The sequence below is a fragment of the Micromonospora sp. DT81.3 genome, assembly GCF_049847225.1.
GTDB lineage: Bacteria > Actinomycetota > Actinomycetes > Actinomycetales > Microbacteriaceae > Microbacterium.
In genome coordinates this window covers 698608-753560 of sequence record NZ_JBNCNY010000001.1, presented here as the reverse complement: position 1 = coordinate 753560, position 54953 = coordinate 698608, and the positions used below count along the sequence as shown (strand labels likewise).

The 54953-nt window shown below is 69.0% G+C and carries 58 protein-coding genes (1 of these 58 running past the window's edge); 34 read left to right on the top strand and 24 right to left on the bottom strand.

Translation table 11 applies throughout. The features are described from left to right. A protein-coding gene (locus ACPW96_RS03675; protein WP_425882051.1) for a bleomycin resistance protein crosses the window boundary here: on the top strand, window positions 1–5 show its 3' portion. It extends 373 nt beyond the left edge of the window; only the last 5 of its 378 coding nucleotides appear in the window; the start codon falls outside the window, past its left edge; it ends in the stop codon at window positions 3–5. 73 nt (window positions 6–78) lie between these two features. On the opposite strand, the gene ACPW96_RS03670 is transcribed toward ACPW96_RS03675, so the two are convergent. Next, complete coding sequence (locus tag ACPW96_RS03670) at window positions 79–537, bottom strand: hypothetical protein (protein WP_425819024.1); 459 nt, start codon at window positions 535–537, stop codon at window positions 79–81. Window positions 538–606: 69 nt separating this feature from the next. Here ACPW96_RS03670 and ACPW96_RS03665 point away from each other — a divergent pair, with 69 nt between their 5' ends. After that, window positions 607–735 carry a hypothetical protein gene (locus ACPW96_RS03665; protein WP_425882050.1) on the top strand — a complete coding sequence of 43 codons (129 nt, stop codon included), beginning with the start codon at window positions 607–609 and terminating at the stop codon, window positions 733–735. 50 nt (window positions 736–785) lie between these two features. Here ACPW96_RS03665 and ACPW96_RS03660 read toward each other — a convergent pair whose 3' ends face one another. Continuing rightward, window positions 786–1061, bottom strand: coding sequence for a hypothetical protein (locus ACPW96_RS03660; protein ID WP_425819026.1), 276 nt, complete (start codon window positions 1059–1061; stop codon window positions 786–788). A 259-nt stretch (window positions 1062–1320) separates the two neighbouring features. Here ACPW96_RS03660 and ACPW96_RS03655 point away from each other — a divergent pair, with 259 nt between their 5' ends. Continuing rightward, a complete protein-coding gene (locus ACPW96_RS03655) occupies window positions 1321–2304 on the top strand; it encodes an NADP-dependent oxidoreductase (RefSeq protein ID WP_425882049.1) in 984 nt (327 codons plus the stop codon). Between the two features lie 25 nt (window positions 2305–2329). After that, window positions 2330–2458 (top strand): hypothetical protein, encoded by a 129-nt coding sequence (locus tag ACPW96_RS03650; protein ID WP_425819030.1) that lies wholly within the window; start codon window positions 2330–2332, stop codon window positions 2456–2458. A gap of 23 nt (window positions 2459–2481) precedes the next feature. On the opposite strand, the gene ACPW96_RS03645 is transcribed toward ACPW96_RS03650, so the two are convergent. Further along, window positions 2482–2907, bottom strand: a complete 426-nt coding sequence (locus tag ACPW96_RS03645; RefSeq protein ID WP_425882048.1) for an ester cyclase — start codon at window positions 2905–2907, stop codon at window positions 2482–2484. A 146-nt stretch (window positions 2908–3053) separates the two neighbouring features. Here ACPW96_RS03645 and ACPW96_RS03640 point away from each other — a divergent pair, with 146 nt between their 5' ends. The 4 genes from ACPW96_RS03640 (at window position 3054) to ACPW96_RS03625 (ending at window position 5880) form a co-directional block, all read left to right on the top strand. After that, window positions 3054–3593, top strand: a complete 540-nt coding sequence (locus ACPW96_RS03640) for a YaeQ family protein (protein WP_425819034.1) — start codon at window positions 3054–3056, stop codon at window positions 3591–3593. A 73-nt stretch (window positions 3594–3666) separates the two neighbouring features. Next, complete coding sequence (locus ACPW96_RS03635; RefSeq protein ID WP_425882047.1) at window positions 3667–4638, top strand: hypothetical protein; 972 nt, start codon at window positions 3667–3669, stop codon at window positions 4636–4638. A 38-nt stretch (window positions 4639–4676) separates the two neighbouring features. Continuing rightward, on the top strand, window positions 4677–5618 hold the full coding sequence (locus ACPW96_RS03630) for an aldo/keto reductase (RefSeq protein ID WP_425882046.1): 942 nt from the start codon (window positions 4677–4679) through the stop codon (window positions 5616–5618). Between the two features lie 34 nt (window positions 5619–5652). Next, a complete protein-coding gene (locus ACPW96_RS03625) occupies window positions 5653–5880 on the top strand; it encodes a phage baseplate assembly protein V (protein ID WP_425819040.1) in 228 nt (75 codons plus the stop codon). 50 nt (window positions 5881–5930) lie between these two features. Here the strand turns inward: ACPW96_RS03625 and ACPW96_RS03620 are convergent, their stop codons facing one another. Further along, the gene (locus ACPW96_RS03620; protein ID WP_425882045.1) at window positions 5931–6644 is read right to left on the bottom strand and encodes an SDR family oxidoreductase; all 714 of its coding nucleotides are present in this window, start codon (window positions 6642–6644) and stop codon (window positions 5931–5933) included. 54 nt (window positions 6645–6698) lie between these two features. On the opposite strand from ACPW96_RS03620, the gene ACPW96_RS03615 reads away from it, so the two are divergent. Next, window positions 6699–7259, top strand: coding sequence for a hypothetical protein (locus ACPW96_RS03615; protein ID WP_425882044.1), 561 nt, complete (start codon window positions 6699–6701; stop codon window positions 7257–7259). Between the two features lie 30 nt (window positions 7260–7289). On the opposite strand, the gene ACPW96_RS03610 is transcribed toward ACPW96_RS03615, so the two are convergent. After that, window positions 7290–7877, bottom strand: a complete 588-nt coding sequence (locus ACPW96_RS03610) for a M15 family metallopeptidase (protein WP_425882043.1) — start codon at window positions 7875–7877, stop codon at window positions 7290–7292. 86 nt (window positions 7878–7963) lie between these two features. On the opposite strand from ACPW96_RS03610, the gene ACPW96_RS03605 reads away from it, so the two are divergent. Together ACPW96_RS03605 and ACPW96_RS03600 are read left to right on the top strand one after the other, a co-directional pair. Next, entirely contained in the window at window positions 7964–8653 is a 690-nt protein-coding gene (locus ACPW96_RS03605) for a response regulator transcription factor (protein ID WP_425882042.1), read from the top strand. Continuing rightward, a complete protein-coding gene (locus ACPW96_RS03600; protein ID WP_425882041.1) occupies window positions 8640–9749 on the top strand; it encodes an ATP-binding protein in 1110 nt (369 codons plus the stop codon). The genes ACPW96_RS03605 and ACPW96_RS03600 overlap by 14 nt, the downstream gene beginning before the upstream one ends. A gap of 130 nt (window positions 9750–9879) precedes the next feature. On the opposite strand, the gene ACPW96_RS03595 is transcribed toward ACPW96_RS03600, so the two are convergent. Beyond that, window positions 9880–10326 (bottom strand): VanZ family protein, encoded by a 447-nt coding sequence (locus ACPW96_RS03595; RefSeq protein ID WP_425882040.1) that lies wholly within the window; start codon window positions 10324–10326, stop codon window positions 9880–9882. A gap of 246 nt (window positions 10327–10572) precedes the next feature. Here ACPW96_RS03595 and ACPW96_RS03590 point away from each other — a divergent pair, with 246 nt between their 5' ends. After that, window positions 10573–12087 (top strand): DUF222 domain-containing protein, encoded by a 1515-nt coding sequence (locus tag ACPW96_RS03590; protein WP_425882039.1) that lies wholly within the window; start codon window positions 10573–10575, stop codon window positions 12085–12087. A 26-nt stretch (window positions 12088–12113) separates the two neighbouring features. After that, the gene (gene speB / locus ACPW96_RS03585; protein ID WP_425882038.1) at window positions 12114–13088 is read left to right on the top strand and encodes an agmatinase; all 975 of its coding nucleotides are present in this window, start codon (window positions 12114–12116) and stop codon (window positions 13086–13088) included. Here speB and ACPW96_RS03580 read toward each other — a convergent pair. The 3 genes from ACPW96_RS03580 to ACPW96_RS03570 form a co-directional block, all read right to left on the bottom strand. After that, window positions 13068–14183 carry a LacI family DNA-binding transcriptional regulator gene (locus tag ACPW96_RS03580; RefSeq protein WP_425882037.1) on the bottom strand — a complete coding sequence of 372 codons (1116 nt, stop codon included), beginning with the start codon at window positions 14181–14183 and terminating at the stop codon, window positions 13068–13070. The two genes, speB and ACPW96_RS03580, sit on opposite strands and share 21 nt — an antisense overlap. A gap of 109 nt (window positions 14184–14292) precedes the next feature. Then, a complete protein-coding gene (locus ACPW96_RS03575) occupies window positions 14293–17133 on the bottom strand; it encodes a glycoside hydrolase family 3 C-terminal domain-containing protein (RefSeq protein ID WP_425882036.1) in 2841 nt (946 codons plus the stop codon). A 164-nt stretch (window positions 17134–17297) separates the two neighbouring features. Further along, a complete protein-coding gene (locus ACPW96_RS03570; protein ID WP_425882035.1) occupies window positions 17298–18374 on the bottom strand; it encodes a DNA polymerase IV in 1077 nt (358 codons plus the stop codon). 188 nt (window positions 18375–18562) lie between these two features. On the opposite strand from ACPW96_RS03570, the gene ACPW96_RS03565 reads away from it, so the two are divergent. The 4 genes from ACPW96_RS03565 to ACPW96_RS03550 all read left to right on the top strand — a co-directional run bounded on the left by ACPW96_RS03565 (window position 18563) and on the right by ACPW96_RS03550 (window position 21701). Beyond that, window positions 18563–19255, top strand: coding sequence for a ThuA domain-containing protein (locus ACPW96_RS03565; RefSeq protein WP_425882034.1), 693 nt, complete (start codon window positions 18563–18565; stop codon window positions 19253–19255). Continuing rightward, entirely contained in the window at window positions 19234–20343 is a 1110-nt protein-coding gene (locus ACPW96_RS03560) for a Gfo/Idh/MocA family protein (RefSeq protein ID WP_425819068.1), read from the top strand. The genes ACPW96_RS03565 and ACPW96_RS03560 overlap by 22 nt, the downstream gene beginning before the upstream one ends. A 171-nt stretch (window positions 20344–20514) precedes the next feature. Beyond that, window positions 20515–20712 carry a hypothetical protein gene (locus ACPW96_RS03555; protein ID WP_425819070.1) on the top strand — a complete coding sequence of 66 codons (198 nt, stop codon included), beginning with the start codon at window positions 20515–20517 and terminating at the stop codon, window positions 20710–20712. A gap of 239 nt (window positions 20713–20951) precedes the next feature. Next, window positions 20952–21701, top strand: coding sequence for a hypothetical protein (locus tag ACPW96_RS03550; protein ID WP_425882033.1), 750 nt, complete (start codon window positions 20952–20954; stop codon window positions 21699–21701). Between the two features lie 27 nt (window positions 21702–21728). Here ACPW96_RS03550 and ACPW96_RS03545 read toward each other — a convergent pair whose 3' ends face one another. Further along, entirely contained in the window at window positions 21729–22127 is a 399-nt protein-coding gene (locus ACPW96_RS03545; RefSeq protein ID WP_425819074.1) for a DUF5655 domain-containing protein, read from the bottom strand. 131 nt (window positions 22128–22258) lie between these two features. Here ACPW96_RS03545 and ACPW96_RS03540 point away from each other — a divergent pair, with 131 nt between their 5' ends. Continuing rightward, entirely contained in the window at window positions 22259–23500 is a 1242-nt protein-coding gene (locus tag ACPW96_RS03540; protein ID WP_425819076.1) for an amidohydrolase, read from the top strand. A 51-nt stretch (window positions 23501–23551) separates the two neighbouring features. On the opposite strand, the gene ACPW96_RS03535 is transcribed toward ACPW96_RS03540, so the two are convergent. The 5 genes from ACPW96_RS03535 to ACPW96_RS03515 form a co-directional block, all read right to left on the bottom strand. Further along, window positions 23552–23833, bottom strand: a complete 282-nt coding sequence (locus ACPW96_RS03535; protein ID WP_425882032.1) for a hypothetical protein — start codon at window positions 23831–23833, stop codon at window positions 23552–23554. 133 nt (window positions 23834–23966) lie between these two features. Further along, entirely contained in the window at window positions 23967–25277 is a 1311-nt protein-coding gene (locus tag ACPW96_RS03530) for an RNA polymerase sigma factor (RefSeq protein WP_425882031.1), read from the bottom strand. Then, window positions 25259–25636, bottom strand: a complete 378-nt coding sequence (locus tag ACPW96_RS03525; protein WP_425819082.1) for a YciI family protein — start codon at window positions 25634–25636, stop codon at window positions 25259–25261. The genes ACPW96_RS03530 and ACPW96_RS03525 overlap by 19 nt, the downstream gene beginning before the upstream one ends. A gap of 40 nt (window positions 25637–25676) precedes the next feature. Next, window positions 25677–26261 carry a dihydrofolate reductase family protein gene (locus tag ACPW96_RS03520; protein ID WP_425882030.1) on the bottom strand — a complete coding sequence of 195 codons (585 nt, stop codon included), beginning with the start codon at window positions 26259–26261 and terminating at the stop codon, window positions 25677–25679. Between the two features lie 179 nt (window positions 26262–26440). Then, window positions 26441–27433 (bottom strand): LacI family DNA-binding transcriptional regulator, encoded by a 993-nt coding sequence (locus tag ACPW96_RS03515; RefSeq protein ID WP_425819086.1) that lies wholly within the window; start codon window positions 27431–27433, stop codon window positions 26441–26443. Window positions 27434–27700: 267 nt separating this feature from the next. On the opposite strand from ACPW96_RS03515, the gene ACPW96_RS03510 reads away from it, so the two are divergent. From ACPW96_RS03510 to ACPW96_RS03470, 9 genes are all read left to right on the top strand, one after another. Beyond that, complete coding sequence (locus tag ACPW96_RS03510; protein WP_425882029.1) at window positions 27701–29242, top strand: ABC transporter substrate-binding protein; 1542 nt, start codon at window positions 27701–27703, stop codon at window positions 29240–29242. Between the two features lie 77 nt (window positions 29243–29319). Beyond that, on the top strand, window positions 29320–30261 hold the full coding sequence (locus tag ACPW96_RS03505) for an ABC transporter permease (RefSeq protein ID WP_425819090.1): 942 nt from the start codon (window positions 29320–29322) through the stop codon (window positions 30259–30261). Continuing rightward, the gene (locus ACPW96_RS03500; protein ID WP_425882028.1) at window positions 30258–32138 is read left to right on the top strand and encodes a dipeptide/oligopeptide/nickel ABC transporter permease/ATP-binding protein; all 1881 of its coding nucleotides are present in this window, start codon (window positions 30258–30260) and stop codon (window positions 32136–32138) included. The genes ACPW96_RS03505 and ACPW96_RS03500 overlap by 4 nt, the downstream gene beginning before the upstream one ends. Further along, entirely contained in the window at window positions 32138–32974 is an 837-nt protein-coding gene (locus ACPW96_RS03495; RefSeq protein WP_425882027.1) for an ATP-binding cassette domain-containing protein, read from the top strand. The genes ACPW96_RS03500 and ACPW96_RS03495 overlap by 1 nt, the downstream gene beginning before the upstream one ends. Window positions 32975–33002: 28 nt before the next feature. Then, window positions 33003–34781: a beta-glucuronidase gene (gene uidA / locus ACPW96_RS03490; RefSeq protein ID WP_425819096.1), complete on the top strand. Its 1779-nt coding sequence runs from the start codon at window positions 33003–33005 to the stop codon at window positions 34779–34781. Window positions 34782–34784: 3 nt separating this feature from the next. Next, window positions 34785–36215: a glucuronate isomerase gene (uxaC, locus tag ACPW96_RS03485; RefSeq protein WP_425882026.1), complete on the top strand. Its 1431-nt coding sequence runs from the start codon at window positions 34785–34787 to the stop codon at window positions 36213–36215. Further along, on the top strand, window positions 36212–37552 hold the full coding sequence (locus tag ACPW96_RS03480; RefSeq protein WP_425882025.1) for a mannitol dehydrogenase family protein: 1341 nt from the start codon (window positions 36212–36214) through the stop codon (window positions 37550–37552). Before uxaC ends, ACPW96_RS03480 begins: the two co-directional genes overlap by 4 nt. Window positions 37553–37569: 17 nt before the next feature. After that, window positions 37570–38808, top strand: coding sequence for a D-mannonate dehydratase ManD (manD, locus tag ACPW96_RS03475; protein ID WP_425882024.1), 1239 nt, complete (start codon window positions 37570–37572; stop codon window positions 38806–38808). Beyond that, window positions 38805–39329: a gluconokinase gene (locus tag ACPW96_RS03470; protein ID WP_425882023.1), complete on the top strand. Its 525-nt coding sequence runs from the start codon at window positions 38805–38807 to the stop codon at window positions 39327–39329. Before manD ends, ACPW96_RS03470 begins: the two co-directional genes overlap by 4 nt. Window positions 39330–39347: 18 nt before the next feature. Here the strand turns inward: ACPW96_RS03470 and ACPW96_RS03465 are convergent, their stop codons facing one another. Genes ACPW96_RS03465 through ACPW96_RS03455 form a run of 3 tightly spaced genes read right to left on the bottom strand, consistent with a single transcriptional unit; the run spans window position 39348 to window position 42568 of the window. After that, a complete protein-coding gene (locus tag ACPW96_RS03465; RefSeq protein ID WP_425882022.1) occupies window positions 39348–40097 on the bottom strand; it encodes an SDR family NAD(P)-dependent oxidoreductase in 750 nt (249 codons plus the stop codon). Between the two features lie 36 nt (window positions 40098–40133). Then, window positions 40134–40808 carry an SDR family NAD(P)-dependent oxidoreductase gene (locus ACPW96_RS03460; RefSeq protein WP_425882021.1) on the bottom strand — a complete coding sequence of 225 codons (675 nt, stop codon included), beginning with the start codon at window positions 40806–40808 and terminating at the stop codon, window positions 40134–40136. Beyond that, window positions 40805–42568 carry an IlvD/Edd family dehydratase gene (locus tag ACPW96_RS03455; RefSeq protein ID WP_425882020.1) on the bottom strand — a complete coding sequence of 588 codons (1764 nt, stop codon included), beginning with the start codon at window positions 42566–42568 and terminating at the stop codon, window positions 40805–40807. The genes ACPW96_RS03460 and ACPW96_RS03455 overlap by 4 nt, the downstream gene beginning before the upstream one ends. Window positions 42569–42653: 85 nt before the next feature. Between ACPW96_RS03455 and ACPW96_RS03450 the strand changes: the two genes are divergently transcribed. The 5 genes from ACPW96_RS03450 (at window position 42654) to ACPW96_RS03430 (ending at window position 46153) form a co-directional block, all read left to right on the top strand. Continuing rightward, window positions 42654–43526, top strand: coding sequence for a fumarylacetoacetate hydrolase family protein (locus ACPW96_RS03450; RefSeq protein WP_425882019.1), 873 nt, complete (start codon window positions 42654–42656; stop codon window positions 43524–43526). Further along, window positions 43526–44563: a zinc-dependent alcohol dehydrogenase gene (locus ACPW96_RS03445; RefSeq protein ID WP_425882018.1), complete on the top strand. Its 1038-nt coding sequence runs from the start codon at window positions 43526–43528 to the stop codon at window positions 44561–44563. The genes ACPW96_RS03450 and ACPW96_RS03445 overlap by 1 nt, the downstream gene beginning before the upstream one ends. Continuing rightward, the gene (locus ACPW96_RS03440) at window positions 44560–45357 is read left to right on the top strand and encodes an IclR family transcriptional regulator (protein ID WP_425882017.1); all 798 of its coding nucleotides are present in this window, start codon (window positions 44560–44562) and stop codon (window positions 45355–45357) included. Before ACPW96_RS03445 ends, ACPW96_RS03440 begins: the two co-directional genes overlap by 4 nt. 83 nt (window positions 45358–45440) lie before the next feature. Beyond that, window positions 45441–45926, top strand: a complete 486-nt coding sequence (locus ACPW96_RS03435) for a DUF2975 domain-containing protein (protein ID WP_425882016.1) — start codon at window positions 45441–45443, stop codon at window positions 45924–45926. Further along, on the top strand, window positions 45926–46153 hold the full coding sequence (locus tag ACPW96_RS03430; RefSeq protein ID WP_425819120.1) for a helix-turn-helix domain-containing protein: 228 nt from the start codon (window positions 45926–45928) through the stop codon (window positions 46151–46153). Before ACPW96_RS03435 ends, ACPW96_RS03430 begins: the two co-directional genes overlap by 1 nt. Here ACPW96_RS03430 and ACPW96_RS03425 read toward each other — a convergent pair. Beyond that, window positions 46150–46953 carry an SDR family oxidoreductase gene (locus ACPW96_RS03425; RefSeq protein ID WP_425882015.1) on the bottom strand — a complete coding sequence of 268 codons (804 nt, stop codon included), beginning with the start codon at window positions 46951–46953 and terminating at the stop codon, window positions 46150–46152. The genes ACPW96_RS03430 and ACPW96_RS03425 overlap by 4 nt on opposite strands. Window positions 46954–47060: 107 nt before the next feature. Between ACPW96_RS03425 and ACPW96_RS03420 the strand changes: the two genes are divergently transcribed. Next, window positions 47061–47435: a nuclear transport factor 2 family protein gene (locus ACPW96_RS03420; protein WP_425819124.1), complete on the top strand. Its 375-nt coding sequence runs from the start codon at window positions 47061–47063 to the stop codon at window positions 47433–47435. A 7-nt stretch (window positions 47436–47442) separates the two neighbouring features. Here ACPW96_RS03420 and ACPW96_RS03415 read toward each other — a convergent pair whose 3' ends face one another. Both ACPW96_RS03415 and ACPW96_RS03410 read right to left on the bottom strand, forming a co-directional pair. Beyond that, window positions 47443–47913 carry a GNAT family N-acetyltransferase gene (locus ACPW96_RS03415; protein ID WP_425882014.1) on the bottom strand — a complete coding sequence of 157 codons (471 nt, stop codon included), beginning with the start codon at window positions 47911–47913 and terminating at the stop codon, window positions 47443–47445. Between the two features lie 70 nt (window positions 47914–47983). After that, window positions 47984–50092 (bottom strand): DUF262 domain-containing protein, encoded by a 2109-nt coding sequence (locus ACPW96_RS03410; protein ID WP_425882013.1) that lies wholly within the window; start codon window positions 50090–50092, stop codon window positions 47984–47986. 226 nt (window positions 50093–50318) lie between these two features. On the opposite strand from ACPW96_RS03410, the gene ACPW96_RS03405 reads away from it, so the two are divergent. Beyond that, entirely contained in the window at window positions 50319–51092 is a 774-nt protein-coding gene (locus tag ACPW96_RS03405; protein WP_425819130.1) for a hypothetical protein, read from the top strand. 613 nt (window positions 51093–51705) lie between these two features. Here the strand turns inward: ACPW96_RS03405 and ACPW96_RS03400 are convergent. Genes ACPW96_RS03400 through ACPW96_RS03390 form a run of 3 tightly spaced genes read right to left on the bottom strand, consistent with a single transcriptional unit; the run spans window position 51706 to window position 54872 of the window. Further along, complete coding sequence (locus ACPW96_RS03400) at window positions 51706–52917, bottom strand: ROK family protein (RefSeq protein ID WP_425882012.1); 1212 nt, start codon at window positions 52915–52917, stop codon at window positions 51706–51708. Next, on the bottom strand, window positions 52918–53853 hold the full coding sequence (locus ACPW96_RS03395) for a carbohydrate ABC transporter permease (protein ID WP_425819134.1): 936 nt from the start codon (window positions 53851–53853) through the stop codon (window positions 52918–52920). Beyond that, on the bottom strand, window positions 53850–54872 hold the full coding sequence (locus ACPW96_RS03390) for a carbohydrate ABC transporter permease (RefSeq protein ID WP_425882011.1): 1023 nt from the start codon (window positions 54870–54872) through the stop codon (window positions 53850–53852). The genes ACPW96_RS03395 and ACPW96_RS03390 overlap by 4 nt, the downstream gene beginning before the upstream one ends. Window positions 54873–54953: the final 81 nt, after the last annotated feature.

The window sequence follows — 54953 nt, the reverse complement described above, 5'->3', positions numbered from 1 at the left end:
CGTAGTCCACGGCGTGGGCCACAGTGGCCCATGGCGTCGTCCGCGCCGTGATTCCGCCGCTGCGCAGGCTCGCGGCGTTCAGCCGCCCGCTGTCCGCGTCGACACCGTCGTGTACCCGCCCCCGCCGGGGTAGTGCCAGGCGCCGGTGAGGGTGTTGCCGTCTTCGCTGAAGGTGCCTTCGTAGTACGCCGGCGAGCCCCTCTCGCCGCTCCAGATGGTGAGCGTGTCACCTATGATCTCGTAGGTGTAGTCGAGGGTCTCCCCTTCGGAGAACCCGTAGTACCGGGATCGGATGTCGGTGCTGGGCTCCTCGCCGTACTTGCGTTCGTGTCCGATGATCTCGAGACCTCGGTTGCCGCCCAACTCGACGTGCTGGAGGAGGAAGAAGCCGCCGGGGGTCCACTCGTAGGTGACCGTGCCCTCCGCCTCGCCCGTCACGCTCCAGGTGCCGATCAGCGGTGCGAGGCTCTGCAGGTCGGGGTTCGGCTCGGCCGGCTGCGGTGGGCCCTCGCCCGTGAAGCCCTGCTCATCCGTCATGACGCTCTCCCATCCCATCCGGTGCCCGAGTCGATGGACACTCGCGACAAGTCTGCATTCAGTGGGCCGGTGCGCGCCAGCATCCTTCGGCCCCGGCTGGGCGGATGCGGTGTACGGCTCGAGCCGGCCGTCCTGGCAGAGCTCGACGCGATCTGGCCCGGCCCCGGTCGGGAGGCACCCGCGGAGTACGCCTGGTGAACTCTCAGTGTGGGGCCCTGACTGAGCGGCCCTGAATCACGGGCGCTGACTCAGAAGTCGTAATCCGGCCATGGGGTGTGGTCGATCGGCGGAGGATCGGCCTCGATGGCCTCCAGCTCCTCCTCGGTGCGCTCGATGATCTCGAAGCGGACCGGCATGTTGGGAGTGACCAACACGGAGATGGTGCCGTGGCCGACGGTTCGGAAGTCGACGAAATCGGACCCGTCACGTGCGGCAGCGACGATGGCTTGCTTGGTCTCATCGACGTCCTGACCTGGATCCAGGAGAAATGTCTGTCCGTCGAATCGGACCTTGCTCACCTGCATCGGCTGCTCCTCGCGGACCGCTCCGGCCCGAGCATCTGCCGCTGCGACTCGAGAGTTCGAGAGTCGGGATAACAAGCGACCATACTCTTCGGACCTCTCCGGCTGTCCGACCTGAGCAGATGCACAGGTGCCGCACAGCTACCCCTGACGTGGTCGCGCTCTGGGCCGCTGCATCCAAACCCACGCCGCAAGCCGAATAACACTTCAGCGGCGAATCCTGGTCGAGGGTCGCCCGATCGCGACGATGCGAGGTCTCGCCATGAAGATGCCCAGCCAGACGACCGTGTTCGAATACGACACCTACGGAGATGCCGGTGTGCTGCAGGCGCGAAAGCGGGACCTGCCGGCGCCGCAGTCACGAGAAGTCACCGTCGAAGTCATCTCGTCGGCGCTGAACCACATCGACGGCTTCATCCGGGACGGTCGCGAGGAGGAGTGGACGGAGGAGTGGCCCCGGCGCTCCGGCAGCGACTTCGCCGGCGTGGTCATCGCACGCGGAGACGAGGTCACCCGCTTCCCGGTCGGATCATCCGTCATCGGGCACGTCTCCAGCGGCGCGCACGCGACGTTCCTCAACGTCGACCACGGCGTGCTAGTCCTGAAGCCGCGAGAGGTGAGCTGGGAGGTCGCGGGAGGCCTCTACCTCGCCGGCGCCACCGCCTTGGCCACGCTCGATCAGCTCCGCATCGGCGTGGGCGACACCGTCGTCATCTCGGCCGCCGCCGGTGCCGTGGGCAGCATCGAGGCGCAGGTGGCGAAGTACCGCGGCGCCCGGGTCATCGGCACGTGCGGCGTTCGCAACTTCGATTACCTGCGCCAGATCGGCATCACGCCGATCCAATACGGAGAGGGCATCGCGGAGAGGATCCGCCGCGTCGCCGGTGGGCCGGTCACGGCCATGATCGACAACTTCGGCAAAGACGGCCGCGATCTCGCCATCGAGCTCGGTGTTCCGATGCAGCGCTACCGCTCCAGTGCGGACCGCCGGGACCTCGAGCTGCAACTGCTCGGCGATGACCTCGAGTCTGTCGCGGCCGGCACCGATCTGCTCCGCCGAGCGAGCGAGCTCGCGCGCGTTCGAGCCTTCACCCTGCTCGCGTCGGGCGTCTATCCCCTCACCGACATCGTCGAGGCGTATGCCGACCTCGCACGCCTCCATGCCCGGGGGAAAGTGGTGGTCGCCACGCACCCGGTCTCCACCTTCCGGACCCTCAAGGCGCGCGACGTTCACGAAGCGTCTTAGGGGGAGCGAACGTCACATCGCGGAGGTGGCCACCGCCCCGGCCGGCGGTGGGTGGATGCAGGTGAACGACGGAGAAGGCGAGGAGCGCCCCGCCTATCTCCTGCTCACGCCCGGAACCAGCATCGCGGTGATTCCTGTCCCGGATACCGCGTAAAGCCGGCCCTTCCCGCTGCCCGCCTACGGCGCGCGGAACACGGCCATGATCTTCTTCGCCGGCAGATACGCTCGCAGCTCCGTGATGAACTCTTCGGCGACGTCGTAGAACACGACATACGGAACTCGGAGCTGCTGGCCGGTGGCTGCCACGCCTTCGAATTCGCCGGTGTTCGTACCGACGAAATCGAACTCACCGGCGACGACGCCCTCCCCGATGACGAGCTTCCTGACTTCGGGGTGCGCATCGAACAGCGTGGTGTGCATTGAGCCGATGAAGTCCCGCACGGCTTCCCGACCGACGATCTGATCGCCCGATTCCATGGTGATCCACCGGACATCGTCCGAGAAGTGCTGGGCGAAATCGCTCCCACTCAGGAGCGCCTCCAGGTACGAGTCCATCGTGCGCTTGGTCGCTTCGGTCGACATCCTTGCCGAGTCAATGGACATGTTCATCTCCTCCTCTCGCTGCGGCTGCTCAGGTGCATCCGCTTTTCGGCACCCAATATGCTCCCGTGCCGGCTGCCTGTCGAGCGGGAACGCCCCGTGGGACCACGTCCAGGGTGGGCCGCCTCCTGGGCGTAGGCTCGGGCGCTATGGCCATCGGCGCAACGATCCACACCTTCACGGTGCAGCTGGCCGATGTGGACCGCGGCGTGTACGAGGAGCTGACCCTTCGTGTCGCGCGCCAGTCCTCCGAGACCGACGCCTTCATGGTGACGCGGGTGCTGGCCTACTGCCTCGAGTTCGAGGACGGGATCTCGTTCAGCGAAGGCATCTCATCGACGGATGAGCCCGCGGTGCTCGTGCGCGATCGCACCGGCAGGGTCACGGCATGGATCGAAGTGGGCGCCCCGGATGCCGCGCGCCTCCACTACGGCAGCAAGCTCGCCGACCGCACCGCCGTCTACACGCATCGCGATCCGGCCAAGTTGATCCCACTCTGGGCCGGCAAGCCCATTTATGACGCACAGGCGATCGCGCTGCACAGCTTCGACCCGGGATTCATCGACGCTGCCGCCGCCGCCCTCGAACGCCGCAACACGGTCACGCTCTCGATCACGGAGCGCCAGCTCTACGCCGAGATGAACGGCACGACCCTCAGTTCGGCGGTGCACGACCAGATGCTCGCGTAGCGAGCCCGGGCGCATTCGACGTGCAGAACAACGTCTGCTTCGCCTTGTCGGCGCCGGTCGGTAGCGTGCATGCATGGCCACCGACGCCCGCGTCCTCGACTGGTTGCTCGATTCCGACCCTGCCCTCCTCTGGCAGGTCGAGCGGGACCTGGCCGGCGCTCCGCCCGAGTTCTGGGAAGCCACGCGGGCCCGCGTCGCCACCGAGGGGTTCGGGGCCCGGCTGCTGTCCCATCAGGATCCGGATGGCCAGTGGGCGGGCGGTGCATTCTTCCCGGCCGGGTTCTTCGGCAGCGCGGAAGCGGACGAACCGGGGCAGCCGTGGGTCGCCACCACCTGGGCGCTGAACGATCTGCGGGATTGGGGGGTCGATGCGGCGGCGCTGGCGGGGACCGCGGAGAAGCTCGCGGCGAACAGCCGCTGGGAATACGACGACCTGCCGTACTGGGGTGGCGAGGTCGACGTCTGCATCAACTCCTACACCCTCGCGAACGGCGCATGGCTGGGCGCCGATGTCTCGCGGCTCGCCTCGTGGTTTCCCGCGCATCGCCTGGCCGACGGCGGCTGGAACTGCGAGGCCGAGGAGGGTGAGTCGACGCGGTCATCGTTCCATTCCACCCTGAACGCCGTCCGCGGCCTCCTCGCGTACGAGAGGATCACCGGCGACACCGGCGTGCGCGAGGCCCGCCACGGCGGCGAGGAGTACCTGCTGACCCGGCGCCTGATGTACCGGGCCAGCACCGGTGAGCTCGTCGGCGACTTCGTGATGCGCTTCGTGTATCCGAACCGTCACCGCTACAGCGCGCTCTCGGCCCTGGACCACTTCCGCGGTGCCTCGCTGTTCGACGGCACGCGACCCGATCCACGGCTCGCCGAGGCGGTGGAGGTCGTGCGCGCAGCCCGGCAGCCCGATGGAACATGGCTGCAGACGACGCCGCTCGCCGGGCGCACGTGGTTCGACGTCGACGTCCCCGAGGGCGAACCGTCCCGCTGGCTGACGCTGATCGGCACCCGCGTGCTGGACTGGTGGGACACCGCGCACCCCTGACCGGGCCGGAAGCCGGAGGAGTCGGGATAATGAGACGCATGCAAGATCGAGAACTCGGCGGCACCGGCCTGCGCGTCACCGCCCTGTGCGTCGGTACCAGTCCGCTCGCCAGCATGCCGGGCCTCTACGGCTACGAGGTCGATGAGGCTCGAGCCGTCGCCACCGTGCGCGCAGCGCTGGGCAGCCCCATCCGCTTCCTCGACACCTCCAACGGCTACGGCGCGCACGGCGAGTCGGAGTCGAGGATCGGCGAGGCCCTTCGTGAATCGGGCGGGATTCCAGAGGGCTTCGTCCTGGCGACGAAAGTCGATCCCCGTCCGGGGTCTTCGGACTTCTCCGGCGCCCGGGTGCGCGAGTCGTATCGCGAGAGCCTGGAGCGGCTCGGAGTGGAGCGAGTTCCCCTTCTGCATCTGCACGACCCCGAGCGGATCGGGGTCGAGGCGTCGCTGGCACCGGGAGGCCCCGTCGAGGCGCTGCGACAGCTGAAGGCCGAGGGGCGGGTCGACTGGATCGGCGTCGCCGGCGGCGCGCTGAGCGTGCTGCGGCCGCTGGTCGACACGGGGGTCTTCGATGTCGTGCTGACCCACAATCGCTACACCCTTCTCGACCGCTCGGCAGAGGAGCTGATCGCCGAAGCGAGCGCTCGCGGCCTCGGTGTCCTCAACGCGGCGCCGTACGGTGGGGGACTGCTCGCGAGGGGTCCGGCGTCGACATCGAAGTACGCGTACGCGGAGCGAGGCGACGCGCGCGCCGCGGCGGAGCGGATGCAGGCGGCGTGCGAGCGTCATGGCGTGCCGCTGGCCGCTGCCGCGCTGCAGTTCTCCCTGCGCGACGAACGGATCGCGTCCACCGTCGTCGGGGTTTCGTCACCCGAGCGGATCGATCAGACCCTCTCCTTGGCCGCGCAGGAGATTCCCGATGACCTCTGGGCGGAGCTCGGCCGGCTCACCCCTCCGAAGTCCAGCTGGCTGAACGACTGACGCTGTCGCTCGTGTCTCGCGGTACTCTGGCGCCGTGACGATTCACCGTGGGACTGTCATCAGCAACCTCGACCCGACGGGCTCCGGGCGATTGCAGGTGCTGGTGCCCGCGATCAGCACCGAACCGCTGTCGTGGGCGCTGCCGGTCTTTCCGCTCGGAGTCGCGCCGGCTTCGGAGCCGTTGCCGCTCGGTACCGAGGTGTGGGTCACGTTCGAGAACGACGACCCGGCCTACCCGGTGGTGCTCGGCACCCTCGGCTGACGGCACCGCCGCCGGACCAGCGATCACGACGCCCGCGGGCGGCGGGCTCGTCAGGCGTGGCGCGTCGCCGGTCGCAGCACGATCTCGGTCGGACACACATTCGCCGGGGAGTCCACGACGAACTCGACTGCCCGGGCGATGTCCTCCGGCCGGAGGAGCGCGGACGCGTGTGTCCGGGCCGCCGGCGCGAGGCTCCCCGCTCCGGCGTTGACGAGCCCCGCGCTGATCACCGACACCGTGACACCCTCGTCGCACACGTCCAGGTGCAGCGCCTCGGCGAGCCCGCGCAGACCGTGCTTCGCGGCGACATAGGCGGCGTTGTCGGGGTATGCCTGGCGTCCGGCACCGGATCCGACGAAGACGAACGTGCTCGGCGCGTGAGCGACGAGTGCGGGAAGGAACAGGCGCGCGGTGGTGGCAGCGGCGGTGAACGTCGTGGACAGCACGTCGTTCATCAGCGACTCGTCCACGGTGTCGAACCTTCCCCACTGGAACACGCCGGCCGCCCAGACGACGGCGGTGAGGCGGCCCCCTTCTTTCAGCACACCGTCGGCGGCGGCGTGCAGCGCTGCGCCGTCCCGTACGTCGACGACGGTCGGCTGTGCGGATGCCGCACCGGCGTCCATGCACGCCGAGGCCGCGGCATCCAGTCGGGCGACATCGCGTCCCCACAGACGCACGTGCATGCCGCGCCCGGCGAACGACACGGCGATCGCCCGCCCGATCTCGCTCGAGGCGCCCGCGATCACCACAAGATCGGTCACGGCACAACGCTAGACCCGCCCGCGGACACCGTTGCGGTCGGGCAGAATGACCGGATGCGACTCGTCCTCCTGCATGGCGCGGCGGCCGCGGGAAAGCTGACCACCGCCCGCGAGCTGGAGCGGCTGGTCGGGTATCCGGTCTTCCACAACCACCTCATCGTCGACGCGCTCACGGCGGTGTTCCCCTTCGGAACCGAGCCGTTCGTGCGGCTCCGCGAGGAGTTCTGGCTGAAGGTCTTCGCGGAGGCTGCCGGCATCGGCCGCTCGCTGACGTTCACGTTCGCGCCGGAGTCGACGGTGACCGCCGGCTTCGCGGAGCGCGTGCGCCAGGTCGTCGAGGAGGCGGGCGGCCGGGTGTGCTTCGTGCGGCTCACCGTCACGGACGAGGAGCAGGAGCGGCGGATCGGGAACGCCGACCGCCGGGAGTTCCACAAGCTCAGCGATGTCGGGACGCTCCACCGGTTGCGCGAGCACGGCACTGCGGACGTCGAGCAGCCTCCGGTCGACCTCGAGATCCTCACCGACCGGAGCGCGGCGTCCGAGAGCGCCGCCTTGATCGTCGCCCGCTTCGGCCTGCGGGCCCAGGTGGTCAGCGACAGGTATCCGCCCGTCTGACACCCGGTTGGGTTCGGTATCGGGCCGCGATCAGCCCCCGGCATCCGGAAGCAGGTCGGGGCACACCCCGCCCGGCTCGGTGCCGAGCTCGAAGTGCCATCGTTCGTTCGCGTAGATCTGGCAGATGCCCCACTGCGCGCCGTGCTGGATGAGCCACGACTGCGCATCCAGCCCGCCGATGTCGATCGCGTGGCCCGTGACGTGTCTGGACCGATCTGGCGTCGCGACGAACTGGCGCGCGATCTCCTCGCTCCCGTACTCCACGATCGCGTCGTCGAGCAGCCACTGCTGATACGCCCGGCTGCGCCAGCCGCTCGTCACCTCGAATGCGACGCCGTCGGCGCCGGCCGCGGTCGCGGCATCCCGCATCGCCGAGAGCAGCGCGGGGTCGAGCAGGGCGATCGCCGGCAGCTCGGCGTCGGCGAGCGATGCGGCATCCTCGATATGACCGCTCGCCTCGCTCGGAGCGAAGGGTGCCGACAGTGCATGAACGGGGCTCCAGAGGGATACGGCCGCCAGGATCACCGCCGCGACGACCGCCGCCGCTGCTGCGCCGATCATCACGAACACGACCGGGCGCGCCGGGGACGAGCTGCCGACGACAGATGCAGAGAACATGCGTCGATCTCACGCGGGCGCGCGTTGCGAGGGCGTAAGCGGAATCGGATACGTCCGCGATATGCGCCCCCACCTAAGCTGAGCGCATGCGCGTGCTGATCGTCGAGGACGAGCTCTACCTCGCCGAAGCCATACGCGACGGCCTGCGCCTCGAAGCGATCGCGGCCGACATCGCGGGGGACGGGGACACCGCCCTGGAGCAGCTCGCGGTCAACGAGTACGACGTCGTCGTGCTCGACCGTGACATCCCCGGACCGAACGGGGACGAGGTCGCTCGTCGGCTCGCGGCCGAGCCGACGAGCCCTCGCATCCTGATGCTGACGGCCGCGGATCGGCTCGACGACAAGGAGACCGGCTTCGAGAGCGGTGCCGACGACTACCTTACGAAGCCCTTCGCGCTGCGGGAGCTCACCCTGCGCCTGCGGGCGCTGGGCCGCCGGCCGGCGCGAGGACGGCCGCCCATCGAGGAGGTCGGCGGCGTTCGTCTCGATCCGTTCCGCCGCGAGGTGTACCGGGATGGCCGCTACGTCGCGCTGACACGCAAGCAGTTCGCCGTGCTGGAGGTGCTGGTCACGGCGCGCGGCGGCGTCGTGAGCGCCGAGGACCTTCTCGAACGCGCATGGGACGAGAACGCGGACCCCTTCACCAACGCCGTGCGCATCACCATCTCGACGCTGCGCAAGCGCCTCGGCGAACCGTGGGTGATCGAGACGGTGGCGGGGGTCGGCTACCGCATGAGCGGGGTGGCGGATGCCGAGTCCCATGACTCCGTCTGAGGCGGGTCGCCCGGCCGGGCTCTCGGTGCGGGTCAAGCTCGCACTGAGCTACGCCGGCTTCCTCGTGGTCGCCGGCGCGGCCCTGTTCGTCGTCGGCTTCCTGCTGCTGCGATTCGTTCCCGAGGGCAACGTGCAGGTCGTGGGCGGGGGCTTCGCCCCCAACCGCACAAACCTCATCGAAGTGTTCGTCCGCTACGCCTCGTGGGCGCTCGTTCTCCTCGTGATCTTCGGGCTCGTCGGTGGATGGGTGCTCGCCGGGTTCGTGCTGCGACCCCTCGACCGCATCACCGAGGTGGCCCGCCGGGTCGCAGCCGGGTCGCTCGATCACCGGGTCTCGCTTCCGGGACGCCGCGACGAGCTCACCGATCTCGCCGATGCGTTCGATGCGATGCTCGCCAGGATGCAGCACACGCTCGACGAGGAGCGCCGTTTCGCGGCGAACGCCTCGCACGAGCTGCGAACACCCCACGCGATCATCCGCACCATGGTCGAGGTCGCGCAGGCGGATCGGGAAGGGCGCGACGTCGACACGCTCCTCGAGCGGATCGCGGCTACGAACGACCGCGCCATCGCCACCACCGAGGCGCTGCTCGCCCTGGCGCGCGCGGGTCGCGATGCCGGGCTCGAGAAGGAGCGGGTGGACCTTGCGGCGGTCGTCGCCGAGGCTATCGCCGAGGTGCAGGCGGATGCCGAGGCCTCCGGCATCCGGATCGATGCCGCGCTCGATCCCGCGCCGATGTGGGGCCATCCGACGCTTCTGCACCGCCTCGCGGCGAATCTCCTGCAGAACGCGGTGGTGCACAACGTGCGCGGCGGCGCGGTGTCGGTCACGACGAGCCGGGGTCCCTCCGGTGCGGTGCTCACCGTGAGCAACACCGGGCCGGTGATCGATCCCTCGGTCGTGGCGACCCTCGTCGAGCCCTTCGTGCGCGGTGCGGGGCGCGTGCGGACGGGGCATCACGGCGCCGGGCTCGGACTGGCGGTCGTGGCGTCGATCGTGCGGACCCATGACGGCGCACTCGATGTCTCCCCGCGCGCGGAAGGCGGACTTCAGGTGCGCGTGACGCTGCCGGGCGAGGCCTCCTTCAGCGCCTGACGCGGCGAAGCCGCCGGGTCACGAGGCGGATGCCGGTCACGATGCCGGTCTGGGCATCCCTCGGGCCCTGTCCTGGCGAAGCCAGCGGGTCACCAGGCGGATGCCCGTCACGCTGCTGGGTTGCCACCCCTTAGCGCCTGACGCGGCGAAGCCGGCGGTTCACGAGGCGGATGCTGGTCACGATGACGACCCCGATCGCGGCGCCCGCGGTGTTCCAGAACACGTCGGCGGAGTCGGGGACCCGGCCCGGAATCGTTGCCTGCGCGTATTCGACCGCGGCCGACATCGCGAAGCCCGCGAGGATCGCGAGAGGCCATAGCCGACGGTGCAGCAACAGTGCGATCGTCGCGCCTAGCGGGACGAACATCACCGTGTTCAGCAGCCGTTCGGCGTCCGCGGTCGAGATCCAGGCCAGCAGCGGGGCGGGAACGACATCCATCGATCGCATGAAAGCAACGCGCGCTGGCGCGACGAGAGCGCGGGGACCGAGCGTGAGCGTGGCGACGGCCGCGACGGCGACGACCGCGGCCAGGAGCCGGCCGCTCCGGTGGCCGTTCACGGGGGAGCTCTGCGACATGGGTCCGCCTTTCGCCGGCGGGAAGCGCCGGTTTCGTTCGACCAGTTCAACAGGACGGATGTTGCAGGAGCGTATTGATATGTGCGCGTCTCCGGGCTTCTCCGATTCGGGTCACGCGTGGACGCTCGTCAGCGTTCCTTTCCTTCTTTCCCGCTTCGTTCCTCCCCCTCGCGTGTCGGGCCTCAGTTATCCACATCACGCCACCGCCCTCGTCTGAGTGTCGTACCTACGTTCTAGACTTCGAGCATGTTCTTTGAGCCCGAGATGACCCCAGACGCGGCCGGCAACGACGCCGAGCTGGGGGGCGCGTCGGAAGATGAGTCGGTAGTGGCTGCACGGGCGGCGGCGGCGTTGAACGCCCCGGACACCTTGGATCATGTGGTGGAGATCGCGGACATGATCACGATGCACGCGGCGCAGCGGCTGATCGGGATCGATCTGGCGCGGCGCGAGGCGCTGGCGGACGCGGCGCGGCATGGGCGGGGTCTGGTGGAGGTGGTGGAGCGTTCGGTGCGGCTGGAGATCGCGGCGGCGTTGCGGATCACCGAGCATGCCGCCGACGGGCTCCTCTCTCTTGGAGAGGCGTTGGTGCACCGGTATCCGGCGGCGGTGCTGGATTCGTTCGCGGTCGCGGGGATGACCGAGCGTCACGCACAGCTGCTGGTGGACGCGCTGGATGCAGTGGAGCCGGAGTTCCGGGACCGGATCGTGGGGCCTGGGATCGTGCTGGCAGAGTCGCAACCGGTGGGCACGTTTCGCCGGAAGCTGCGGACGCTGGTGGAGAGCGTGCGCGCAGCGACATTGGAAGAACGGAACACGGCGGCTCTGCAACGGCGCCGGGTGATCGTGGAACCGGCAGAGGACGGGATGGCCTGGTTCTCGGCTCTGATCCCTGCGGTGGAGGCGCACGCCGCGATGGGTCGGGTGACGACGATCGCCAAGGTTCTCGGCGGCAGGGACGAGGAGACCCGCACCCTGGACCAGCTGCGCGCCGACGTATTCGCCGACCTCCTGATCGAGGGGGAGACCGTGGCGCATCCGCCCGAGGCGCGCGGCATCCGCGCCACCGTTGCCGTCACCATCCCCGTCCTCTCGCTGCTCGAGAACGACACACGGGGGTTGGCTGGCACAAGTGGCGCAACCGGCACAACTGGCGCAACGGGCACAACCGGCACGACTGGCGCAACCGGCGCAACCGGCGCAACCGGCGGGGCCGGAGCAACCGGCGAGGGCGGACCACCCGGCTCTCCGGGCACAAGCGGCGCGACCGGCGAGAGCGGCCCAGCCGGCGGGCGCGGAGATCCGCCGACCGTGGAGGGTATCGGGCCGATCCCGCTGTCCCGTGCCAGGGAATTGTGCGGGGGCGCCGAGGGGTGGATGCGAATCCTGACCCATCCGGAGACCGGAATGGTCCTCTCCGTCGGCCGGGAGCAGTATCGGCCACCGCCCGGGTTGCGAAGACTGGTCCGCTGGCGAGCGGACCGGTGCATGGCACCCGGATGCGCAGTCCCCGCCTCTCGATGCGAGATCGACCACACCATCGCCTGGCAGGACGGAGGCACGACCACGCTCGACAATCACGCTCCGCTTTGCAAAGGGCACCACATCGTGAAACATCACGGCGGATGGAGCGTCACCCAGATCGAGGGCAGCGGCGGCGCCATCCAATGGGTATCCCCGACAGGACGCCGCTACATCGTCCAACCGGAACGCCGCGTACCCGTCTTCCGCGCCCAACCCGACGACGATGCCCCGTTCTGAACACCCCGAGTCGCTAACCTCAGCGCATGAGCAACAGCGACGGGCCGATGGGCCAGCGCGACATCCCCGGTCACCCCCGCTACGCGGGGATCGCGACCTTCGCCCTTCTTCCTCGGATCGAGGATGTGCCGCACGCAGACGTCGCGGTGCTCGGAATTCCGTTCGACGCGGGCACCAGCTACCGCCCAGGCGCGCGGTTCGGCCCGGCGCACATCCGCGAGTGCTCGAGGCAGCTGCATCCGTATCACCAGACCCACGACGTGCATCCGTTCGCGGTGCAGCAGGTGGCGGATGCCGGCGACCTCGGGGTGACCCCCTACGACATCGCGGCGGCGGTGTCCTCCATCGAGTTCGCCGCCTCCGAATACAACGAGCGAGGGACCCGACTGGTCGTGCTCGGCGGCGACCACACCATCGCTCTTCCGCTGCTGCGCGCCGTCGCGAAGAGGAACGGGCCTGTCGCCGTCATCCACTTCGACGCGCACCTCGACACCTGGGACACCCATATGGGAGCCAGCCTGTGGCACGGCTCACCCTTCCGGCGCGCCGCAGAGGAGGGGCTGCTGGATCGCACCCGCTGCGTCCACGTCGGGCTGAGAGGCGGCGTCTACGACAAAGGCGAGCTGGAGGCCGACGGGGTCCTCGGCTTCCAGGTCATCCGGGCGGACGACTTTCAAGCGCAGTCGATCGCCGACGTCGTCTCCCGCATCCGCGACCGTGTCGGCGCCGGTCCCGTCTACCTCTCCGTCGACATCGACGTGCTCGATCCCGCGTTCGCCCCCGGCACCGGTACGCCGGAACCCGCCGGCCTCACGAGCCGCGAACTCTTCGGCGCCATCCGCGGGCTGGTCGGGCTCGACGTGGTCGGCGCCGACGTCGTCGAGGTCGCGCCGGCGTACGATCACGCCGGCGTGACGGGCCTCGCGGCGGCGCACACGGCGTGGGAGATCATCGCCCTGATGGCCACCGGCGCGGCCGCATCAGGAGGACTCGCTCGCTGAGGGCCCGGCAATCGCCCGCCCCAGAGTGCTCTCGCGAGCCATCAGGGTCGGGGCCACCGTCATGGTCCGGTGCACGTGGTCACCGGGCTTCTCGATCTCCTCCACAAGCAGCTCGATCGCGTGCTCACCCAGCGTCTCGCCGCTCAGCGAGACCGACGAAAGCGGGATGGCGCCGCCCCACGCCGCGGTGTTGTGGTCACAGCCCATGACGAGCATGTCCTGCGGCACACGGATGCCGAGCGCGGTGAGCCGGTTGATGATCGCCATCGCGAGCAGATCGGTGACTGCGAGCACCGCATCCGGCCGATCCTCCGACCCGAGGTCGGCGATCCGGTCGGCGGCGATGATGCCGGCTCCGACCTCCAGACCCTCGATGTCGAGCTCCATCACCTGTACCGCCTCCGCGGCCTCCACCGCCTCCGCGGCCTCCGCGGCCGCGCGCGCCACCCCCTCGAGCCGGTGGGAGACCGGCTGGTAGTCCCGGCGCCCGACGACCACGGCGATCCGACGTGCGCCGCGGTTGATGAGATGGCCGGTGGCGATGCGGCCCGCCTCGCGGTTGTCCACGAGCACACAGCACGCATCGGTGCGCGAGGGCTCGTGATTGACGATGACGACCGGATGACCGTGGCGGCGGAGCCGCTCGACGCTCTCCGCGGCCTCGTACATCGGCGCGAGCAGCACCCCCGAGACGCGCGAGCTGTCGAAGAACGCGAGGTGCTCCGCTTCCTGCTCGACGTCGCTCTCGCTGCTGCCGAGCTGCAGGCTGTACCGCCGCGCCCGCGCCGCCCGCTGGGCGCCGCTCGCGATATCCACGAACAGCGAGTTGCGAAGATCGAACACCACGAGACCGATGGTGTGGGTGGCGCCCACCACGAGCGCGCGGGCGTTCTGGTTGCGCACGAACCCGAGTTCGGCGACGGCCGACTCCACGCGCTGCCGCGTCGCGACCTTCACCCGCTGCGGATGGTTCAGCACGTTCGACACGGTGCTCAGCGATACCCCTGCGACGCGGGCCACGTCGTGCACCGTGGGCGGTGCGTCGTGATCGGCCGCGCGCACCGGGGGAAGGCGAGTCGGGGGAAGGCGAGTCATAGGGGGATGGTAGTTCTACGGCACCTGATCGGGCTCACGACGGCGCACCAGGAGGGGGTGGCGGGCAGGCGGCCCACCACCCCCTCCTTCGCGGGTGTCTTCCGCGTCCTCAGCGTCTGACTGTGATCAGCGAGACCCCGTAGGCCGGATGGACGGTGTCGCTCCCGGCATACGACAACGTGATCGGGTGGATGCCGCGCTCGAACGTGCCGATCGGGATGGTGGCCTTTCCGCCGGCGAGAGTGCCGGTGAAGGACTTGCCGTCGACCACAGCCGTGACATCGCCTTCCGGGGTCACGCCGTTCGCGAGGGGGGTGACCCGAACGGACAGGGTGAACTCGGTCGTGGTGGTTCCCACGAGCCTGTTCGGCACAGCCACGATGACGGCAGAGGTCTTCACGAAGACTGCCGCGCTGGTCGCTGCGCCGGAAGGCCCTGACTTCGGCTTCGCGGTGACGGTGACGCTGAGCGACGTGCCCTGGTCGGCGGGGGTCACCCGGTAGGCCGCCTTCTTCGCACCCTGGATCGGCTCGCCGTCGCGCAGCCACTGGTACGAGAAGGCGAGACCGTCCTCGCTCCAGACGCCCGGGTCGGCGGTCAGCTTCTTGCCGAGTGCCACGTCTCCCTGGATGCTCGGCGGCGTCGTCGCGACGGGGCCGTTCGCATCGATCTCGACCGTCTTCGAGAGCGGCAGATCACCCGACGAGGAACCGGCCCAGACGGTGTACTCGCCATCGACGATCCTCCACTCGTCGGCGTCGGCATCCCAGATCGAGAGGGGGTGGCTGCTGTCTTCCGAGTCCACGACGATCTCGACCGTGCGCTTCTCTCCGGGAGCGAGTTCGATGCGATCGAACCCGATCAGCCGTTTGCCGGGCTCGGCGGCGGCCTCCGGGAACGTCAGGTAGACCTGCGGGATCTCGGTACCGGCGACCTCACCGGTGTTCTCGACCGTGAAGCTGACGGTCGCCGTCCCGGATGCCGCCGCTTTGTCCGCGGTCGCCTTCACCTTGAGCTGCGAGTACTCGAACTGCGTGTACGACAGGCCGTGGCCGAACGCGAACCGCGGCTCGATGCCCTGCGCCTCGTACCATTTGTACCCGACCTGCAGACCCTCGGTGTAGTTCACCTGACGGATCTCGGTCGACCCTTCCGGGCGCGTCGTCGACCCATCGGCGAACACGCCGGGGTACTGCTCCGGGGTGTTGGTCGGAGTGTCCGCGAGCGACGCCGGGAAGGTCATCGGCAGCTTTCCCGCCGGCGCGACGTCGCCGAACAGCAGCGACGCGATCGCCGGGCCCTGCTGTTCGCCTCCGTACCAGTTCTCCAGCACCGCCTGAACGCCGTCCAGCCAGGGCATCTCCACGGCACTGCCGGTCTGCAGCACGACGACCGTGTTCGGGTTGGCCTGCTCGATCGCCGAGATCAGCGCATCACCGTTGCCTTGCAGCCTCAGGTCGGTCAGGTCGCTGAACTCTCCCATCCGCTGATAGCCGAAGACCACGGCGACATCGGCGGCGGCAGCCTGAGCCGCAGCCGCCGCGACGTCCTGACCGTTGTTCCACGTCACCGTTGCGCCGGCCTGGGCCGCACGCTCGGTCAGCGCGGTCTCGGCGGAGACGACGTCCTCGCACGGAAGCGTGTTGCGTGGCGGCTGATCCGGGCGGAAGCGCAGGGTGAGGCTGCACACCGAGACGGCGCTCGTCGGCACCCCGCCGAGGTCAGTCGGCGTGCTCGAGGCGGTCGGCCCGAAGAGCGCGATCGTCTGCCCCTCAGAGGGGGTGAGGGGCAGGGTGCCCTCGTTCTTCAGGAGAACACTGCCCTGCTCGGCGATCTGCCGAGCGACCGCTTCGTTCGCCGGCGTCGACGCCTCCTCGGCGGGCTCGGCCGGGAGCGGGTTGTCGAAGAGGCCACCGCGGATGTAGGACCGGATGACGCGGAACGCCGCTTCGTCGATGCGCTCCTGCGTGATCTCACCGGCCGCCAGGGCCGCATCCAGCCGGGCGGGCGTGAACCACTTGGGGCGGTTGAGCTCCTGATCGAGTCCGTTCATCAATGAAGCGCCGGTGGAGTGCACAGAACCGAAGTCCGACATGATGAAGCCGTCGAAGCCGTAATCGTCCTTCAGCACATCCTGCATGAGCGGGCTCTCGCAGATGTACACGCCGTTCACCTGATTGAACGCGCACATCACGCTCTCAGGGCTCCCCCGATCCACCGCGATGTCGTACGGCAGCGCGTAGACCTCGCGCAGCGTGCGCTCGTCCATGTTCGACGAGCTGGTCTGACGGTCGAGCTCCTGCTCGTTCGCGGTGAAGTGCTTCAGGTCGGAGATGACCTTGCCGTCAGCCTCGATGCCCTCCGCGTGCGACGCCGCGAAAAGACCGTTCAGGATCGCGTCCTCACCGAAGTACTCCGGGGTGCGGCCCGCGAGCGGCGTGCGGCCGTTTGCGAGTCCGGGCGCCAGGATGACGTTGCGTCCCTTCGCGAAGGCTTCCTCCGCTTGGACCACGCCCTTGTCGTACGCCAGATCGAGGTCCCACGTCGAGGCCAGTGCGATCTGCGCAGGAAAGTCCGTGACGCCAGCGGCTCGTACGGCCTCCGGGCCGTCGGTGTAGACGATGGTGGGCGTGCAGGACACCTGGACGGGATAGGTCACGGGGTCCTCGCCCGGAAAGCCGGGGTTCCACTCCGTGCGCTCCGGCGAGACGGCGGGCTGCTCGACGAGCCAGCGGTACTTCTGGTGCTGTGTGCTCGCCTTCAGAAGCGCCTCCGCGCGCGCTTCGGGTGTGGCGGATGCGTCCATCCAGGGGACGGTCGCGCAGTCGGTCTCCGCGGCCGAAGCCGGCTGGACGGCGAGGGTGGAGGCGAGGAGGGCGACCGTGATCGACGCCACCCCCATCCACCGGGTATTGCGTTGCGGGGCGTGACGGGGACTCGTGCTCGCCATTGGGTTCCCTCTCCTTTGAGGCTCGCGGGCCGCGGCGCGGCCGGTCGGTTTTGGCAGGCTAAGCCCGGGCCGAGCACGAGGTCAAGGAAAAATTGCAACGTTTTAATCGGTGGTAGGGAAGCCGGCAAAAGGGCTCTCGAGCCGGCAGCCGACCGTCGCCGGCGTCACCACCCGCCGCGGGTCGGCGTGTGCCCCTGCCGGGCGTCGTCGGGCATCGCCATCTCGGCCCGCACGCCGAGCAGCCGGATCGGTCGGTCCTCGATCTTCTCGACCAGCTCCATCGTCTTCGCGAGCACAGTCTCCCGGTCGAACGTCGAGGCGATCTTCTTGGTGAAGGTCTTGGTGATGAACGGCGCGTAGCGCACCTTGAGCCCCAGCCCGACGACCGGCCGACCGTCCGCCGCCACGTCCTCGAGCACCTGCGCGAGCAGCTCGAGGGCGGCCGCCTCGACAGCAACCCGCTCCACGAGGTTCTGCTGGTAGGTCGTCTCCCGGCTGTGCCCCCGGGCCACCCACGGGGTGTCATCCACCACCGTCGCACCCTCGCCACGTCCGAGCTGCGCGTACCAGGGTCCCATCCGCGGACCGAACTCGGCCACGAGGTCTTCGTCCTCGACGGCCGCCAACTCTGCCACGGTGCGGATGCCGAGACCGGCCAGGCGCTTGGAGATCTTGGAGCCGACTCCCCACAGGTCGATCGTGGGGCGTGCGCCCATCACGTCCAGCCAGTTCTCCGCGGTCAGCCGGAAGACTCCGCGCGGCTTACCGAACCCGGTCGCCACCTTCGCCCGCACCAGGGTGTCGCCGATGCCGACGCTGCAGTGCAGCGCGGTGCGCTCCAGCACCGCCGCCTGCACGGAACGGGCATACGCCTCGGGCTCGTCGGTCTCGATGCCGAGAAAGGCCTCGTCCCAGCCGAGCACCTGCACGGTGGCGCCCGGCTGCGCCCTCAGCGCCGACATGACCTGCTCGGACGCCACGGTGTAGGCCTCGGCATCGACGGGCAGGATCACGGCATCCGGGACCTTGCGCGCTGCGATGCGCAGCGGCATCCCGGAGCCGACGCCGAACTCGCGCGCCTCGTACGACGCCGTCGACACGACCGCGCGCTCGGTGGGATCCCCCCGGCCGCCGACGATCACCGGCTTGCCGGCGAGCTCCGGCCGTCGCAGCACCTCGACCGCGGCGATGAACTGGTCGAGGTCGACGTGCAGCACCCATCGACGGCGGTCCGCGCTCATGGGGCTAGTCTGCGGTCTTGCGCCAGGCATCGCCAGGCAGCCGGCACCCCGTCAGGCAGCGATCGCCGACCGCGGCTCGCGCCAGAAGTTCGCATGAGACCACCATTGCGCAATAAGTGGCGGCTCGGCCCGATATCTGCGAGCCTCGTCAGGGCGTCCCGTCAGTCCAGTCATTCCGGAGGAAGTACATGACACAACGCACGGCCCTGATCGTTCGAGGAGGCTGGGACCAACACCACCCGGTCGCGGCGACCGAACGGTTTGTCCCATTCCTCGAGAAGAGCGGATTCACCCTGCGCATCGAGGACTCGCCGGAGATCTATGCCGACGAAGTGCAGATGGGCGGCGTCGATCTGGTCGTCCAGTGCGTGACGATGTCGCAGGCGAGCGGCGAGGCCGTCGCCGGTCTGCAGCGTGCCATCGCGGCCGGCACCGGGTTCGTCGGCTGGCACGGCGGCATCGCGGACTCGTTCCGCGCCTCCGCCGACTACCTCCAGCTCGTCGGCGGCCAGTTCGCCGCCCACCCCAGCGTGCTGGGCTCACCGGAAGGCGAGTACGCGCACCCGACCTATCGGGTGGAGATGACGGATGCCGGGCGCGAGCACCCGATCACCGCCGGGCTCGACGACTTCGAACTGACCACCGAGCAGTACTGGGTTCTCAGCGACGACCTCAACGACGTGCTCGCCACCACCACCATTCCCACCGACGAGACCCGGCCGTGGCACCGGCCCATCACCGTGCCGGCGGTCTGGACGCGGGGCTGGGGAGCCGGCCGTATCGTCGTCGCGACCCCCGGGCACGAGCCGTCGGTGCTCGACGACACCAACGTACGCACGATCATCGAGAGGGGAATGCTGTGGGCGGCCCGCACAAAGTAGGGATCATCGGACTGGGCAACATCTCGGCGGCCTACCTCGAGACCCTGAACGGCATTCCCTCGATCACCGTTGCGGCGGTCGCCGACCTGGATGCCGCGCGTGCCGAGGCGGTCGCCGCGGCGCTGCCGAGCGCGCGAGCCGTGACCGTCGCCGAGCTGCTCGCCGACGACGAGGTGACCACCGTCCTGAACCTCACGATCCCGGCGGCGCATGCCGAGGTCGCGCTCGCCGCCATCGCGCACGGCAAGCACGTGTATGGCGAGAAGCCGCTTGCGGTCACGCTCGAGGAGGGGAGGGCGATCGTGGATGCCGCGGCCGCCGCCGGCGTCTCGCTGGGCACCGCCCCCGACACCGTGCTCGGGACCGGCATCCAGACCGCGCGCGCCGCCCTCGAGGACGGATCCATCGGCACGCCGACCGCCGCGTCGGCTGTGATGATCACGGCCGGGCACGAACGGTGGCACCCGCAGCCAGACTTCTACTACCGCGCCGGGGGCGGACCGCTCTTCGACATGGGCCCGTATTACGTCTCCTCGCTCGTGCACCTGCTCGGACCCGTCCGATCGGTGATCGGGGCGTCGGTCCGGCCCCTGGAGGAACGACTCATCGAATCCGGGCCGCGGGCGGGGGAGCGGATCCGGGTCGAGATCGACACCCACATCGCCGGCATCCTCGAGCACCACGGTGGAGCGCTGAGCACGATCACGACCAGCTTCGACGGCTCCGCGACCCTCGCCGCGCCGATCGAGGTGCACGGCACCGGCGGCACCCTGGCGGCGCCCGATCCCAACCACTTCCACGGCGATGTGCGGGTGTTCGCGCGCAACGGCTCGGAGTGGCGGACCGTCCCGGCCTCGGCGGGCTACGCCGACTCCGGCCGGGGGATCGGGCTGCTCGACATGCTGGAGTCGGCGAACGGCGACGGGAGAGCGAGCGGCTCCATCGGTCTGCATGTGCTCGAGATCATGGTCGGGCTCACGGAGTCGGCGAACGCCGGCGGGCAGCGCGTGCAGGTGCAGAGCGTCCCGGCGGTCCCGCCGCTCGTGCCGCTGACGAGCGCGGACCGCTGGCGGGGCGTTCCCGCCTGACGCCGCGCCGGACGATGAAATCACGCGCATCGCGTGAGGTGCCGGGAGTGCCTGGCGAAGGCTGGAGTCGACCACTAGCGCGAAGGCGGCGTATCAGCTAGGTTTCGACCGAGGGGGACTCTCGACCGATAGCTGGAGGTCATAATGTCGTACGATCGCGGGTCAGCAGACGTGAAGGTTCCCGCACTTCCCACCGTGATCTTCTATCAGCCGCAGGTCAATCGCCTGCTGGAAGTTGATGCCAAGGAAGACCTCGCCTCTTGGGAAGAGCGCATATCCAAGTGGAGTGGTGTCCGGCTCGGAGCGGAGGACATCCTCTCATCCGGCGGCACATGCACTGATAGCGGAAACGACTGCGACGTCGACTGATCGCGCTGCAGGGCGTGGCCGTGCGGTGTCTGTTCCTCAGCCACCGCAATGACCTCCATACCGCCGTGGTCGCCAAGCTCCTCCGCGACCACACCGGGGTCGAGGTCGACATCGTCGCCGTCGACGACATCGCCGGAGGGAAAGGCATCACCCTCTTCTCGACCGGCGGAGCACTGCCCGTCGGCACGGCGCGCCTCAGCGCAGATGACTACGACCTCATTTGGGCGAGACGACTCCGGATGCCTCAACGCGGCGCGCCGAGCGACGGAGGGGAGGCGAGCGCCTACGCGAACTCCGAATCCCAGGCGGCCATCGAAGGCTTCTGCCTGGGGGCGGGTGAGGATCAGGTGGTCGTCAATCCGATCCTGGCCGAGCGCCGCGCGGAATCGAAACTCTGGCAGCTGCACATTGCACCGGTGCTCGGGTTCGATATCCCCGACACCGTCTGCAGCAACAGCCCCGCCGACATCCGATCTGCGGTCGAGAGCATGGGCGGTCACGCCATCGTGAAGAAGCTGCGTGGCACGCATCACCGGAGCCTGCTCACGCTGGCCGTGACCCCGACCATGTTGGCTGACGACGATGCATTGGCGGCGGCTCCCCTGCTCGTGCAACAGCGTATCGACGCCGAGTGCCACTATCGCGTGAATGTCTTCCTCGATGAGATCATGGCGTTCCGCATCGAATCCGACGCGTTGGACTGGCGTCCGGGTGCGGGACGCGGTGCCGTGCTGGTCGAGCTTCCTTCGGCGTTGGCGAGGCTGTGCCTAGATTTTCGCGAAGCGTCCGGGCTCTATTACTGCGTTCTCGACCTCGTACAGGCGCGGGATGGCCGGGTGTACTTCCTGGAATGCAATCCACAGGGTCAGTTCCTGTTCATCGAGCAGCGAAGCGGGCAGCCAGTGAGCATCGCGTTCGCCAGGATGGTTCTGGGCCTCCTCGATCTTCGTGATCGAGTTGCCTCACTGCCGCAGCAACTTCCGGTCTGAAAGACGCCTGCCGCGACGAGAGGCGTGTCACCGCAGGTGAGCGCCCGCCCCGACGGCATATGCCTCGCCGACCCATTCGGCGAACTGTGCATCGAGCTGGTCGGCCGCCGTCACCCGGAAGCGATGGACGAACAGCCGCTCGGTGTACGGAGAGACGGAGGTGATCCGCGGATCGCGGACGTCGCGCTGCAGGTCGAGATAGCCCCGCAGCCCGGATCGGTCGGGTCTCGCACCGGCGAAGCCGCGACGCGAGCCCTTGAGCGTGACCGTCGTCTTGCTGACCGCATACGTGAAAGGCCCGATGCCCTCCACGATGGCGATGAACCGCCGGAACAGGTCGACGGCGAAATCGGGCTGGCCGGCGAGGTGACGCGCGACCGTCCACTCCCCGCCGCTGTTCGCCTCCTCAGTGCCGTTCTCCGTCATGAGGCCACTGTGCCGCAGGAAGACCCCGGGGACAACGGGACTCGCGTGAGGACAGGACGTTCGCGAACGGCCTGCCGAGGCGGAGACAGCTGCGCCGCGACCGGTCCACGACGTCGCCCTAGGGTGGATGGATGACTGACTTCCTGGCGATCACCGGTGGCTACGTCGTTCCCGTGAGCGGCGATCCGATAGAGAACGGAACCGTGGTCGTCGCGGACGGAGTCATCTCGGCCGTCGGCGGACCGGACACCCCGATTCCGGACGGCGCCCGGATCGTCGAGGTCTCGGGCAGCTGGGTGCTGCCCGGCTTCGTCGAGGCGCACGGCCACCTCGGTGTGCACGAGGACGGCGAAGGGTGGTCGGGCAACGACACCAACGAGATGACGGATCCGAACGGCGCGCGATTCCGCGCGCTGGACGGCATCGACATCGAAGAGGTCGGCTTCCGCGACGCCCTTCGGGGAGGAGTCACGACCGCGGTCATCAAGCCGGGGTCCGGCAACCCCATCGGCGGCCGGACCGTCGCCATCAAGACCTGGGGCGGACGCACCGTCGACGAGCAGGTGCTCTCGCTCGATGTCTCGGTCAAGTCCGCGCTCGGCGAGAACCCGAAGCGCGTGTACGGCGACAAGAAGCAGACGCCATCCACCCGCCTCGGCGTCGCCGCGGTGCTGCGAGAGGCGTTCGTGAGCGCGCGCAACTACGCCGAGAAGCGCGCCGCCTCGGTCACCAAGGGAGAGCCGTTCGAGCGCGACCTCACCGACGAGACCCTGGCCGCCGTCCTGGACGGCGACCTCGTCTGGGACCAGCACTGCCACCGCCACGACGACATCGCCACCGCCATCCGCATCGCCCAGGAGTTTGGCTACACACTGGTGGTCAACCACGGCACCGAGGGCCACAAGATCGCCGATGTGCTGGCAGAGAAGGGCATCCCGGTCATCTTCGGCCCCATGCTCACCTCGCGCTCCAAGGTGGAGCTGCGTGACCGGGCGATCGGCAACCTCGCTCTCATCGCGGCGGCGGGCGTGAAGGTCGCGATCACGACCGATCACCCGGTCGTGCCCATCGAGCAGCTTCGCCTGCAGGCGATCCTGGCCGTCCGGGAGGGGCTGCCCGCGAAGACGGCGGTCGAGGCGCTGACGGTCAACCCCGCATCGATCCTCCGGCTGGACTCGCGCGTCGGCGCCCTGGCGGAGGGCCGGGATGCCGACATCGTGGTGTGGTCAGGAGACCCGCTGGCCATCGAGTCGGAGGTCGAGCAGGTGTTCATCAACGGCCGGGCGGTCGTGGAGCCCACCGACGACCAGGACCGGACTCCGCGGATCGTGGACCGGTGGGAGCGGTTCGGCCGAAGCTCCTGGAAAGGGTGACCGGGTAGGCCGATTGCCGGACGACGCGGGTCGTCGCGGGGGTGGCGCGCTTCACGCCTCCGGTGCGCCGGGGGTCGGCTCCGATGGCGTCGGGAACGTCGGCTCGTCCGGACTGGGCGCGAGCGGCTCGTCTGGGTGCGGGGTGGCCGGCTCGTCCGGCACAGGGCTGAGGGGCTCGTCCGGGGCAGGCATGGTCGGACTGGATTCCGAGCTAGGAGCGTGCGCCCGTTCGGGCACGGTGGGCCCCGACGGGTTCCCGCCGGGGGTGGGAATCTGATCCGGCCCGGGAGGGATCTCTCCCGGACCGCCGGGAGCCGGGTTCGCGGTGCTCATGTTGTCCTCCTTCGTGCGGGACGGGCGATCCCGCCCTCGGCGCTTGTGCGGGGCGGGAACCCGCCCTCTTCGAGGTTCGCGGCGTGCCGCTGTCCGCGGTAGCGGGTTGACCGCGGCGCAGGAGCGAGGTAGCTCACGAGACGCTGCCTCCCCGAAAGGCCTCGGACCTCGCACGGAGATAGTCGGCGACGCGGCCGTGCGAGGCGGCGGCGGCCGCGGCATAGGCGGCGGACGCGTCGGCGTCGCCCGCGCGCGCCAGCAGATCGGCCCGGGTGGCGAGGTACGGCTGGAAGACGGATGCCGGCAGCTCGATGCGAGCGAGTTCGGCGAGGCCGGCCTCCGGGCCGAGAGTCCTTCCCACGATCGCGGCGTGCGCGACGCGTGCGCCGAGCGTCGGCGCGACGGTCACCAGAGCCCTGGACAGGGTCTCGAGCGCCGCCCAGTCCGTCGCCCCCGTACGCGCGCGGGCGGCGTGCACCGCCTGCATGGCTGCTTCGAGCTGCAGCCGTCCGGGTGGCCCGGACGTGACGGCGGCCGCCCGGCGAAGGGAGCGCTCGCCTTCCGCGATCAGGCCACGGTCCCAGGCCCGCGTGTCCTGCTCGTCGAGCGGGATGAAGGGGCCGCGGCGGGCGGCGGCCCGGGATAGCGAGAGCGCGATCAGCGCCGCGAGCGACCACGCCTCGGCGTCGTCCCCCAGCAGAGAGGCGAGCGTGGTCGCCAGGTACAGCGCTTCGCCTGGCATCGACTCGGGAGCGCGGTGCGAGATGCCGTCCGCATCGTCCCAGCTGGCCGCAAAGCATCCGTAGACCGCCTCGAACACGGCAGGGAGCCGTTCGCGACGAAGAGCCGGCTCGGGGACGACGAAAGGGATGCGGGCGTCGCGGATGCGCCGCTTCGCGCGGACGAGCCGTTGCGCCATCGTCGCCGGCGGGACGGCGAACACCCGCCCGATCTGGGTCGCGTCGAAGCCGAGCACCGTCTGCAGCATGAGCGGTGTGCGCACCGACGGGTCGATCGCTGGATGCGCGCAGACGAACAGCAGTTCCAGGCGCCGGTCGCCGATCGCATCGGGTTGCACTTCATCGAGCGGGTTGGTCGATCCCGCCGCGTGCTCCGTCGCGGCATCCCACACCGCCCTCGTGCGCATTGCGGCCGACTTCCACGAGTCGCGCTGCCTGTTGCGGGCCACGGTCAGCAGCCATCCCTCCGGGTTGTCGGGCACGCCCTGCCGCGCCCAGCGGTCGAGCGCCTGTGCGAACGCGTCGCCGAGGGCATCCTCGGCGTGGGCGATGTCGCCGTCAGCGGCGGCCAGCAGGGCGACGAGCCGGCCGTACGAGGCGCGCGCGGCGCGCTCGGCCGCCGCGTGTGCCGCCGCGTCCGCCGCGTCCGCTGCCGCGTTCGGCTCCGCGTTGGCCTCGGCGGCCGTCATCCGTTCGGCACCCACACGCCGTCGCTCGTGTACGTGGCTCCCGGTCGAATCTCCACGGCGCCCCACCGCACCGGCGGCGCCTTCGCGGCCCAGGAGATCGCCTCGTCGAGGTTCGGCACGTCGATCACGAACGTCCCACCCAGCTGCTCCTTGGTGTCGGCGAAGGGGCCGTCCTGAATCCTCAGCACTCCGTCGGCCATCGTCAGGGTCGTGGTGCTCTCCGATGGCTGAAGGACTTCCGCGGCGATCAGCACGCCGGCGCCGTGCAGCGCTGAGGCGTAGGCGGCGAACGCCTCCATGCCCGCCTCAATGGCCTCCGGGCCGAGGGACTCCGCGGTCTCCTCCGGGTAGTGCAGCAGCAGCGTGTAGCGCATGGGTCGATCCTTCCGGCGTCCTGCCCGCTCGTCCAGCCCGTCAGCCGCGCACGCGGTACGACGCGATCACGACGCCCGTCGTCGTCGGGAGCGCCCGCTCCAGGTCGAGATCGACGCGATCCGCCGGTCCGAACAGGCTGGTGCCCGAACCGAGGACGATCGGGTGGATCAGCAGGATGTACCGGTCGATGAGGCCGGCCGCGTGCAGGCTCCGGACCAGCTCCCCACTGCCCAGGATCGTCAGATCGAGGTCGACGCCGTCGCGGAGTCGTTTGACCGTCGCCGGAGCATCGCCCGCCAGCAGGTGGCTGTTCGGATACACCGGCTTCGTCGAGGCATCCCTCGACACGACATACTTCGTCTTCCGGGTGAGGACGTCGCTGAACGGGTTCTCGAAGGATGCCGCCGACCAGAAGCCCAGCAGATCCTCGTACGTCCGCCTGCCGAAGAGGAGCGCACCGTCCTGGGTCATGCCTTCCGCCGCAAAGCCCATGGAGATATCGTCCTGGTAGCCGTTGCTCCAGCCGCCGTGGGCGAATCCGTTCCTCGTGTCCTCGTCGGCGCGACCCGGCGCCTGCATGACGCCGTCGAGGCTGACGCTCTCGAAGACAGTGATGGTCGACATGCCCACTCCGATCCGGGACGCACCGGCGGCGTCCTCACGGACATGACGAGTTCGGCCGGCGCCGATCGACAGGTCAGGGAAGGTCGGCAGGTCAGACGCACCGGGCGGGACAGGAGGCCGGGCTCAGACCCGGGCTGGTCCGGGTCCCGTGGACTCACGGATCAGCAGGTGCGTGGGGATCAGACCCGGGCCGGTGCGGGTCCCGTGGACTCACGGATCAGCAGGTGCGTCGGGATCAGCGATGTCGCGTTTCCGACGGCGCGCTCGCCGTTCAGCGCGGCGAGCAGCCGGGTGGCGGCCACTCGTCCCGCCTGCTCCGTATCCCCTGCGATGGTGGTCAGCGGTGGATCGCAGAAGTCCGCCCCGAAGATGTCATCACACCCGATGACACTGAGTTGGCCGGGCACGGAGACCCCTCGACTGCGAAGGCGCTGCAGCATCCCGATCGCCAGGAGATCGTTGTACGCGACGCAGGCGGTGGCTTCGGTCAAAAGGAGCGCATCCGCAGCTCCGACCCCGCCCGCGCGAGTGGGAGGGTGGGGCCCCACGAGGATCGGCATCATCTCCTGCAGGAGAATCTGCTCCTCGAACTCCTTCCAGCGCCAGCGATTCTGCCACGACTCGGGTGGGCCCGACACGAAGGCCACGGTGCGGTGGCCGAGCGCCTTGAGGTGGTCGACGGCCTGCGTCAAGCCCATGCGGATGTCGATCAAGACACTCGGGATGTCGTCGTGCCGGCGGTTGATCACAGTGAGCGGCAGTCGGGCTGCCGCCGTCCGCAACGCGTCCGAGTCCAGCCGGGGTGCAGAGAGGATGACGCCATCGACGACATTCACCAACTGCTCGAGGGTCTCGGATTCGGTGCGTCCGGACTCGCTGGTGTCGATGAGCAGCTGCATGTAGCCGGCACCGCGCAGCTGCTCCTGCGTCGAACGGATGATGTCGAAGTAGAACGGGTTCGTCACGTCCGGCACGAGCAGAGCCACGAGTCCTCGTCGCTGCGTGGCGCGCGGGATGGCTGTGTATCCCAGTTCCCGCGCCGCGTCCATGATCTGCTGGCGCGTGGCCTCGTTGATCCGGCCCGGCGTGCTGAAAGCGCGCGAGACCGTGGAGGCGGCGACGCCCGCTCGGGCGGCTACGTCCCGAGCTGTGACCCTGTTCGCACTGACCATTGACATCCCTTGCTCGACAACACTTGGCAATATTCTATCCATTGCCAGACTAACCGGACGCGCCTGGGATGGTCGCCGAATTTCCCGGTGAACCCAGCGCGCGCTTCGCTCGGGGCGCCAACTTTTTCGCCCATTGACGCGGCGTGAACGCTATGCACGCATGGAAACACTTGGCAACTTGTTGACGGGTCGTGCCACAGGCGTTCTCATGGATGCAACGGCGACCACACCTTCGCCAAATCCGATGACGTATAGAAGGTATGAACAATGAAGTCCATCAGCAGCAAGATCGGGGTTCTCGCGGTGGGAGCCCTCTTCCTCGCCGGATGCGGCGCCGGCGCCCCTTCCGCCCAGGAATCCGCCAGCGGCGACGCCGCGGGCCGGGGCGGCACACTCAAGATCGGCCAGCTCGGAGACGTCGCCTCGTGGGATCCGGCGCAGGCCCATGTCGGACACGCTCTCGTGCCGTACCAGCTCCCCTATGACACGCTCATCCTTCGTGAGCCGGACGGGGAGCTCAGCCCCATGCTCGCCACGGAGTGGAGCTACAACGACGACCGGACCGTACTCACGGTGGATCTGCGCACCGACGTCTCATTCTCAGACGGCGAGCCGTTCGACGCCGAGGCGGTGGTGGCCAACCTCGAGCACTTCAAGTCCGGGAACGGTCGCCAGGCGGTTCAGCTGACGCAGTTCGAGTCCGCGACCGCGGTTGATGAGGACACCGTCGAGATCACCCTCGCTCAGCCCGACCCGGCGATGGAGTACTACCTCAGTCAGGCGGCGGGCCTCATGGCAAGCCCCGCGGCGATCGAGGCGGGGACCCTTGAGACCGATCCCGTCGGCACCGGCCCGTACACGTACGACAAGGCGAACTCCGTGCGCGACTCTCAGTCGATCTTCACGGCGAAGGAGGACTACTGGAACCCCGACCTGCAGAAGTTCGACTCGGTCGAACTGCGCATCCTCGAAGACCTCTCTGCACGGGCGAACGCGATCATCTCGGGGCAGGTCGACTGGACCACTCTGGACGCAAGGACCGCCGGACAGGCCGAGGACGCCGGGCTGGAGATCATTCCCGACTATCAGGTGGACTGGACGGGTGTGACGTTCTTCGATCGTGACGGCGTCATCAACCCGGCGCTCGCCGACGTGCGCGTACGCCAGGCCATGAACTATGCCATCGACCGTGAGACTCTCCTCGAGCAGTTGCAGCTCGGCCGTGGCTCGGCGACGAGCCAGGTGTTCGGTCCTGAAAGCGGAGCGTTCGTCGACGATCTCGAGGACTATTACCCTTACGACCCTGAGATGGCGCGGGAGCTGTTGAGCGAGGCGGGCTATGAGGATGGACTTGAGATCACTCTCCCTGTGATCGACGGATTCGCGACGCAGATCACCGCGGTCGCCCAGCAGCTGAGCGACGTGGGGATCACCGTCAACCAGGTGGCCGCCGTTCCGGCCAACTACGTCGCAGACGCCGTCCAGCAGAAGTTCGAAGCCTTCAACTTCAACCTGTTCCAGGGCGAGGCGTGGGTCGCGATCAACCAGATCATCGCGCCGACGGCCACCTACAACCCGTTCCAGACGACGTCTCCTGAGCTGGAGGAACTGATACCCGTGGTCCAGCAGGGCGGCGACGACAGCGAGGCCGCCGCACAGGACATCAACCGGTACGTCACCGAGAACGCCTGGTTCATGCCGCTGTATCGCATCGATCAGATCAGCGTCTACAATCCCGACGCGATCACGGTGGAAGCGCAGATCCAGTCGGCCATGCCCGCGCTGTACAACTTCGCTCCGGCGGAGTAGGCCGCACTCGGACAGGGGTGGGGGCGGCGCGCGCACCGCGTCAGCCGCCCCCGCCTCCCAACCCGGAGACATCTCTCATGCTTACTTTCACTCTGCGGCGACTCGTCTCAGGGGTCGGGCTGCTCATCGTCATCTCGATTCTGACGTACACCCTGCTCTTCTTCTCGAGCTCGAGTATCGCCCGCAACATCCTCGGCGATCAGGCCACACCCGAGCAGATCGCTCTCAAAGAGGCCGAGCTCGGCCTCGACCAGCCCCTCTTGGTTCGCTACTTCGACTGGGCCGGCGCAGCGCTGCGGGGTGACCTCGGCCAGTCCTGGTTCAACGGCGAGCCCGTCACCGAGACCATCCAGGGTCGCCTGCCTGTCACCCTCGTGCTGATGTTCGTCTCCATCGTCCTGGTGGCGCTCATCGCCACCGCCCTCGGAGTCCTCGCCGCCGTCCGCCGCGGCGGGGTGGATCAGGCGATACAGGTCGGCGCCGTGGTCGGAGACGCCATTCCCGGCTTCGTGCTCGCCATCTTCCTCGTCACGATCTTCGCGGTGAACCTCGGCTGGTTCCCCGCGGTGGCCACCATCCGACCAGGGGCAGGGGCCGAGGCGTGGATCGTGTCCCTGACACTCCCCGTCATCGCCATCGTGGTCAACTACGTGACATCCAGCGCGCAGCAGATCCGCAGCGCGGTGATCAAGGAGCTCGACAAGGACTACGTGCGCACGCTCCGCAGCCGCGGCCTCGGTGAGCGTGAGATCGTTCTGAAGAACGTCCTGCGCAGTGCGGCGCCGGCCGGTCTCACCGTACTGAGCCTGCAGTTCATCGGACTCCTCGGCGGCGTGGTCATCCTCGAGCAGATATTCGCGATCCCCGGCTTCGGCGCCCTCGCCGTCAACGCGACCGTTCTGAGCGACATCCCGCTCGTCATGGGGGTGGTGATCGTCTCGGTCATCTTGGTGATCATCGTGAATCTGGCCGTGGATATCGCCCAAGGCGCCCTCAACCCGAAGGTTCGGCTCTCATGACCAGCGTCATCAAGACCCCGTCCGTACCCAAGCGCCCCCGTCGCGGCACCCTCCGCCGGATGCTGCGCAACCCCCTGGGTATCATCTCGCTCTCGATGCTCACGATCATCGTGCTGGCGGCGGTCTTCGCGCCGCTGATCGCGCCGTTCGACCCGGCGTACGCCGACGTCGGAAACACCCTCGCCGACCCGGGTGGGCAGAATCTGCTCGGCACCGACAGCAACGGCCGCGATGTCCTCTCCCGACTGGTCTACGGCGCTCGACTGACCTTGCTCTCGGCTCTCCTGTGCGCGGCAGTCGCGATCGCGATCGGCCTCCCGGCGGGACTCATCGCCGGGTTCTACGGCGGACCGTTCGACAGTACGTCGAATTGGTTCTCGAACATGCTCATGGCGCTGCCGGCCATCATCATCCTGCTGTCGGTGCGTGCGGCGCTCGGGCCATCGACGTGGTACGCGATGATCGCATTCGGCATCCTCATCAGTCCCGCCTATTTCCGGCTGACCCGCACCGCGGTGCAGTCGGTGCGCAATGAGCTATATGTGGACGCGGCCCGAGTCGTCGGTCTGAGCGATGCCCGCATCATCTCGCGGCACGTTCTCTCGGTCGTTCGCGCACCGCTGATCATCCAGACCGCCCTCATCTGCGGAGTCGCGATCGCGGTGCAGAGCGGACTGCAGTTCCTCGGGCTCGGTGACCCCACCGAGGTCTCCTGGGGTGCGATGCTCAGCGACGGCTTCAGCAACATCTACATCCAACCTCTGCTCATGCTCTGGCCGGCGCTGGCGATCGGTATCACGATCGGTACGCTCGTGCTGCTCGGCAACGCGATCCGTGACGCGCTGGAAGACCGCCGCGAGATCAAGGCTCCGCGACGCCCGGCCATACAGACCCCTCTCCCTGCAGACGAGCCGGCCGCGGTCGACGACGCCGAGGCGATCCTCCAGGTCGCGGGGCTGAGCGTCGGCTATCCGAACGCCGACGGCGAGTACACCCGCGTGGTCCGCGACGTATCGCTCACGATCCGGCCCGGTGAGGTGCTGGGTCTGGTCGGCGAGTCGGGGTCGGGCAAGTCGCAGACAGCGTTCTCCATCCTCGGCCTGCTGCCGCAGAACGCGCGCATCCTGTCGGGCTCTATCCGCTTCCAAGAGACCATGCTCGTCCGTGACGGCGAGGTCGACGCGAAGGCCGTGCTCGCCATCCGTGGGCGACGCATCGCCTACATTCCGCAGGAGCCGATGTCGAACCTCGACCCGGCCTTCACGATCGGGCACCAGCTCACGCGTCCCATGGTCAAGCTCCTCGGCATCTCGAAGAAGGAGGCCCGCGAACGCGCGCGGAACCTGCTCGAGAGGGTGGGGATCACCGATCCCGAGCGAGTCATGAAAGGGTATGCGCACGAGATCTCGGGCGGAATGGCGCAGCGCGTGCTGATCGCAGGTGCTCTGACATGCGAACCCGATCTCATCGTCGCCGACGAACCGACGACAGCGCTGGATGTGACGGTCCAGGCCGAGGTGCTCGACGTGATCCGAAAGATGCAGCAAGAGCTCGGCGTCGCGGTGCTTCTGGTCACCCACAACATCGGTGTGATCGCCGACATCGCCGACCGCGTGGCGGTCATGCGCCAGGGAGAGATCGTTGAGACCGGGCAGGTCGAGGAAATCCTCGAGAACCCCTCACACCCGTACACCCGGTCGCTCATGGCCAGCATGCTCGTCGGCAAGACGCCGCTCACCCCGCTCGGTCTCTCGGGGCCCACCACGGGAGGCGAGACCAGCTACGACGAGGATGCCGGCGAGCTGGCGATTGATCAGGCCGACATGCAGCAGCCGCTCTCGTCAGCCGCCGAGACAATGCTGCGAGAGGACATCTGATGAGCGACCTGTTGGAGGTACGCGACCTGGTCGTGGAGTACAAGCCGAAGAAGCTGCGCGCCAAGCCCCTCCGCGCCCTGCATGGAGTTTCGCTGAGCGTCGCCGAAGGCCGCACGCTCGGGCTCGTCGGCGAGTCGGGCTCGGGCAAGACGACGATCGGTCGCGCGATCCTGGGCCTCGCGCCCATCGCCTCAGGCGCGATCGCCTTCGAGAGCCAGGACATCACCCGCATCAGCCGTCGGGACCGCCGCAAGTTCAGCGGCGACCTGCAGGTGATCTTCCAGGATCCGTACACGTCCCTCAATCCCGCGATGGACGTCGGCGACATCCTGGCCGAACCCCTCGGTGTGCAGGGCGTCGCCCGCGACGCGGCGCGGAAGCGCGTGGAGACACTCCTCGATCGGGTCGGCCTCCCTTCGAACGCGATCGACCGTCAGCCGTACGAATTCTCGGGCGGACAGCGCCAACGCATCGCGATCGCCCGGGCGCTCGCACTCGACCCCAAGCTGATCGTGTGCGACGAGCCGGTGAGCGCCCTGGACCTGACCACTCAGGCCCGCGTTCTCGACCTGCTGCTCGAGATTCAGCAGGACACCGGGGTGGCCTACCTGTTCATCTCGCACGACCTGGATGTGGTTCACCACGTCAGCCACGACGTCGCGGTGCTCTACAAAGGCCAGATCGTCGAAGACGGTCCGGCGGCCGAGGTCACCCGCACACCTCAGCACCCATACACCCAACAGCTGCTCCTGGCCTCGCCGGTGCCGAATGCCGCCGAGCAGCGCGCCCGCCGCGAGCAGCGCCTCGCACTCAAGGCAGCGCCCGACGCAGCCTGATATCTCCACCGAACGAGAAAGAGAAGCCGTGCTCAAGCCCATCTCCACCCCTACTCGCGAATTGGTCCGCCTGGACGGTCTCTGGCGCTTCGCGCTTGACGACGCGGCGATCGCCGAGCCCTGGGCAGGTCACCTCGAGACCGCCCTGGAGGCTCCGGTTCCGGCCAGCTACAACGACGTCTTCGCCGACCAGACGATCCGCGACCACGTCGGCTGGGTCTGGTACCAGCAGACGGTGCGTGTCCCCCGTGGGTGGGCCGGCGAGCGGGTCGTGCTGCGCGTGGACGCCGCCACCCACGAGGGGGTCGTCTACGTCGACGACACCAAGGTTGCCGAGCATGTCGGCGGGTACACGCCGTTCGAAGCGGATGTGACCGACCTCGCCCCGGCGGGCGAGGAGGTGCGGATCACGATCGGCGTGAACAACGAACTGACGAACGAGACGATCCCGCCGGGCACGATCTCGACGACCGAGGCGGGCCGCCGCAAGCAGGCCTACCGCCATGACTTCTACAACTACGCGGGACTGGCCCGCTCGGTTATCCTCTACTCGACTCCCGCGACCCGGGTGACCGACGTCACTGTGACGACCGACATCGATGGCGCGACGGGTGTCGTGGAGTACCGCGTGGAAACCTCCGGCGACGCCGAGGTCCGCGTCGTCCTCTCCGACGCCGACGGCACCGAGGTCGCGGCTGCGGACGGCGCGTCGGGAGAGATCACCGTGGCGGATGCCGAACTCTGGCGACCCGGCCGCGGCTATCTGTACGAGCTGCGGGTGGAAGCGCTCCAGGGCGGAAGCGTCGCCGACGTATACGAGCTGCCGGTCGGCATCCGCTCGGTCCGCGTCGATGGTACACGGTTCCTCATAAACGGCGAGCCGTTCTACTTCCGCGGTTTCGGCAAGCACGAGGACAGCGCGTTCCGCGGCCGCGGGTTCGACAACGTCGTCATGGTGCACGACTTTTCCCTGATGGAGTGGATCGGCGCCAACTCGTTCCGGACGTCGCACTACCCGTATGCCGAGGAGTTCCTCGACTACGCCGACCGCCACGGGATCGTGGTGATCGACGAGACGGCGGCGGTGGGCCTCAACCTCGGCATCGGCGGCGGATTCCACGGGGCGGTCAGCGAGCTCTCCTTCTCGCCGACGATGTTCAACGACAAGACCCAGGCGGCCCACGCCGAGGGCATCCGCGAACTGATAGACCGCGACAAGAACCACCCGAGCGTCGTGATGTGGTCGATCGCCAACGAGCCGGAGTCGGTCGAGGAAGGCGCTCGAGAGTACTTCCGGCCGCTCGTCGAGCTCGCGCGGGAGCTCGACCCCTCCCGCCCGCTCACTTACGCGAACGAGTACCGGGGCACCTTCCACAATGACCGCCTAGCCGACCTGTTCGACGTGATCTGCCTGAACCGCTACTACGGCTGGTACAACGAGACGGCAGACCTCGATTCCGCGGCTCTCAAGCTCGAGGCGGAACTGCGCGGCTGGGAGTCGGCGTTCGGCAAGCCGATCATCATCACGGAATACGGCGCCGACACGCTCGCCGGACTCCACGCCGTCGGAACACAGGTGTGGAGCGAGGAGTACCAGGTTGCGCTGCTGCGCACCTACCACGAGGTCTTCGACCGCATCGACGCCGTCATCGGGGAGCAGGTCTGGAACTTCGCCGACTTCCAGACCTCGCAGGGCATCATCCGAGTGGACGGCAACAAGAAGGGCGTCTTCACCCGCGACCGGCGTCCGAAGGCGGCCGCCTTCCTGCTGCGGGATCGGTGGCGCACCGCCTCCGAAGGGGTCTGAGCCATGCGTGATGCCCACCCTGCACCCGCGGCTGAGCGGGCCGGCGTCGCGTCATCCGACGCACTCCTCCCCGCCGATCAACGCACGCGCGACATCGCCCGCGACCTCTACTCCGAGGTCGCGGGTGCGCCGATCATCTCTCCGCACGGGCATGTCGATCCCAGGCTGCTGGCGGACGACACTCCCTTCCAGGACCCGGCCGAGCTTCTCATCACTCGTGACCACTACGTGACCCGTCTCCTCCATTCCGCGGGAGTGGACCTCTGGGAGCTGGGGCTGGATCCAAGCCGGCCGGTGGATCCACGAAGTGCCTGGCGACGATTGGCGGAGAACTGGCACCGGTTCGCCGGCACAGCCAGCGGATACTGGCTGACGCACGAGCTTTCGTCCCTGTTCGGCGTGGACGAAGAGCTCGACGAGAGTTCGGCCGATCGCATCTACGATCGCGTAGCGGTCGCGCTCACCGAGCCGGAGTTCCGTCCGCGCGCTCTGTTCGAGCAGTTCCGCATCGAGGTTCTCGCCACCACCGACGACCCACTCGACGACCTGGAAACGCACCGCCTTCTCGGCGCGGACCGCTCATTCCACGGACGAGTGCTCCCCACCTTCCGTCCAGACGCCTACGTCGACCCCGATTCGGCGGCGTTCACCGAGAACGTGACGAAGCTTCTGGCCGCTACCGGAGAGAGCACCTCGTTCGCCGGTTATCTCGGCGCGCTCGCTGCGCGTCGCGCGCACTTCCTGGCGCGGGGGGCGGTCTCGGCGGACCACGGCGTGCTCGAACCCTTCACGAGCGATCTGGCCCCGACCACCGCGGAAGGGCTGTTCCAGCAGGCCCTGACCGGCACGCTCGACCCTGCCGGCGTCCGCCTCTTCCGCGGCCATATGCTGTTCCAGATGGCACGGATGAGCGTCGAAGACGGTCTCGTGATGACCGTCCACGCCGGAGTGCGCCGCAACCACCACGCGCCGACCTTCCGGCGCTACGGGGCCGACACCGGTCACGACATCCCGGTGCGGACCGAGTACACGGAGAATCTGCGGCCTCTCCTGGATGCCTTCGGCACCGCGCCGGGGTTTCACTTCGTGCTGTTCGCCGTCGATGAGACGGTCTACTCCCGGGAGATCGCGCCTCTCGCGGGCTTCTACCCGAGCGTCTACATCGGCGCGCCGTGGTGGTTCCTCGACGCGCCCGACGCGATCCTGCGCTGGCGCTCTGCCGTCACCGAGACCGCCGGCTTCTACCGGTCGAGCGGGTTCATCGACGACACGCGGGCCTTCCTCTCCATCCCCGCACGTCACGACACCGCGCGTCGTCTGGACGCCTCCTACCTGGCCCGTCTGGTCGCGGAAGGGCGCGTCTCGATGACGACCGCGCGCCGGATCGCACGCGACCTGGTGGGGACCATCCCTCGAGAGGTGTTCAAGCTGTGACCGACGCGACCATTGCTGCGCCCCGCACAGCCCCACGGCGCCCCGTGCGGATCGTGCACATCGGCCTGGGACGGTTCTTCCGTGCGCATCAAGCGTGGTACACCGCCAGGGCAGCGGATGCCGGGAGCTGGGGGATCGCCGCCTTCACGGTCCGCAGTCCCCGGGCAGCGGCGGAGTTGGCGGCGCAGGACTGCGTGTACACACTGACAGTGCGCGGGCCCGAGGTCGACACGGAGGAGCGCATCGATAGTGTCGTGGCAGCGCACGATGGTTCGGATGTCGACGCCCTGTGCGACTATGTCTCGCGCCCCGAGGTGGCGGTGATCACCCTGACGGTGACGGAGGCCGGCTACGGGCTGGACGCTGAAGGGAAGCCCGACATGGAGGACCCGGAGGTGAGCGGGGATCTCCACGGCCTTCGCACCGGCACGTTTGGCGCGCACACGGTGCTCGGCCGGCTGATCGCCGCACTGGACGCTCGCCGTCGCGCCGGCGCCGGGCCCATCGCGCTCGTGCCCTGCGACAACGTGCCGGGAAACGGGCCGTTCCTCGCGCGAGGACTTCTGCGGTTCGCCGAGCAGATTTCGGGCGACCTCGCGGCGTGGATCCGAGAGAACGTCTCGTTCGTCAGTACATCGGTCGACCGCATCACGCCCCAGACGACGGGGAGCGAAGTCGTCACCGAGCCATTCTCCGACTGGGTGCTGGCCGGAGACTTTCCGGCCGGCCGGCCGGCCTGGGAGAGCGCGGGCGCCCGATTCGTGAACGACATCGAACCTTGGGAGGCCCGCAAGCTGTGGCTGCTCAACGGAGCGCACAGCATCCTCGCGTTCGCCGGTCTCACGCGCGGACTGCAGACGGTATCCGAGGCGATCGCGCACCCGGAATGCCGCGCGCTCGTCGACGCCTTCTGGGACGAAGCCGTGCAATGTCTGCCCGCGGGCACCGAAGTGGACGACTACCGCGAGCAGCTCGTGGTGCGCTTCGCCAACCGCCGCATCGAGTACCGGCTCAGCCAGATCGCGACAGATGCCACGACCAAGGCGCAGTTCCGCTTCGCGGCGGTGTCAGAGCGCTCGATCGAAGCGGGGCGAAGCCCGGAGGCGTCTGCTCGGGCGACCGCGGCGTGGATCCAGTGGGTGCTCGGTCGACCTTCCGAAGCCGACGCACGGGCGGCAGAGATCGCCGCCGCGGCGGCATCCGATGATCCGATGACCGCCCTCGTCGAGGTCATCTCACCGCGGCTCGCCGCATCCCGTGCGTTCATGGATCGCGTTCGTCCAGCGACGGCCGCTCGTCCCGAATCCCTTCCCCGCGGCGCCGCCGTCGCGTCCTGACCTGCAAGGAGACACCCATGATCATCGACAAGGCAGAAGTGATCGTCACGAGCCCCGACCGCAACTTCGTGACGCTCAAGCTGACGACCGACGACGGGCTGACCGGCCTCGGCGACGCGACGCTGAACGGCCGCGAACTCGCCGTGGTCACCTACCTGACCGAGCATGTGGTGCCGCTGCTGATCGGGGCGGATGCGTCGCGCATCGAGGACACCTGGCAGTTCCTGTACCGCTCGGCGTACTGGCGGCGCGGCCCGGTCACGATGGCCGCGATCGCCTCGGTGGACATGGCCCTCTGGGACATCAAGGGCAAGGCGGCCCGGATGCCGGTGTACCAGCTGCTGGGCGGCGCATCGCGCAACGGCCTCATGGCGTACGGGCACGCGTCCGGCAAGGAGCTGCCCGAATTGTTCGACTCGATCCGGGCGCATCAGGAGCAGGGCTATAAGGCGATCCGGGTGCAGACCGGTGTCCCGACCCTCAAGGCGATCTACGGCATCGCGGCGCAGGGCGCCGATGTGGGAGATGCGACCGTCCGGTACGACCACGAGCCTGCGCGCCGCGGCGCCAAGCCGGTGGAGGAGGACTGGGACACCCGCGCTTACCTCAACCACCTGCCGGGGGTGTTCGAGGCCGTCCGGAACGAGTTCGGTCCCGACATCCCGCTGCTGCACGATGGCCATCACCGGATGACGCCCATACAGGCTGCCCGGCTCGGCAAGGACCTGGAGCCGTACGATCTGTTCTGGCTCGAGGACTGCACACCGGCCGAGAACCAGGAGGCGCTCCGGCTGGTGCGCCAGCACACCACCACGCCACTGGCGATCGGCGAGATCTTCAACACGATCTGGGACTTCAAGGACATCATCCGCGACCAGCTCATCGACTACGTCCGAGGGGCCGTCACCCACATGGGCGGCATCACGTCGCTGAAGAAGACGCTCGACTACGCGGCGATGTACCAGATCAAGTCGGGCATGCACGGGCCGACCGACATCTCGCCGGTGGGAATGGCGGCCGCGATGCACCTCGGGCTGTCGATCCACAATTTCGGCATCCAGGAGTACATGAAGCACGGCGCCAAGACCGACCAGGTCTTCGAGCAGTCCTTCACCTGGACCGACGGCTACCTCCACCCCGGCGACAACCCCGGTCTCGGCGTCGAGCTCAACGTCGACGAAGCAGGCAAGTACCCGTACGAGCAGGCATACCTGCCCTACAACCGCCTGCTCGACGGCACCGTGCACGACTGGTGAGCGGCGTGCCGGAGATCCGCCGCATCGTCGTGATGGGGGTCGCCGGATGCGGAAAGAGCACTGTCGGCGCCGCCCTCGCGGCGGCCATGGGGCTCCGGTTCCTCGACGGCGACACGCTGCACAGCCCGTCGAACGTGGCGAAGATGGCATCGGGCATCCCTCTCGATGACGACGACCGCCGACCGTGGCTGGATGCCGTCGGCGCGGTCCTCGCGCGGGCCGGCGAACCGGGAATGGTCGTCGCCTGCTCGGCGCTCAGACGGGCGTACCGCGACCGGCTGCGCGCCGCCGCGCCCGACCTCGTGTGCGTGCACCTGGACGGCAGCCCTCAACTGCTGGAGGACCGACTGCGGGCGAGACCCGGTCACTTCATGGCGGCGGGGATGCTGGCATCGCAGCTCGCGACGCTCGAGCGCCTGGAGAACGACGAGGCCGGCGTGGTGATCGGGATCGATCAGGATGTCGATTCCATCGTCGCCGAGACGCTCCAGGCGCTCGACCGGCAGCCCGCGCAGCCGTAGAGAGCCGCACCGGTTGGCCTACTCCGGCCGGAGGCGAAGCTCCTGCATCCCGCCGTCGACGGCTATCGACGTGCCCGTCGTCGAACCGGAGCGCGGACTGGCCAGGTACGCGACGGCGCCGGCGACCTCGTCGGCGCTCACCAGGCGGCCGTGCGGCTGCCGGGCCTCGAGGGCCCGGCGCTCGGCATCCGGATCGGATGCGGAATCGAGCAGCCGGCCGATCCACGGCGTGTCGGCGGTGCCCGGATTGACGGCGTTCACCCGGATGCCCTCCCGCAGGTGGTCGGCCGCCATCGCGCGCGTCATCGCGAGCACCGCGCCCTTCGTGGCGGAGTACAGCACCCGCTGCGGGAGGCCGGCGGTGGCGGCGACCGACGAGGTGTTGACGATGGATGCCGCGGGGGACAGGCGCAACGCGGGGAGCGCGGCCCGGGTGACGCGCACCATGCCGACCACGTTGATGTCCCAGACGCGATGCCACTCGTCGTCGTCGTTGGCCCCGACATCGCCCTGGGCGCCGATCCCGGCGTTGTTGACGACGATGTCGATGCGGCCGAACCGTTCCAGCACGGCGGCAACGGCGGCACGCACCGAATCGTCGTCGGAGACGTCCGCGGCGACGGCGAGGTCGGCGTCGGCGGTGTTCGACACGTCCCGGTCGAGCACCGCCACCGTCGCGCCATCCGCGCGCAGCCGCCGCACGATCGCCGCCCCGATGCCCGAAGCGCCGCCCGTGACGATCGCCACAAGGTCCGTGAACTCCGTCATTCCGCCTGCTCTCCGGGGCCGGTCGGCCCGCTCTGCTCAATACGTGGCGCGTCCGCCGCTGATGTCGTACACGGCACCGGTGGAGAAGCTGCACTCGTCCGACGAGAGCCAGCTGACGAGCGCGGCGACCTCTTCGGCCGTGCCGACCCGGCCCATCGGGATGAGCGACGTGATGTGCGCGAGCACCTCAGGGGAGGTGGTCGAATTCATGGGGGTCTGAATGACGGCCGGAGCGATCGCGTTCGCCAGGACGCCCGTCTTCGCCAGCTCCTTGCCGAGGGACTTGGTGAGGCCGATCACCGCCGCCTTGCTCGCCGAGTACGCCGACAGGTTCGGGTTGCCGTCCTTGCCGGCCATGCTCGCCATGCTGACGATACGTCCCCAGCCGGCCTCGATCATCCCCGGCACGACGGCCCGGGTCACGGTGAAGAGCCCGTGCACGTTGACGTCGAACGTGCGACGCCACTCCTCGAGCGACACCTCCCAGAGCGGCTTGTTCGGACCAACGATGCCCGCGCTGTTGATGAGGATGTCGACCGGCCCGATCTTCGCGACCGCCACCGCGACGGAAGCGGGATCGGTGATGTCGAGCGGCACGTCGGCCTCGGGCGAGAGGTCGAACGTCACGACCTCGACGCCGTCGGCGCGCAGCCGAGCCGCACAGGCGGCCCCGAGGCCGCTCTGTCCGCCGGTAATCAGCGCGCGCCTCAATGCGACTCCCGGCTGACCGGGGCTCCGCTGGAGCCGACGAGGAAGTCGAGATCCGCTCCGGTGTCGGCCTGCATCACGTGATCGACGTAGAGCTTCGCCCACCCGCGCACCGGCGCCGCATAAGCCGCCTTTGCGGCGGGCGTCTGACGGCGCGCCCGCAGCTCCTCATCGGAGACCTCCATGTGCAGCGAGCGGCCTTCGACATCCACGCGGATGAGGTCTCCCGTCCGCACGAGCCCCAGCGGTCCACCCGCGGCGGCCTCGGGCGCCACGTGCAGGATGACGGTGCCGTACGCGGTTCCGCTCATGCGGGCGTCGCTGATGCGCACCATGTCGCGCACCCCCTGCTCGAGCAGCTTGCGGGGCAACGGCATGTTGCCGACCTCCGGCATGCCCGGGTAGCCACGAGGACCGCAGCCGCGCAGCACCAGCACCGAGTCGGCCGTCACGTCGAGGTCGGGATCATCGATCCTCGCGCGCATGTCTTCGACGCTCTCGAACACGACCGCCGGCCCGACGTGCTGAAGCAGGTGCGAGGTGGCGGCCGCCGGCTTGACGATGGCACCCTGAGGCGCGAGGTTGCCGCGCAGCACGGCGATCCCCGCGTCGTCCATCAGCGGGGCCGACCGGGGAAAGATCACCGTGTCGTCGAACACCGGATGACCGTCGAGGTAGTCCACCAGGGGCTTGCCGGTCACGGTGATCGGCGAAGGGCTGAGCAGGTCCTTCACCTGCTCGAGCAGCGCGAGCACGCCGCCGGCGCGGTACAGGTCGTCCATCAGGAATCGGCCGCTGGGCTGCAGGTTGGCCAGCACCGGCACCCCCGCTCCCGCGGCATCGAAGTCCTCGAGCGTGAGGTCGACACCCACGCGTCCCGCGATCGCGAGCAGGTGCACAACGGAGTTGGTCGAGCCGCCCACGGCCGCGACGGCGACGATGGCGTTGAGGAACGCGTCCCTGGTCAGGATGTCGCTCGGCTTGCGGTCCTGGGCCACCATCTCCACGATCAGGCGACCGGTGTCGTGCGAGAGCGAGAGCAGCCGTGAGTCCGGCGCCGGAGTTCCCGCGAATCCCGGGATCGTCATGCCGAGCGCCTCGGCGACGACCGCCATCGTCGACGCGGTGCCCATGGTGTTGCAGTGGCCCTTGCTGCGGATCATCGACTGCTCGGAGCGCAGGAACTGCTCCTCGGAGATCGTGCCCGCGCGCGCCTCCTCGCTGAGGCGCCAGACGTCGGTGCCGCAGCCGAGCGCCTGGCCGCGGAAGTGTCCCGTCAGCATCGGACCGCCCGGAACGACGATGGCGGGAAGATCGACGGATGCCGCGGCCATGAGCAGCGCGGGAATGGTCTTGTCGCAGCCGCCGAGCAGCACCAGGCCGTCGATCGCGTTGGCGCGGAACATCTCCTCCATCGCCATCGCCGCCATGTTCCGCCAGAGCATGGCAGTGGGCTTCACCTGCGTCTCCCCGAGCGAGACGACGGGCAGGTTGTAGGGGACTCCGCCGGCGGCCCAGACGCCCTGCTTCACCGCATCCGCCACCTCGTTCAGGTGCATGTTGCACGGCGTGTAGTCGGACGCCGTGTTCGCGATGGCGATCTGCGGCTTGGATGCGTCGAGGGCGTCCTCCGGCAGTCCGCGCCGCATCCAGGCGCGGTGGATGTACGCGTTGCGGTCGTCGCCTGCATACCAGTCGGCACTCCGTAGATGGGCACTGGGGAGATCGGCGCTGGGCAGATCTGCACTGGGGTGAGAGTTCACGCGGATCCTCGGTTTCCATCTGCTCGAATGGCACGATAGCATTTCGAATTATGGCACACGCCGACGAAAGAGGAGAGACCCGCCCATGAGACTTGTCCGAGTGGGAGATGCCGGCTCCGAGATCCCCGGGGTGCTCCTCGACGACGACACGGTCGTCGACCTGTCCGACGTGGTGCGGGACTTCGACGAGGCGTTCTTCGCCTCGGGGGCGCTGGCCACGCTCCCGTCGGCCGTCGCCGATCGCGCGGCGAGCGGCCGCACGGAGCCGCTTGCGGGGCGCCGCCTCGGTGCGCCGATCGCCCGCCCCCATCAGATCCTCTGCATCGGACTGAACTACAGCGACCACGCCGCCGAGACGGGTCAGGAGGTTCCGTCGGAGCCCATCCTCTTCACGAAGGCGCCGAACACTCTGATCGGCCCGGACGATGACGTGCTGATCCCTCGTCGGTCGCGCAAGACGGACTGGGAGGTGGAGCTCGGCATCGTGATCGGGTCGCGGGCCTCCTACCTGGCGGACGAAGCGGAGGCAGCCGCCGCCATCGCGGGCTACGTGCTGGTGAACGACGTCAGCGAGCGGGAGTGGCAGATCGAGCGCAACGGCCAGTGGTCGAAGGGCAAGTCGGCGCCGACGTTCAACCCGGCGGGGCCGTATCTCGTGACGCCCGACGAGGTGGGCGACGTTCTCGCTCTCGATATGTGGCTCGACATCGACGGAGTGCGCCGCCAGACCGGCTCGACCGCGACGATGATCTTCAGCCCGACGTTCATCGTGCACTACCTCAGCCAGTTCCTGACCCTCGAACCAGGCGACCTGATCAACACCGGCACGCCGCCCGGTGTGGGCATGGGGCAGTCGCCGCAGGTCTTCCTGAAGGGTGGCGAGACCATGACGCTCGGCATCACACGGCTCGGAACGCAGACCCAGCGGGTCGTCGCGGACACGACCGCCTCGGACTGATGCGCGCGCTCGTCGTCACCGGGCCCCACGCGGCCGAGGTGCAGCAGGTCGCCGATCCGGTGGCCGGCGAGGGCGAGTTGCTCGTACAGGTCGAGCGCGTCGGCATCTGCGGCACCGACGTCGAGCTGTACACGGGCGAGATGGCGTACATCCCGCAGGGCTTCACGCATTTCCCCGTCCGCCTGGGACACGAGTGGACCGGCACGGTGATCGGCACCGGATCGGCCGCCGACGAGAGCTGGCTCGGTCGACGGGTCACCGGCGACACGATGCTGGGCTGCGGCCACTGCGAGTACTGCAGCGCCGGCGTCCACCACGTCTGCCCCGACCGCTTCGAGGTCGGCATCCGCGACGGCTGGCCCGGCGCGCTCGCCGAAAAGGTGCTGGTGCCGACACGCTTCGCGCACGCGGTTCCGGAGCATGTGAGCGTTGCGGCCGCCGCACTGGTCGAGCCCGGTGGCAACTCGCTGCGGGCGGTGCAGGCCGCCGCGCTCCGGCGGGGCGACTCCGTGCTGGTGCTGGGCTCGGGCACGATCGGCCTGCTGGCGGCGCAGTTCGCCCTCGCCGCCGGTGCCGACGTGCACGTCGCAGGGGTCCGGGAGGACTCTCTCGCCCTGGCCGCGACTCTCGGCGTGCCGCACACCTCGCGCCTCGATGAGCTCGATTCTTCGCCCGACAGCAGGTTCGACGCCGTCATCGATGCCACGAGCCTCCCCACCAGCCCGGCGCTCGCCGTCCGGCTGACCAAGCCCGCGGGTCGAACGGTCTTCATCGGGCTGTCGGAGACGCCCAGCGTGCTCGACACGCGGGAACTGGTGCTCAAGGACGTCTCCGCGATCGGCATCCTCTCGGCCTCGCCGGGACTGGCGGGGGCGATCGAGAGCTTCGCCGACGGATCCGTCGTTCCCGACCCGATCGTGAGCGAGGTGATCGCGCTCGAAGACGTGCCGTCGCGCTTGGAGGGGCACCGCGGCGCGGGCGCGAAGGCCGGACCCAAGGTGCATGTCGACCCCCGGCTCCGTCCGCACTCCCCATGAACGGGAACGAGAACCTCAGCGAGCCCGGCGAGGAGCGACTGGTCGGGGCGGACCGCGTGATCGCCGTGCTGACCGAGCTCGCCGAGCACCCCACCGGCGTCACCCTCGATGAGCTCGCGGGCATCCTGCGCAGCACCAAGCCGACCGTGCACCGCGCCCTTGCGACCCTCCGCCGTGCGGGTCTGGCCGACCTCGTGGGGCGGGGTGTCTACGTGCTGGGCGACGAGTATCTGCGCCTGGCGTTCCGCAACCTCGACGGCCGCCCCGAGCACGCCCGCATCCAGCCGCTGCTGCAGGATCTCGCCGACCGGTTCAGCGAGACGGCGCACTACGCCGTGCTCGCCGGAGGGGACATCGTGTACCGGGCCAAGATGGACCCGCCACGGGGGGCCGTGCGCCTCACCTCGGTGGTCGGCGGCCGCAATCCCGCGTACTCCACAGCCGTCGGCAAGGCGCTGCTGAGCGGCAGGCTGCGCTCCCTCGCCGAGGTGGCGGAGTGGTTCGGAGAGCTGCCCCTCGAGCGGAAGACCGCTACGACCCTCGTCACGGCGGACGAGCTGCACAGGGAGCTCGAGCTCACCCGCGCTCGGGGCTTCGCCGTCGATGATCAGGAGAACGAGGTCGGGGTGAACTGTGTCGCGCTCCCTGTATTCCTGCAGGGCTCGACCATGCCCTCCGGTGCCATCAGCGTGAGCGCCGTCTCGTTCCGCTGTCCGCTCGAGCGGCTGGTGGCCGCGGTGCCGGTCATCCGCGAGACGATCGAAGGCCATCTCGGCGCCGGCGCCGTGCGCTGACTGGACACCCGAAGTGATCGACGGACTTGTAGAACCTAGCGAATATCGATATCTTTCTATCGAAACACTACCTAGGAGTCTCGATGGGAAAACTGACGATCCTCGCGCTGCGCGTCGTCATCGCGCTGGCACTGGCGGGCTCGCTGCTCGTGCAGGTCGTGATGATGCCGGTCATCTGGGCCGATCTCGAAGGTGCGGAGCAGTGGATGCGCATCGCGTTCATCGTCCTGCTGGTGCTGTTCATCGTGACCCTGCAGGTCAGCGCGGTCTGCATCTGGCAACTGCTGACGATGGTGCGGCGCGGCTCGGTGTTCTCATCCGCCGCCTTCCGCTACGTCGATGTGATCATCGGCGCCGTGGCAACGGCATCCGTTGTCATCTTCTTGATCGCGGTGCTGCTCGCCCCCGGTGACGCGGCGCCCGGCCTCGTCGGCTTGATCTGCGGCGCGTCGCTCGTGACCGCCGGCATCGCGCTTCTCGTGCTCGTGATGCGGATGCTGCTCGCACAGGCGGTCGCGCGGGAGACCGAGGCGCGGCAGCTGCGCACCGAGCTCGACGGGGTGATCTGATGCCCATCGTCGTCGACATCGACGTGATGCTGGCGCGGCGCAAGATGGCCGTCGGGACACTCGCGGAACGGGTCGGACTCAGCCCGGCGAACATCGCGGTGCTGAAGAACGGGCGCGCGAAGGCCGTGCGGTTCACGACCCTCGAGGCGCTGTGCGCGGTGCTGGAGTGTCAGCCGGGCGACCTGCTGCGCTGGGAGCCCGATGGAGCGGGCGAGTCGCACAGCTAGCGCGCGCGGCGCCACTCGTTCTGCGTGAGGTGCGAGCCGCCGTGCGGGCCCATCAGCAGGATGCCGCCGTCCACCACGTATGACGCTCCTGTGACGTACGACGCCGACGGTGACGCGAGGAAGGCGATCACCGCGGCCACCTCCCGGGCGTCGCCGGGTCTGCCGAGCGGGATCCCGGGGCGGTCGATCTTCGTCGTGTCCACGTCCTCGGCTCCCGTCATCGGCGTCGCGATCTCGCCCGGCGCGACGGTGTTCGCCGTGATGCCGTGGTGGCCCAGCTCGAGCGCCAGGGTCTTCATCAGGCCGCCGAGGCCGTGCTTGGCTGCGTCGTAGGCCGCGAAGCCGACGCGCGGCTGGTACTCGTTGATGCTCGTGACGGCGATGAGCCGGCCGCCATTACGGCCCTGCACGAGGTGCCGGGCGGCCTGCTGCAGGCACACGAACGCCCCGTCGAGGTCGATCGCGATGGTGCGTCGCCACTGCTCCCGTTCGAGATCGACGAAGCGTTGGCTCTCGACGGTGCCCGCATTGTTGACGAAGACATCCAGGCCGCCGAGTCGCGCGATCAGGTCGTCGATCACCGTCCCGCACGACTCGGGATCGCTCGCGTCGAGCCGGGCGAGCACCGCTTCGCCTCCGTGCGAGCGCACCTCGGCGGCGGTTTCGTGGGCGCCCTTCTCGTCGGCGTACCACGTGAAGCCCACGTCGCAGCCGTCGGCGGCCAGAGCCACGGCGGTCGCCCGCCCGATGCCCGAATCGGCCCCCGTCACGATCGCGCGCCTGCGGTGTTGTGTCGTCACGGAGAAAGCGTGGTGCGGCTTCCCGGATGCCGGGAGGCGGTTGACACCGCGGGATGCCGATGGCAAGGCCGTTGACCGGTGTCGGTGGCCGGAGGTAGACGTGGATCATGAACGAATCCGTGCAGAACTGGCTCGACCGCTACCTCGTCGCCTGGGGCTCGAACGACCCCGACGACATCCGTGCGCTCTTCACCGAGGACGCCACCTACGCCGGCGGGCCCTTCGATCCCGAGCCCTGGATCGGCCGCGAGGCGATCGTGGAGGGCTGGCTCGCCCACCGCGACGAGCCCGGCTCGTGGACCTTCGAGGGCGTTCCGCTCGTCTACGCCGACGGGGTCGGCATCGTGCAGGGCCGCACCGACTACGCCGACGGTGACGTGTACGCCAACCTCTGGGTCATCGGCCTGGCCGACGACGGGCGCGCGCATTCCTTCGTCGAGTGGGCGATCGAGCCGGGACCGGTCTGGAAAGACCAGGAGTAGGCACCGCTCAGGCGGTCCCGTCGGCCGTGCTCGCCGGCATCCGTCGCATGGGAACGTGCGGGATGTCGTCTTCGACGTACTCGTCACCGCTGGCTGCGAAGCCGAAGCGGGCGTACCACGCCGACAGGTGAAGCTGGGCGTCGAGGTCGATCGGCAGCTCCGGGTGCGCTTGGATGCAGTGGGCCACGGCGCGATGCATCAGCTCGACCCCGACCCCGCGACCGCGCGCGCTCTCCGACGTGGCGACGCGGCCGATGCGCGAGGCGCTCGCGTCGGTCAGGATGCGCAGCGTGCCGATCACGTCGCCGTCGGACTCGGCCCACATCAGGAGGGCACCGGGCTCGATGTCCCGGCCGTCCAGCTCTTCGTAGGCCGCTCGCTGCTCGACGACGAACACCCGCACGCGCAGCCACAGGATGCGGTAGAGCGTGACGGCATCGATGTCGGCGAGCCGGGCCAGCCGGTAGTTCACGGTCACCGCTCCACGGTACAGGCGGCGACGGCGGCCGCTCGTGGTCTGGGCGCGCGCTGGAGGGGCATCCGCTGTCCTACATCGCGGCGGCGATGTAGGAGTACTTGACGAAGACCTCGGGCGCGAGCCCTGCCTCATCGAGCAGTCCCTGCACCGCAGTGAGCATGTACTTCGAATCCCAGCCCATGTAGATGAAGTGGGCGTCATCGATGGCATCCCATTGGCCGTTCCAGGCCTGGGCTTCATAGATCGGACCCCCGCGGCGCCCGCTGTAGGCGACGACCGTCTCGTGGGCGTCGGCCCAGAGGCGCTTGAAGATGCGGTTGAAGAGCGCCTTGACGTCGTGCACCTCCCAGTGCTCGCCGCGGTACTCGACGTACTCGAACTCGCGATCCCAGCCGCGCGGCCATCCTCGGCGGCGCTGCGCGTCGAGGATGGGAGTCAGTCCGTCGTCGTCGATCCCGACCGCGGCCGGGCGGGCCCAGATCTTCAGGAAGGCCTGAGTCAGCCGTACGGTGCGCTCGGCGATCGCCGAGGTGCTCCACGCCGGAATCTCGGCGAGCTCCTTGGTGGGGCCCACCGCGCTGCGCACGTAGACCGCGCGCTTCTCGGGGTGCGAGGCGTCGAAGGCACGTTCCGCCAGCGGCTGCTCGAGCAGGGCGACGTTGCCAAGGGTCTGCGCGAGGGCCCGGAAGGCGTTCTGCTCGTCGTCGGTGAAGTCCGTCCACCGGCGCTCGCCGTCCGGGCTCCAGTCGTCGGCCGGTGCGAGCGGGAAGACGTACTCGAGCTCGAGCGCGCCGAGTGCCTCGACATCGGCGAGGCGACCCAGCACGTAGGCGGCGTGGGGAAGATCGCCGTACTTGAGGGCCACGCGCACGCGCTCGTCCGACGGCGTGATGCGCGCGATGGCGCGAGCCAGGCTCTCGGGGCCCTCTTCGCGGGCCCGGCACATGCGGGCCACCAGCCGGTCGTTGCTGAGGCCCACCACCGTGCGCCGCAGCAGCAGCGCCTGCACGTGCTCGAGGGTGCCGATCAGGGTGGCCCTGTCTTCGGCGCCGCGAGCGTGGTCGCGGTAGGCCCGCATCACGAGCGGATACATCCCGCGGCCGAAGGTGTTGACATAGGCCAGCTGACGCCCGATCTCCGCGTCATCCGCCGTCGACGGCTCGAGCAGCGTGCGGTAGACCGCGGAATACTCGCGCCACTCGGCGGCGTGCGCGCGCAGCGTCTCGAAGTCCAGCCGCGGGAACTGCTGGCGGAACGCTCCATAAACGCCGTGCTCGCCCGCGACGGCCACCTCGCGTCCGGTCGACATCACGAGGTAGTGACGCCAGAAGCCGCCGATCTGCTCGCCGGTGTTCTGCTCGATGGGCAGCCAGTACGAGTCCTCGATCTCGCTCTGCTCGGCGTGCGAGAGTCCCATCAGCACGTAGTTGTGGATCAGCTCGTGATCGCGCAGGGGCTCCCCGGTCGAGTTCAGGCTCTCGAAGATCTGCTGGGCGTTCGCCCCCGCGCCGAGCGTGATGGCGACGTGCTCCAGCTTCTGCAGCCCGCGCCAGATGCGGGGGGCCTCATCGGCGAGCACCTGGCTGCGGAAGAAGGCGTAATTGTCGTCGAAGCGCGAGTCGCGCAGCTCGTCGCCCGCGTCCCGGCGGTCGAGCACGACGCTCTCGAAGACCTGTGCCCACGCGCGGTGCGGCCGGAGCTTGGTGCGGGTTCCGGGGTTGTTCGTGTCGGTGCCGTTCGTGTCGCTGCCGTTCGTGTCGCTGCCGTCGCCGGTGCCGTTCGTGTCGGCGCCGTTCGGGTCGTTGCCGTCGCCGTTGCCGTCGGTGTGCACGAGCACCTTCTCGAGGTGCGCTGCCAGCTCGGCGTCGTGATCCTTCACGGTGTGGTGCAGCGCCGCGATCAGCAGCATGAGCGTCGTGATGCGCTGCTGGCCGTCGATGAGCACGAGCTCCGGAGCGGCCCCGGCGCTGCTCGTGGTGGACAGCACCGATCCGATGAAGTGCATGTGCCGGTCATCCGAGTCGGCGACCGCACGGATGTCGGCGAGCAGCTGCTCGCATCCGCCGATGTCCCAGCGGTACTGGCGCTGGTAGACGGGCACGACGATCGTGGTCTCCGCAGCCGACAGCCAGGCGATCGTGTTGACCGCGGTCGCGTCGATGTTCGTGGCACTCGCCATAGTCTCGCTTCGCCCCTCGGAACGCTGTGTGTCGTGACGCGCGAGCATCCCACAGACGACGCCGCACTCGGCCGAAGACCGCCGGAGGCTCCGATTTTACCGTGCGGCCCGCTGCGGCCCGCGCAGCGACGCCGTTCCCTGGGCGCGCAGCAGGCCCGAGGTAGGCTTACCTAAGTTGGGCCTGTTAAAACGTGCTGGCCCCCCTACGAAAGGCATGATTCGCATCATGGGTTACATCAAGTCTGCAGCGCTCGAGGAGACCGGCTTCGTCGTCCTCGACCGCTACAACCAGGAGCTCGACCCCAAGGAATGGCTCGATATCGAGTACAACGACTGGAAGTCCTCGGGCGACACCCGCTTCGCTCCGCTGGCCAGCTTCGCCGGCGAGATCGAGTGCAACGGCTTTTGGAACCACAAGCCGCCCCGCACCGACAAGGGCGGCGTCTGGATCGACTCGCAGGTCGAGAAGGCCCCGAACCTCACGCGCCGCGCCCAGGAGCCCGGCTCCGACGTGGGTCGCTGCCGGGTCATCGAGCTGCAGCCGAACACCTACGCGGACTGCCTCTACAACCTGCACCAGGACGACAACAACCGCCTGAACCCCGACGGCACCGGCTGGGTGGTCCGCGGATTCTTCAACCTCACGGACGACAAGGACAGCTTCTTCGTCCTGCGTGAGAACCGCACCGACCCGAGCATCGAGTACCGCATCGCCCTGCCGGCCGGCGCGCAGCTCATCATCGACACGCAGCGCCTCTGGCACGCGGCCGCGCACTACGGCACGGAGCCCCGGTACTGCCTCATCACGTCGTGGACGTCCGGGCCTGAGCTCGACGCCTACATCGAGAAGTACCACGGCAACCCGCGCACCGAGCAGTTCGAGGTGTCGCAGGAGGTGCTGGATGCCGGACAGGCCGAGCAGGCCCGCCGCGACGCCGCACGCGCCGCGTACTACGCCGCAAAAGGACAGTCGGAGAAGCTCGCGATGAGCGAGGCCTGAGCCTCAGCTCCCTGCAGAAGGCCCCGGTCGATCGACCGGGGCCTTCTGGTTTCCCCGCCGGGCGCTGGGGACCGACGTCGGGAGGCACAGCGGCGGGGAGGATTCCCGGGGTTCTGCGTGCACAACGGCGGGGATTCTCCGCGACACGCCGCGCCGCGGCATCCGTCCCCGGCGTGTCGTCGACGATGTCCGCCGTTGTGCTCGTGAGTTGCGTGCGTCCGGGTTTCGGCGAGGTGTGGGCCGGCCCACACCGATCGCCGGCCGATCGCCCAGAACCAGTCACGAGTCCGCAGTTCGGCGTGCACAACGGCGGGGATTCTCCCCGACACGCCGTGCGGTGGCATCCCCTCCCGGCGTGTCGCCCCCGATCTCCGCCGTTGTGCTCGTTGATCCCGGGAGGGGTGTGAGTGGAGCTGTTGTGACCCGTGTCGGCCTGCCCGGCCGATCCGGCGGAGCCGGACTCACGAATCCGGGGTTCTGCGTGCACAACGGCGGGGATTCTCCGTGACACCCCGTGCGGCGGCATCCGCTCCCGGCGTGTCGCCCGCGATCTCCGCCGTTGTGCTCGTCAGTCGGGGAGCGCCGCCGCGGGCTGCGCTGACGCGCGAACGCGCTACGCGATCGCGCCCGCGTTCTCCGGCCGGCCCGCCTGCAGACGTGCATCCACGGCGCGCGCCGAGAACGTCTGGTCGATCACCATGTGCGTCGCGCCGTGGATGGCCGCGTCGGTGCCGAGGGCGCTCGTCGCGATGAACAGCTCGCGGGTCGCGAGCGGCACGGTGCGCTCGAACACCCGGTCGCGCACCGCATCCACGAGCACGGACGACTGGCCCGCCATGATGCCGCCGATCACCAGGACGGAAGGGTTCAGCAGCGCCACCGACGTCGCCAGCACATCGCCGAGCATGCGGCCCGCCCGCTCGGTGAGCGCGACCGCGCGCGGATCGCCGCCGGCGACGAGACGGCTCACTTCGGCGGCGGATGCCACGTCCCGGCCCTCTTCGCGGAGGGTGCGGGCGATCGATCCGCCGCTGGCTTCGGTGGCGAGGCAGCCGTACGCGCCGCACGTGCAGCGGTGGGCATCCGGACTGTCGTTGACGCGGATGTGCCCGATGTCGCCGGCCCCGCCTGCGATGCCGCGCTCCGGCTGGCCGTGCAGGATGATGCCGGCGCCGATGCCCGTGCCCACCTTGACGAAGAGCAGGCTCGGCGCATCGGGGTACCGCTGGCGGGCTTCGCCGAGCCCCATCAGGTTCGCGTCGTTGTCGACGAAGACGGGGATGCCCAGGTGTGCCCCTAGCGCATCGGCGATCGGAAAGTCGTGCCATGCCGGCATGAGCGGCGGGTAGTTGGGGCGCTGGGAGGAGAACCGCACCGGCGCGGGGATGCCGACGCCCACGCCGACGACCTCCGCGAGCGGCCGCCCGGACCGCTGGATGAGCTCCGTCAGCTTCCGGGCGAGACCACGGAACGTCACCTCGGGCGGGAGCGAGATGTCGATCTCGGCTTGCGCCTTCATGATGACCTGGCTGCCGGCATCCAGCAGCGCGAGATTGGCGTGCGTCGCCCCGATGTCGACGGACAGCACGAGCTGCCGGGCCTCGTCGAAGGAGAGGATGCGGGCGGGGCGCCCCGTCGACGCGGCCGCCTGCCCGGACTCGCGGACGAATCCCGCGGCGATGAGCTGCGACATCCGCAGCGCAAGAGTGGAGCGGGACAGGCCCGTCTGCTCCTGCACGTCCCGGCGGGTCGTGGCCCTGCCCGACCGCACGAGCTCCAGGATCTCGCCGGCGCTCGCGCTTGCGGAGGTCGGTGACACGCTCACTCAGCCCTTCTCGGCTCCGGCCGTCAGCCCGCCCGTCAGCAGGCGCTCCGTCAGGAAGAACAGGATGATGATCGGGACGGTGAGCACGACGGACCCCGCCATAAGAACAGTAGTCGGCACTTCGATGCTCCCGGACAGCTGCGCGAGCCCCAGCGAGACGGTCCAGAGGGGGCGCCTGTCCACGAGGAACAGCAGGGCGAACAGGAACTCGTTCCACGCGATCATGAAGACGAAGAGTCCCGTCGCCATGACAGAGGGCGTCGCCAGCCGCAGGGTGATGCGGCGGAGGACGCCGACCCGGGACAGCCCGTCCATCAGTCCTGCCTCTTCGATGGACACCGGAACGGTCTCGAAGTAGTTGCGCAGCATGTAGATGGCGACCGGCACCGTCTGCGCCGTGTAGACGAGGATCAGTCCGACGAGCGATCCGCGCAGCCCCAGACGCGTGAAGATCACGAACAGCGGGATGGCGATGACGATCGCCGGGAAGAGGTACGTCGCCAGGAACAGGGCGCTCACCTGGCGGCGGCCGAAGAACGGCAGCCGCGCGATGGCGTACGAGCCGGGGATCGCGATGAGCAGGGCGAGGATGACCGAGGAGATGGCGACGATCGCGCTGTTGCCGAGGAAGGTCAGGAACCCCTGGCCCCCCTCCGAGACGGGAGCCAGGACCGTGCGGTACGTGTCGAGCGTGAGCTCGCTGAGCGACGGCGGGAAGAACGTCCCCGGGTTGCGCAGCAGGCTCTCGATCGGGCGGATCGACAGGATCGCCATGTACGCGAAGGGCACCAGCACGGCGATCAGGAACAGGGCGATCGTGACCCAGCGCAGGACGGCGAGGAACGTGCGCTGACGGCCGGAGCCCGGTGGCCGCCGGCGCTTGGGCGCGCGGGCGGCGACTTCCTCCGCCATGACGACGGTGGCTGTGGCGGTCATACTTTCTCTCCCCTACGGCGCATGAGCAGCAGATAGAACGCGAGCATCAGGATGAGCAGCACGGCCATGACCATGGACATCGCGGATGCCGCGCCGACGTTGCGCTGAACCGTGAGCAGTTCGAAGATGCGCACGCTCGCCACCTCCGTGCCGGCGGCACCGCCGGTCAGGAGGAAGATGTCGTCGAACTCGTTGAAGGTCCAGATCGTGCGCAGCACGGCGAGCACGCCGATCACCGGAACGAGCTGCGGCCAGATGATGTAGCGGAACGTCTGGAAAGGGCCGGCGCCGTCGACCAGGGCGGCCTCCTCCGGCTCGCTGGAGAGGGCCTCCAGCCTCGCCATGATGAACAGGAACGCGAACGGGAAGTACCGCCAGCCCTCGAAGACGATGACCGTCAGCAGGGCCGTCGGCACCGGGATCTCGAGGCCGAAGACGTCCCATGTGCCCGAGGCCTGGGTGAGGAACGGGATGGGCCGCTCCCACCCGAGCACGTTCTGCCCGAACTGGTTGACGATGCCGAACTCGGGGTTCAGCATGATCCGCCAGACGAACGTGACGGCGACCACCGGCGCGACGTACGGCAGGAGGAACGCGGCCCGCACCAGTGTGCGGCCACGGAACGGCCGCCGAACGACGAGCGCCGCGATGAGGCCGAAGAAGATGACGAGCACGACCGATCCCGCGGTGTACACGATCGTCGTCCACAGACTCTCCCAGAGGGCACCGTTCGCGAAGACGACCCGGAAGTTGTCGAGCGTGAAGTTGCCGAACGGGTTGGCCGTGCCGATCTGGATCAGCTTCACGTTCTGGAACGCGAGCAGCACCGACCAGATCAGCGGGACGAGCACGACCGCGACCACGATGACCAGCGTCGGGGTCATCAGCCAGACGCCGGTGCGGGCGTCGCGCTGGGTGAGGGTCCGCCGTCTGGCGGTTCGGGCGGCGGGCTTGCGGCCCGCCGGATCGGGCGATGTCGTGGCGGTCGAGGCCGGCTCGAGGTTCCTTGGCGTTGCCATGTTGTTCTCCCGCGGTGCGCCCGGCGAGAGCGCCGGGCGCCCCCCCCCCCCGCGACCCCCCCCGGGGTGCCGAGCTGGGGG

Excerpts from the sequence above, each read along its gene's own strand:
- ACPW96_RS03410 (WP_425882013.1), bottom strand. The coding sequence starts at position 50,092 with ATGGCGAGTGCCACGAACATCGACGCGACCGCGGTCAACACGATCGCC.
- ACPW96_RS03430 (WP_425819120.1), top strand. The coding sequence starts at position 45,926 with ATGCCCATCGTCGTCGACATCGACGTGATGCTGGCGCGGCGCAAGATG.
- speB (WP_425882038.1), top strand. The coding sequence starts at position 12,114 with ATGAGCAACAGCGACGGGCCGATGGGCCAGCGCGACATCCCCGGTCAC.
- ACPW96_RS03670 (WP_425819024.1), bottom strand. The coding sequence starts at position 537 with ATGACGGATGAGCAGGGCTTCACGGGCGAGGGCCCACCGCAGCCGGCC.
- ACPW96_RS03550 (WP_425882033.1), top strand. The coding sequence starts at position 20,952 with ATGCCTCAACGCGGCGCGCCGAGCGACGGAGGGGAGGCGAGCGCCTAC.
- uxaC (WP_425882026.1), top strand. The coding sequence starts at position 34,785 with ATGCGTGATGCCCACCCTGCACCCGCGGCTGAGCGGGCCGGCGTCGCG.
- ACPW96_RS03610 (WP_425882043.1), bottom strand. The coding sequence starts at position 7,877 with ATGTTCTCTGCATCTGTCGTCGGCAGCTCGTCCCCGGCGCGCCCGGTC.
- ACPW96_RS03590 (WP_425882039.1), top strand. The coding sequence starts at position 10,573 with ATGTTCTTTGAGCCCGAGATGACCCCAGACGCGGCCGGCAACGACGCC.
- ACPW96_RS03435 (WP_425882016.1), top strand. The coding sequence starts at position 45,441 with ATGGGAAAACTGACGATCCTCGCGCTGCGCGTCGTCATCGCGCTGGCA.
- ACPW96_RS03405 (WP_425819130.1), top strand. The coding sequence starts at position 50,319 with ATGGGTTACATCAAGTCTGCAGCGCTCGAGGAGACCGGCTTCGTCGTC.
- ACPW96_RS03565 (WP_425882034.1), top strand. The coding sequence starts at position 18,563 with ATGACACAACGCACGGCCCTGATCGTTCGAGGAGGCTGGGACCAACAC.
- ACPW96_RS03510 (WP_425882029.1), top strand. The coding sequence starts at position 27,701 with ATGAAGTCCATCAGCAGCAAGATCGGGGTTCTCGCGGTGGGAGCCCTC.
- ACPW96_RS03465 (WP_425882022.1), bottom strand. The coding sequence starts at position 40,097 with ATGACGGAGTTCACGGACCTTGTGGCGATCGTCACGGGCGGCGCTTCG.
- ACPW96_RS03595 (WP_425882040.1), bottom strand. The coding sequence starts at position 10,326 with ATGTCGCAGAGCTCCCCCGTGAACGGCCACCGGAGCGGCCGGCTCCTG.
- ACPW96_RS03615 (WP_425882044.1), top strand. The coding sequence starts at position 6,699 with ATGCGACTCGTCCTCCTGCATGGCGCGGCGGCCGCGGGAAAGCTGACC.
- ACPW96_RS03450 (WP_425882019.1), top strand. The coding sequence starts at position 42,654 with ATGAGACTTGTCCGAGTGGGAGATGCCGGCTCCGAGATCCCCGGGGTG.
- ACPW96_RS03580 (WP_425882037.1), bottom strand. The coding sequence starts at position 14,183 with ATGACTCGCCTTCCCCCGACTCGCCTTCCCCCGGTGCGCGCGGCCGAT.
- ACPW96_RS03520 (WP_425882030.1), bottom strand. The coding sequence starts at position 26,261 with ATGTCGACCATCACTGTCTTCGAGAGCGTCAGCCTCGACGGCGTCATG.
- ACPW96_RS03535 (WP_425882032.1), bottom strand. The coding sequence starts at position 23,833 with ATGAGCACCGCGAACCCGGCTCCCGGCGGTCCGGGAGAGATCCCTCCC.
- ACPW96_RS03660 (WP_425819026.1), bottom strand. The coding sequence starts at position 1,061 with ATGCAGGTGAGCAAGGTCCGATTCGACGGACAGACATTTCTCCTGGAT.
- ACPW96_RS03635 (WP_425882047.1), top strand. The coding sequence starts at position 3,667 with ATGGCCACCGACGCCCGCGTCCTCGACTGGTTGCTCGATTCCGACCCT.
- ACPW96_RS03505 (WP_425819090.1), top strand. The coding sequence starts at position 29,320 with ATGCTTACTTTCACTCTGCGGCGACTCGTCTCAGGGGTCGGGCTGCTC.
- ACPW96_RS03645 (WP_425882048.1), bottom strand. The coding sequence starts at position 2,907 with ATGTCCATTGACTCGGCAAGGATGTCGACCGAAGCGACCAAGCGCACG.
- ACPW96_RS03575 (WP_425882036.1), bottom strand. The coding sequence starts at position 17,133 with ATGGCGAGCACGAGTCCCCGTCACGCCCCGCAACGCAATACCCGGTGG.
- ACPW96_RS03570 (WP_425882035.1), bottom strand. The coding sequence starts at position 18,374 with ATGAGCGCGGACCGCCGTCGATGGGTGCTGCACGTCGACCTCGACCAG.
- ACPW96_RS03600 (WP_425882041.1), top strand. The coding sequence starts at position 8,640 with ATGACTCCGTCTGAGGCGGGTCGCCCGGCCGGGCTCTCGGTGCGGGTC.
- ACPW96_RS03525 (WP_425819082.1), bottom strand. The coding sequence starts at position 25,636 with ATGCGCTACACGCTGCTGCTGCACTACCCGGAGGAGACCGCGGAGTCC.
- ACPW96_RS03630 (WP_425882046.1), top strand. The coding sequence starts at position 4,677 with ATGCAAGATCGAGAACTCGGCGGCACCGGCCTGCGCGTCACCGCCCTG.
- ACPW96_RS03390 (WP_425882011.1), bottom strand. The coding sequence starts at position 54,872 with ATGGCAACGCCAAGGAACCTCGAGCCGGCCTCGACCGCCACGACATCG.
- ACPW96_RS03540 (WP_425819076.1), top strand. The coding sequence starts at position 22,259 with ATGACTGACTTCCTGGCGATCACCGGTGGCTACGTCGTTCCCGTGAGC.
- manD (WP_425882024.1), top strand. The coding sequence starts at position 37,570 with ATGATCATCGACAAGGCAGAAGTGATCGTCACGAGCCCCGACCGCAAC.
- ACPW96_RS03445 (WP_425882018.1), top strand. The coding sequence starts at position 43,526 with ATGCGCGCGCTCGTCGTCACCGGGCCCCACGCGGCCGAGGTGCAGCAG.
- ACPW96_RS03420 (WP_425819124.1), top strand. The coding sequence starts at position 47,061 with ATGAACGAATCCGTGCAGAACTGGCTCGACCGCTACCTCGTCGCCTGG.
- ACPW96_RS03655 (WP_425882049.1), top strand. The coding sequence starts at position 1,321 with ATGAAGATGCCCAGCCAGACGACCGTGTTCGAATACGACACCTACGGA.
- ACPW96_RS03500 (WP_425882028.1), top strand. The coding sequence starts at position 30,258 with ATGACCAGCGTCATCAAGACCCCGTCCGTACCCAAGCGCCCCCGTCGC.
- ACPW96_RS03605 (WP_425882042.1), top strand. The coding sequence starts at position 7,964 with ATGCGCGTGCTGATCGTCGAGGACGAGCTCTACCTCGCCGAAGCCATA.
- ACPW96_RS03640 (WP_425819034.1), top strand. The coding sequence starts at position 3,054 with ATGGCCATCGGCGCAACGATCCACACCTTCACGGTGCAGCTGGCCGAT.
- ACPW96_RS03515 (WP_425819086.1), bottom strand. The coding sequence starts at position 27,433 with ATGGTCAGTGCGAACAGGGTCACAGCTCGGGACGTAGCCGCCCGAGCG.
- ACPW96_RS03395 (WP_425819134.1), bottom strand. The coding sequence starts at position 53,853 with ATGACCGCCACAGCCACCGTCGTCATGGCGGAGGAAGTCGCCGCCCGC.
- ACPW96_RS03495 (WP_425882027.1), top strand. The coding sequence starts at position 32,138 with ATGAGCGACCTGTTGGAGGTACGCGACCTGGTCGTGGAGTACAAGCCG.
- ACPW96_RS03440 (WP_425882017.1), top strand. The coding sequence starts at position 44,560 with ATGAACGGGAACGAGAACCTCAGCGAGCCCGGCGAGGAGCGACTGGTC.
- ACPW96_RS03545 (WP_425819074.1), bottom strand. The coding sequence starts at position 22,127 with ATGACGGAGAACGGCACTGAGGAGGCGAACAGCGGCGGGGAGTGGACG.